The organism is Methanocalculus alkaliphilus (genome assembly GCF_024170505.1).
GTDB lineage: Archaea > Halobacteriota > Methanomicrobia > Methanomicrobiales > Methanocorpusculaceae > Methanocalculus > Methanocalculus alkaliphilus.
Map to the genome: position 1 here is coordinate 54,793 of NZ_JALJYG010000001.1, position 55,730 is coordinate 110,522.

59 protein-coding genes and 6 tRNA genes (1 of these 65 running past the window's edge) are annotated in these 55,730 nt (G+C 54.2%); 33 read left to right on the forward strand and 32 right to left on the reverse strand.

The genetic code is table 11. The features are described 5' to 3' along the window. Positions 1 to 721: the 5' end (the start) of an Ig-like domain-containing protein gene (locus J2T58_RS00340; protein ID WP_253486561.1), read on the reverse strand. It extends 2,297 nt beyond the left edge of the window; the window shows 721 of its 3,018 coding nt (coding positions 1-721); its start codon is at positions 719 to 721; the stop codon falls past the left edge of the window. A 484-nt stretch (positions 722 to 1,205) separates the two neighbouring features. Between J2T58_RS00340 and J2T58_RS00345 the strand changes: the two genes are divergently transcribed. After that, positions 1,206 to 1,277 (forward strand) — tRNA-Arg (locus J2T58_RS00345). A 2-nt stretch (positions 1,278 to 1,279) separates the two neighbouring features. On the opposite strand, the gene J2T58_RS00350 is transcribed toward J2T58_RS00345, so the two are convergent. From J2T58_RS00350 to J2T58_RS00370, 5 genes are all read right to left on the reverse strand, one after another. After that, positions 1,280 to 4,096 carry a VWA domain-containing protein gene (locus J2T58_RS00350; protein WP_253486562.1) on the reverse strand — a complete coding sequence of 939 codons (2,817 nt, stop codon included), beginning with the start codon at positions 4,094 to 4,096 and terminating at the stop codon, positions 1,280 to 1,282. 241 nt (positions 4,097 to 4,337) lie between these two features. Beyond that, complete coding sequence (locus J2T58_RS00355; protein ID WP_253486563.1) at positions 4,338 to 4,520, reverse strand: hypothetical protein; 183 nt, start codon at positions 4,518 to 4,520, stop codon at positions 4,338 to 4,340. Positions 4,521 to 4,839: 319 nt separating this feature from the next. After that, positions 4,840 to 6,231 (reverse strand): carboxypeptidase regulatory-like domain-containing protein, encoded by a 1,392-nt coding sequence (locus J2T58_RS00360; RefSeq protein ID WP_253486564.1) that lies wholly within the window; start codon positions 6,229 to 6,231, stop codon positions 4,840 to 4,842. Positions 6,232 to 6,258: 27 nt separating this feature from the next. Further along, positions 6,259 to 7,797, reverse strand: coding sequence for an AMP phosphorylase (locus J2T58_RS00365; protein WP_253486565.1), 1,539 nt, complete (start codon positions 7,795 to 7,797; stop codon positions 6,259 to 6,261). Between the two features lie 186 nt (positions 7,798 to 7,983). Beyond that, a complete protein-coding gene (locus J2T58_RS00370; protein WP_253486566.1) occupies positions 7,984 to 10,380 on the reverse strand; it encodes an MEMAR_RS02690 family S-layer glycoprotein in 2,397 nt (798 codons plus the stop codon). A gap of 566 nt (positions 10,381 to 10,946) precedes the next feature. Between J2T58_RS00370 and J2T58_RS00375 the strand changes: the two genes are divergently transcribed. Together J2T58_RS00375 and J2T58_RS00380 are read left to right on the forward strand one after the other, a co-directional pair. Continuing rightward, positions 10,947 to 11,672, forward strand: coding sequence for a thymidylate synthase (locus tag J2T58_RS00375; RefSeq protein ID WP_253486568.1), 726 nt, complete (start codon positions 10,947 to 10,949; stop codon positions 11,670 to 11,672). 231 nt (positions 11,673 to 11,903) lie between these two features. Then, positions 11,904 to 11,976, forward strand: a tRNA-Gln gene (locus J2T58_RS00380). A 224-nt stretch (positions 11,977 to 12,200) separates the two neighbouring features. On the opposite strand, the gene hepT is transcribed toward J2T58_RS00380, so the two are convergent. The 3 genes from hepT to J2T58_RS00395 all read right to left on the reverse strand — a co-directional run bounded on the left by hepT (position 12,201) and on the right by J2T58_RS00395 (position 14,100). Then, positions 12,201 to 12,614, reverse strand: a complete 414-nt coding sequence (gene hepT, locus J2T58_RS00385; protein ID WP_253486570.1) for a type VII toxin-antitoxin system HepT family RNase toxin — start codon at positions 12,612 to 12,614, stop codon at positions 12,201 to 12,203. Between the two features lie 3 nt (positions 12,615 to 12,617). After that, positions 12,618 to 12,953 (reverse strand): nucleotidyltransferase domain-containing protein, encoded by a 336-nt coding sequence (locus J2T58_RS00390; protein ID WP_253486912.1) that lies wholly within the window; start codon positions 12,951 to 12,953, stop codon positions 12,618 to 12,620. A gap of 391 nt (positions 12,954 to 13,344) precedes the next feature. Continuing rightward, positions 13,345 to 14,100 (reverse strand): DUF1614 domain-containing protein, encoded by a 756-nt coding sequence (locus tag J2T58_RS00395; RefSeq protein WP_253486573.1) that lies wholly within the window; start codon positions 14,098 to 14,100, stop codon positions 13,345 to 13,347. A gap of 38 nt (positions 14,101 to 14,138) precedes the next feature. Between J2T58_RS00395 and J2T58_RS00400 the strand changes: the two genes are divergently transcribed. Then, the gene (locus tag J2T58_RS00400) at positions 14,139 to 14,309 is read left to right on the forward strand and encodes a hypothetical protein (protein WP_253486574.1); all 171 of its coding nucleotides are present in this window, start codon (positions 14,139 to 14,141) and stop codon (positions 14,307 to 14,309) included. Between the two features lie 10 nt (positions 14,310 to 14,319). Here J2T58_RS00400 and J2T58_RS00405 read toward each other — a convergent pair whose 3' ends face one another. Both J2T58_RS00405 and J2T58_RS00410 read right to left on the reverse strand, forming a co-directional pair. Further along, positions 14,320 to 14,937: a fibrillarin-like rRNA/tRNA 2'-O-methyltransferase gene (locus J2T58_RS00405; protein WP_253486575.1), complete on the reverse strand. Its 618-nt coding sequence runs from the start codon at positions 14,935 to 14,937 to the stop codon at positions 14,320 to 14,322. After that, positions 14,934 to 15,794, reverse strand: coding sequence for an NOP5/NOP56 family protein (locus J2T58_RS00410; protein WP_253486576.1), 861 nt, complete (start codon positions 15,792 to 15,794; stop codon positions 14,934 to 14,936). Before J2T58_RS00410 ends, J2T58_RS00405 begins: the two co-directional genes overlap by 4 nt. Before the next feature lie 56 nt (positions 15,795 to 15,850). Between J2T58_RS00410 and J2T58_RS00415 the strand changes: the two genes are divergently transcribed. Continuing rightward, positions 15,851 to 16,774: a calcium/sodium antiporter gene (locus J2T58_RS00415; protein WP_253486577.1), complete on the forward strand. Its 924-nt coding sequence runs from the start codon at positions 15,851 to 15,853 to the stop codon at positions 16,772 to 16,774. Here the strand turns inward: J2T58_RS00415 and J2T58_RS00420 are convergent. Continuing rightward, entirely contained in the window at positions 16,771 to 17,988 is a 1,218-nt protein-coding gene (locus J2T58_RS00420) for a tripartite tricarboxylate transporter permease (protein ID WP_253486578.1), read from the reverse strand. The genes J2T58_RS00415 and J2T58_RS00420 overlap by 4 nt on opposite strands. A 62-nt stretch (positions 17,989 to 18,050) precedes the next feature. Between J2T58_RS00420 and J2T58_RS00425 the strand changes: the two genes are divergently transcribed. The 3 genes from J2T58_RS00425 (at position 18,051) to J2T58_RS00435 (ending at position 19,742) form a co-directional block, all read left to right on the forward strand. Beyond that, positions 18,051 to 18,737, forward strand: coding sequence for a uroporphyrinogen-III synthase (locus J2T58_RS00425; protein ID WP_253486579.1), 687 nt, complete (start codon positions 18,051 to 18,053; stop codon positions 18,735 to 18,737). Next, entirely contained in the window at positions 18,734 to 19,627 is an 894-nt protein-coding gene (locus tag J2T58_RS00430) for an RNA-guided pseudouridylation complex pseudouridine synthase subunit Cbf5 (RefSeq protein ID WP_253486581.1), read from the forward strand. Before J2T58_RS00425 ends, J2T58_RS00430 begins: the two co-directional genes overlap by 4 nt. A gap of 31 nt (positions 19,628 to 19,658) precedes the next feature. Beyond that, positions 19,659 to 19,742, forward strand: a tRNA-Ser gene (locus J2T58_RS00435). Positions 19,743 to 20,070: 328 nt separating this feature from the next. On the opposite strand, the gene J2T58_RS00440 is transcribed toward J2T58_RS00435, so the two are convergent. Together J2T58_RS00440 and J2T58_RS00445 are read right to left on the reverse strand one after the other, a co-directional pair. Further along, positions 20,071 to 20,802 (reverse strand): hypothetical protein, encoded by a 732-nt coding sequence (locus J2T58_RS00440; protein ID WP_253486582.1) that lies wholly within the window; start codon positions 20,800 to 20,802, stop codon positions 20,071 to 20,073. Between the two features lie 14 nt (positions 20,803 to 20,816). After that, positions 20,817 to 21,758: a hypothetical protein gene (locus J2T58_RS00445; RefSeq protein WP_253486583.1), complete on the reverse strand. Its 942-nt coding sequence runs from the start codon at positions 21,756 to 21,758 to the stop codon at positions 20,817 to 20,819. A 451-nt stretch (positions 21,759 to 22,209) separates the two neighbouring features. On the opposite strand from J2T58_RS00445, the gene J2T58_RS00450 reads away from it, so the two are divergent. Beyond that, a complete protein-coding gene (locus J2T58_RS00450; protein WP_253486584.1) occupies positions 22,210 to 23,922 on the forward strand; it encodes an RNA-binding domain-containing protein in 1,713 nt (570 codons plus the stop codon). Positions 23,923 to 24,107: 185 nt separating this feature from the next. On the opposite strand, the gene J2T58_RS00455 is transcribed toward J2T58_RS00450, so the two are convergent. Then, on the reverse strand, positions 24,108 to 24,518 hold the full coding sequence (locus J2T58_RS00455; protein ID WP_436262623.1) for an ArsR/SmtB family transcription factor: 411 nt from the start codon (positions 24,516 to 24,518) through the stop codon (positions 24,108 to 24,110). A gap of 160 nt (positions 24,519 to 24,678) precedes the next feature. On the opposite strand from J2T58_RS00455, the gene J2T58_RS00460 reads away from it, so the two are divergent. From J2T58_RS00460 to J2T58_RS00495, 8 genes are all read left to right on the forward strand, one after another. Continuing rightward, positions 24,679 to 25,749: a permease gene (locus J2T58_RS00460; protein WP_253486585.1), complete on the forward strand. Its 1,071-nt coding sequence runs from the start codon at positions 24,679 to 24,681 to the stop codon at positions 25,747 to 25,749. 5 nt (positions 25,750 to 25,754) lie between these two features. Beyond that, a complete protein-coding gene (locus tag J2T58_RS00465) occupies positions 25,755 to 26,015 on the forward strand; it encodes a hypothetical protein (protein ID WP_253486586.1) in 261 nt (86 codons plus the stop codon). Further along, positions 26,012 to 26,248: a thioredoxin family protein gene (locus J2T58_RS00470; RefSeq protein ID WP_253486587.1), complete on the forward strand. Its 237-nt coding sequence runs from the start codon at positions 26,012 to 26,014 to the stop codon at positions 26,246 to 26,248. Before J2T58_RS00465 ends, J2T58_RS00470 begins: the two co-directional genes overlap by 4 nt. Further along, positions 26,248 to 26,649, forward strand: coding sequence for a putative zinc-binding protein (locus tag J2T58_RS00475; protein WP_253486589.1), 402 nt, complete (start codon positions 26,248 to 26,250; stop codon positions 26,647 to 26,649). Before J2T58_RS00470 ends, J2T58_RS00475 begins: the two co-directional genes overlap by 1 nt. Before the next feature lie 54 nt (positions 26,650 to 26,703). Further along, positions 26,704 to 27,783 carry an ACR3 family arsenite efflux transporter gene (gene arsB / locus J2T58_RS00480; protein ID WP_253486591.1) on the forward strand — a complete coding sequence of 360 codons (1,080 nt, stop codon included), beginning with the start codon at positions 26,704 to 26,706 and terminating at the stop codon, positions 27,781 to 27,783. Next, on the forward strand, positions 27,780 to 28,649 hold the full coding sequence (locus J2T58_RS00485; RefSeq protein WP_253486592.1) for a universal stress protein: 870 nt from the start codon (positions 27,780 to 27,782) through the stop codon (positions 28,647 to 28,649). The genes arsB and J2T58_RS00485 overlap by 4 nt, the downstream gene beginning before the upstream one ends. A 3-nt stretch (positions 28,650 to 28,652) precedes the next feature. Further along, complete coding sequence (locus J2T58_RS00490) at positions 28,653 to 29,060, forward strand: arsenate reductase ArsC (RefSeq protein ID WP_301287423.1); 408 nt, start codon at positions 28,653 to 28,655, stop codon at positions 29,058 to 29,060. Between the two features lie 90 nt (positions 29,061 to 29,150). Continuing rightward, positions 29,151 to 29,432, forward strand: a complete 282-nt coding sequence (locus tag J2T58_RS00495) for a putative zinc-binding protein (RefSeq protein WP_253486593.1) — start codon at positions 29,151 to 29,153, stop codon at positions 29,430 to 29,432. A 42-nt stretch (positions 29,433 to 29,474) separates the two neighbouring features. Here J2T58_RS00495 and J2T58_RS00500 read toward each other — a convergent pair whose 3' ends face one another. Continuing rightward, positions 29,475 to 29,900 (reverse strand): universal stress protein, encoded by a 426-nt coding sequence (locus J2T58_RS00500; protein WP_253486594.1) that lies wholly within the window; start codon positions 29,898 to 29,900, stop codon positions 29,475 to 29,477. Between the two features lie 218 nt (positions 29,901 to 30,118). Here J2T58_RS00500 and J2T58_RS00505 point away from each other — a divergent pair, with 218 nt between their 5' ends. The 8 genes from J2T58_RS00505 (at position 30,119) to J2T58_RS00540 (ending at position 35,385) form a co-directional block, all read left to right on the forward strand. Further along, the gene (locus J2T58_RS00505) at positions 30,119 to 31,573 is read left to right on the forward strand and encodes a SulP family inorganic anion transporter (protein ID WP_366518423.1); all 1,455 of its coding nucleotides are present in this window, start codon (positions 30,119 to 30,121) and stop codon (positions 31,571 to 31,573) included. Positions 31,574 to 31,639: 66 nt separating this feature from the next. Then, positions 31,640 to 32,119, forward strand: a complete 480-nt coding sequence (locus J2T58_RS00510; protein ID WP_253486596.1) for an RDD family protein — start codon at positions 31,640 to 31,642, stop codon at positions 32,117 to 32,119. Between the two features lie 31 nt (positions 32,120 to 32,150). Further along, entirely contained in the window at positions 32,151 to 33,134 is a 984-nt protein-coding gene (cofG, locus tag J2T58_RS00515; protein ID WP_253486918.1) for a 7,8-didemethyl-8-hydroxy-5-deazariboflavin synthase CofG, read from the forward strand. Beyond that, positions 33,131 to 33,847 (forward strand): phosphoribosylaminoimidazolesuccinocarboxamide synthase, encoded by a 717-nt coding sequence (gene purC / locus J2T58_RS00520; protein WP_253486597.1) that lies wholly within the window; start codon positions 33,131 to 33,133, stop codon positions 33,845 to 33,847. Before cofG ends, purC begins: the two co-directional genes overlap by 4 nt. Further along, entirely contained in the window at positions 33,844 to 34,086 is a 243-nt protein-coding gene (purS, locus tag J2T58_RS00525; RefSeq protein ID WP_253486599.1) for a phosphoribosylformylglycinamidine synthase subunit PurS, read from the forward strand. The genes purC and purS overlap by 4 nt, the downstream gene beginning before the upstream one ends. Continuing rightward, positions 34,086 to 34,781, forward strand: coding sequence for a phosphoribosylformylglycinamidine synthase subunit PurQ (purQ, locus tag J2T58_RS00530; RefSeq protein ID WP_253486601.1), 696 nt, complete (start codon positions 34,086 to 34,088; stop codon positions 34,779 to 34,781). The genes purS and purQ overlap by 1 nt, the downstream gene beginning before the upstream one ends. Positions 34,782 to 34,792: 11 nt before the next feature. Beyond that, a complete protein-coding gene (locus J2T58_RS00535; RefSeq protein ID WP_253486602.1) occupies positions 34,793 to 35,068 on the forward strand; it encodes a ferredoxin-thioredoxin reductase catalytic domain-containing protein in 276 nt (91 codons plus the stop codon). A gap of 44 nt (positions 35,069 to 35,112) precedes the next feature. After that, positions 35,113 to 35,385 (forward strand): ferredoxin-thioredoxin reductase catalytic domain-containing protein, encoded by a 273-nt coding sequence (locus J2T58_RS00540; protein ID WP_253486603.1) that lies wholly within the window; start codon positions 35,113 to 35,115, stop codon positions 35,383 to 35,385. Between the two features lie 7 nt (positions 35,386 to 35,392). Here J2T58_RS00540 and J2T58_RS00545 read toward each other — a convergent pair whose 3' ends face one another. Genes J2T58_RS00545 through ppsA form a run of 7 tightly spaced genes read right to left on the reverse strand, consistent with a single transcriptional unit; the run spans position 35,393 to position 43,689 of the window. After that, a complete protein-coding gene (locus tag J2T58_RS00545; protein WP_253486604.1) occupies positions 35,393 to 37,078 on the reverse strand; it encodes an ABC1 kinase family protein in 1,686 nt (561 codons plus the stop codon). Positions 37,079 to 37,102: 24 nt separating this feature from the next. Next, positions 37,103 to 38,254, reverse strand: coding sequence for an MFS transporter (locus J2T58_RS00550; RefSeq protein ID WP_253486605.1), 1,152 nt, complete (start codon positions 38,252 to 38,254; stop codon positions 37,103 to 37,105). Beyond that, positions 38,255 to 38,851: an METTL5 family protein gene (locus J2T58_RS00555; protein ID WP_253486606.1), complete on the reverse strand. Its 597-nt coding sequence runs from the start codon at positions 38,849 to 38,851 to the stop codon at positions 38,255 to 38,257. After that, positions 38,848 to 39,798 (reverse strand): diphthamide biosynthesis enzyme Dph2, encoded by a 951-nt coding sequence (gene dph2 / locus J2T58_RS00560; protein ID WP_253486608.1) that lies wholly within the window; start codon positions 39,796 to 39,798, stop codon positions 38,848 to 38,850. Before dph2 ends, J2T58_RS00555 begins: the two co-directional genes overlap by 4 nt. Beyond that, positions 39,776 to 40,327 carry a hypoxanthine/guanine phosphoribosyltransferase gene (hpt, locus tag J2T58_RS00565; RefSeq protein ID WP_253486610.1) on the reverse strand — a complete coding sequence of 184 codons (552 nt, stop codon included), beginning with the start codon at positions 40,325 to 40,327 and terminating at the stop codon, positions 39,776 to 39,778. Before hpt ends, dph2 begins: the two co-directional genes overlap by 23 nt. Then, positions 40,320 to 41,417, reverse strand: a complete 1,098-nt coding sequence (gene mfnA, locus J2T58_RS00570; RefSeq protein WP_253486612.1) for a tyrosine decarboxylase MfnA — start codon at positions 41,415 to 41,417, stop codon at positions 40,320 to 40,322. The genes hpt and mfnA overlap by 8 nt, the downstream gene beginning before the upstream one ends. Next, complete coding sequence (ppsA, locus tag J2T58_RS00575) at positions 41,395 to 43,689, reverse strand: phosphoenolpyruvate synthase (RefSeq protein ID WP_253486614.1); 2,295 nt, start codon at positions 43,687 to 43,689, stop codon at positions 41,395 to 41,397. Before ppsA ends, mfnA begins: the two co-directional genes overlap by 23 nt. A gap of 107 nt (positions 43,690 to 43,796) precedes the next feature. Between ppsA and serA the strand changes: the two genes are divergently transcribed. Together serA and J2T58_RS00585 are read left to right on the forward strand one after the other, a co-directional pair. Further along, on the forward strand, positions 43,797 to 45,395 hold the full coding sequence (serA, locus tag J2T58_RS00580; protein WP_253486615.1) for a phosphoglycerate dehydrogenase: 1,599 nt from the start codon (positions 43,797 to 43,799) through the stop codon (positions 45,393 to 45,395). Between the two features lie 71 nt (positions 45,396 to 45,466). Continuing rightward, positions 45,467 to 45,540: transfer RNA gene (locus J2T58_RS00585), tRNA-Val, on the forward strand. A gap of 361 nt (positions 45,541 to 45,901) precedes the next feature. Here the strand turns inward: J2T58_RS00585 and J2T58_RS00590 are convergent. Further along, positions 45,902 to 46,600: an FkbM family methyltransferase gene (locus J2T58_RS00590; RefSeq protein WP_253486617.1), complete on the reverse strand. Its 699-nt coding sequence runs from the start codon at positions 46,598 to 46,600 to the stop codon at positions 45,902 to 45,904. A 364-nt stretch (positions 46,601 to 46,964) separates the two neighbouring features. Between J2T58_RS00590 and J2T58_RS00595 the strand changes: the two genes are divergently transcribed. The 3 genes from J2T58_RS00595 (at position 46,965) to J2T58_RS00605 (ending at position 48,757) form a co-directional block, all read left to right on the forward strand. Further along, entirely contained in the window at positions 46,965 to 47,564 is a 600-nt protein-coding gene (locus tag J2T58_RS00595) for a superoxide dismutase (protein ID WP_253486618.1), read from the forward strand. A 77-nt stretch (positions 47,565 to 47,641) separates the two neighbouring features. After that, complete coding sequence (locus J2T58_RS00600) at positions 47,642 to 48,145, forward strand: FKBP-type peptidyl-prolyl cis-trans isomerase (RefSeq protein WP_253486621.1); 504 nt, start codon at positions 47,642 to 47,644, stop codon at positions 48,143 to 48,145. A 75-nt stretch (positions 48,146 to 48,220) separates the two neighbouring features. Beyond that, positions 48,221 to 48,757, forward strand: a complete 537-nt coding sequence (locus J2T58_RS00605; RefSeq protein WP_253486623.1) for a hypothetical protein — start codon at positions 48,221 to 48,223, stop codon at positions 48,755 to 48,757. Positions 48,758 to 48,764: 7 nt separating this feature from the next. On the opposite strand, the gene J2T58_RS00610 is transcribed toward J2T58_RS00605, so the two are convergent. Further along, entirely contained in the window at positions 48,765 to 49,229 is a 465-nt protein-coding gene (locus tag J2T58_RS00610; RefSeq protein WP_253486624.1) for a hypothetical protein, read from the reverse strand. A gap of 62 nt (positions 49,230 to 49,291) precedes the next feature. Further along, positions 49,292 to 49,365: transfer RNA gene (locus tag J2T58_RS00615), tRNA-Ile, on the reverse strand. 125 nt (positions 49,366 to 49,490) lie between these two features. Here J2T58_RS00615 and iorA point away from each other — a divergent pair. Beyond that, positions 49,491 to 51,260, forward strand: a complete 1,770-nt coding sequence (gene iorA, locus J2T58_RS00620; RefSeq protein WP_253486625.1) for an indolepyruvate ferredoxin oxidoreductase subunit alpha — start codon at positions 49,491 to 49,493, stop codon at positions 51,258 to 51,260. Next, complete coding sequence (locus J2T58_RS00625; RefSeq protein WP_253486626.1) at positions 51,257 to 51,838, forward strand: indolepyruvate oxidoreductase subunit beta; 582 nt, start codon at positions 51,257 to 51,259, stop codon at positions 51,836 to 51,838. The genes iorA and J2T58_RS00625 overlap by 4 nt, the downstream gene beginning before the upstream one ends. A 31-nt stretch (positions 51,839 to 51,869) precedes the next feature. On the opposite strand, the gene J2T58_RS00630 is transcribed toward J2T58_RS00625, so the two are convergent. The 6 genes from J2T58_RS00630 to J2T58_RS00650 all read right to left on the reverse strand — a co-directional run bounded on the left by J2T58_RS00630 (position 51,870) and on the right by J2T58_RS00650 (position 54,973). Continuing rightward, complete coding sequence (locus tag J2T58_RS00630; RefSeq protein ID WP_253486627.1) at positions 51,870 to 52,574, reverse strand: metal-dependent hydrolase; 705 nt, start codon at positions 52,572 to 52,574, stop codon at positions 51,870 to 51,872. Positions 52,575 to 52,620: 46 nt separating this feature from the next. After that, positions 52,621 to 52,692, reverse strand: a tRNA-Ala gene (locus J2T58_RS00635). A gap of 8 nt (positions 52,693 to 52,700) precedes the next feature. Continuing rightward, on the reverse strand, positions 52,701 to 53,708 hold the full coding sequence (locus tag J2T58_RS00640) for a transcription initiation factor IIB (protein WP_253486628.1): 1,008 nt from the start codon (positions 53,706 to 53,708) through the stop codon (positions 52,701 to 52,703). Continuing rightward, a complete protein-coding gene (locus tag J2T58_RS11280; RefSeq protein WP_436262624.1) occupies positions 53,696 to 53,944 on the reverse strand; it encodes an H/ACA ribonucleoprotein complex subunit GAR1 in 249 nt (82 codons plus the stop codon). Before J2T58_RS11280 ends, J2T58_RS00640 begins: the two co-directional genes overlap by 13 nt. 103 nt (positions 53,945 to 54,047) lie before the next feature. Next, positions 54,048 to 54,701 (reverse strand): histidinol phosphate phosphatase domain-containing protein, encoded by a 654-nt coding sequence (locus J2T58_RS00645; protein ID WP_253486629.1) that lies wholly within the window; start codon positions 54,699 to 54,701, stop codon positions 54,048 to 54,050. Continuing rightward, the gene (locus tag J2T58_RS00650) at positions 54,698 to 54,973 is read right to left on the reverse strand and encodes a signal recognition particle subunit SRP19/SEC65 family protein (RefSeq protein WP_253486631.1); all 276 of its coding nucleotides are present in this window, start codon (positions 54,971 to 54,973) and stop codon (positions 54,698 to 54,700) included. The genes J2T58_RS00645 and J2T58_RS00650 overlap by 4 nt, the downstream gene beginning before the upstream one ends. Positions 54,974 to 55,023: 50 nt before the next feature. On the opposite strand from J2T58_RS00650, the gene hypB reads away from it, so the two are divergent. Continuing rightward, a complete protein-coding gene (gene hypB, locus J2T58_RS00655) occupies positions 55,024 to 55,671 on the forward strand; it encodes a hydrogenase nickel incorporation protein HypB (protein WP_253486633.1) in 648 nt (215 codons plus the stop codon). The last annotated feature ends 59 nt before the right edge of the window (positions 55,672 to 55,730 follow it).

A 55,730-nucleotide genomic window follows, 5' to 3' on the forward strand; every position in this document is an offset into this window, starting at 1 on the left:
TAGCGGTGCAGGCGATCACATCCGGGTACGCATGAGCCAGAGCCGTAATAGAGATCCACGTGCCGGCAATTCCCTGAGGCGAGGGATCGATGGATATGATATGTTCACCAGGATACGTGTCGAGGGTGAACTTCGTGCTGACGGATCCATCCGAGGCGACGGGGACGGTGATGGTCCGGCTCCCTGTTGCAGGAAAAGCTGATCCTCCACCCGCAGAATTTGCGGTCAGGGTGACGGATTCATGGAGATCATTGACAGGGTTGCCGTATTGATCGTTGAGTGTGAGCGATATCATAACAGTTGAGCCAACCATTGCCTCATGGGGATATCTGAGATTCGTGATGGTCTTTGGAACGCCGTGATCAATATTCTGAATGAACACCTCTTCCATGGGATCAGATCCGGCAGAGACCCTGATCCTGGCACCACCACTGCGTGTTGAAGGGGTGAACCGTACAGTTGCTTTCCCCTGGTCATTCGTCGATATAGAGGCGGCACTGAGCGTTCCCATTGCGGGATCATCAAGGGAGAAGGTGACTGGAATGTTCGGGAGGGGCGAGGACCCGGTGCTGACGGTTGCTGTGAGGGTTGCATACGCTGTCGACCCTGCAATGAGCCACTCTGTATCTGATTGAATGAGGACGGTATCCGGAGTGACCGATGCCAGAGCAGGTGCTGCTATGATAAGCAGGAGGATGAGCACAATGAGGCGTATACCCATACAATAGACTACTCGCTTCCATTATTTATTCATTGTGTTTTATAAATAAAATTAATAAATAAGTCAGATTATAATATTAACACCTATAAACCATTCTTTCGTCAATCTGAGGATTTAATTCTCGATCTGACCGTATCCTTTTTGACAGTGATTCCCACGGGCGAGGACGACGAAGACGATGAGTGATCCACCCACTATGAGAAGAGGAAGGGTGACCGGGTCAGTGGGAGTACGAACCAACGATTGTTATCGTCGCTTCAGTCACGTCGTACATGCCCTTTGCCACGTTCAGAAGGTACACGTTCCCCATTATGAGGGAAGAAATACACGAGCAATCTGTATCGGCCATTTCACCCATTGCCACCATTGACGGCGATACTGTATCACAGGCTTTCGATACATCAGAAGGGAGGAGGTTTGAAATCCCGGATGATCCAGGATCAGCATCTAAATAGTTTCATAGCATATGGTATAATCGCATTCTGGATCCATGGGGTAGAGGATATCCTCTTGGGCTTCGAACCCAAGGACCCGGGTTCGATTCCCGGTGGGTCCGTTTCACTCGATTTTAATATAGTCCTGCCAGGAGGCAGCGCCGATCGGGACGGCGATCTCAGCTCTGTCATTCGGCGATCCGGGCGCGGATGCATCAATCCTGATGAGACAGATGCCATTTAGCCCCGCAACAAACAAAAAGTTTTTTCGATCAGATCCATCGAGTTCCTTTTCTGGCTGCCACCGATCTTCGGGTATCGTGAAGCCACGGGTGAAGGCATCGTACATCATCGGATCGACGACGGCATATCTGATCTTCTGTGTGACCTCCTCTGATCCCTCATATTCAAGATCCCATGCAACCTCGAGTTTGTCGCTGATATGACCTACAGTCTCGGACCTGAGGTTATCAATAGTGATAAGATAGTCCTTCAGCTGAATCTCTCCGATACTGGGAAGTGCGTTGATATACGTTGTCTGGAGCAGCTGACCATCCTCGGGGGCATCTTCAAAGGTGACCACCGAGCTGGGATCGAAGATGTCGATTGTCCCCTCTTCCAGGACACGGAGCTGGTAGCGCGCCTCCCATGTCTGGCCAAGATGAATGGTGCCGATATCAAAGAAGAGGTTCTGTGCAGGAGATGGCACCCCGTTCCAGTCATTGGTCTGATCGATCTCGGTCATTGTAACGGTTCCGTTATGATACCGGTTTGTAATCACCGTTTTAGGGATATATTCGAAGACATCGCCGCCAGGGTGTTCGGCCTGGTTGACTTTGACATTCTCATGGGAGAGGTGCATGGTGGTATTGACCCCTGCTTCATGGGAGAGTTCTTCTGCAATCTGTAGATAGGCTTCCATCAGATCCTGATAATTCCGGGCATTAAACGCTCTGCCACCTGTTGCTTCGGAGAAGTCGGCGGATGCCTGGTATGTATTGGATGTCTCCTGTGCAGCCAGCATGACCGTATAGATCCGGACATCCTGCTCAAGTGCATAGGTGAGGAGATTGTCAAACTTATATTCATCTCCAAGATGGTTGCCTGTGGGGTTCCAGCTGTTCATATCCCCAAGAAGGATGACGGCCTTTACCACACCCGGCCTGCTGTTATACTCAAGGTGCTGGATCGCCTGGTAACAGCCTGCCCGCATCAGCCTTCCGCTTCCTCCTGAAGAAACACCGTCAATTGCCTGATGTATCAGGAATGTATCCGAAGTAAGCGCCTCTTCGAGGGTGATGGTGTTGGCGGATGAAAAGATCCCCAGACGATTTCCGGCAATACCAAGGATCAGATCAGTGAACTCTTTTGTGACCGACTGTGCCGCGCTGATTCGATCGGGCTCTATATCACCCGCACTCATACTGCCGGAGGTATCTATCACCTGGATGACATCCACCCTGCTCCCTGACTGGAGGAACCATCCATCCCCGGAGATCTGTATTGTAACATTGATGGTCTCATTCACCCTGACCGTCTCTGGTTCAATCAATGTGCTGATGCTCAGGAAGGGGTAGTTCTTCCAGGTGATGGTGATCTCCTCTTCCTGATCCTTCCATTGTGCATGGATAGTCGCAGTCCCTATTGCCCTGTGGTTGAAGGATTCATCAGTCCAGTCCTGCGTAAAGTCACCAGGATAGAGATGAGCGATGGCAAATCCATATTCATTGGTCACCGCATTGATGATCGAGAGTTCCGGATCCTGGCTGAACCCTTCTGTCGCACCAGGAAGGATTGTAAAGGTAACCTCTTCACCTGCAACAGGATGTCCACGTTTGTCGATGACTTTTACCCGGATATCAGCCCGGGAATCGGGGTTCGCATCACGGCTTGCAATCATCTGGGGGTTTGCGGTCAGAAGCATCTCAACCGGCTCACTGTTATGAAAGGCCAGAGTGATGGTATTATTAAACGATGGGTTTTCCACAGGAGAGCAGGTGATCTCAAATGTGCCTATCGTCGAGAGGGGGCCATAGGTCAGAAGAATCTCGCCAAGCGAACTTGTGGTTTTGGATGGCTCTTCCAATACCCCTGTCGGGCCGGTCACATGGAAGTTGATCTTCTGCGCACCAGCAGGGTTGCCATATTGATCAGAGAAATAGTACCGGATGGTAAATGTTGTCTCTCCATCTGCAGGTGCTGTCCCGGTGACCGGAGAGACGATATAACTCACATCATGCGGTATTCCATTCGTGATGGCAAATATGCTGAAAATTTTGTTCTCGCTGATTCCGGGAGTATCGATAGATATGATATGTTCACCCGGGTACGTATCGAGAGATAATTCTGTACTGACGGATCCTTCCGGGCCGACGGGGAGGGTAATGGTTCTGTTCCCTGTTGCAGGAAATGCCGAGCCCTCTCCCGCAGAGCTTGTCGTCAGGGTGACAAATTCACTGGTGCGGCGATCATCAACAGGGTTGCCATATTCATCGCGGAGGGTGAGGGAGAGCAGAACAGTTGATCCTACCGTCGCTTTACTGGGATAGGTGAGATTGGCGATGGCCTTGGGAGCACCATGATCAATCTTCTGAATGAAGACCTCTTCTACGGGATCATACCCGGCAGAGATCCGGATGACTGCATCGCCGCTGATAGTTGCCGGGGTGAACCGGACGGTTGCCTTCCCCTCACCATTGGTCGAGGTTGAGGCGGCACTGAGTGTTCCCATAGCGGGATCATCAAGGGAGAAGGTGACCGGGATGGCAGGAAGGGGTGCTGAGTTATTGCTGACGGTTGCAGTGATGGTTGCATACGCTGTCGACCCTGCAATGAGCCACTCTGTATCTGATTGAACCGTGACGGCATCCGGGGTGGCCGACGCCAGAGCAGGCGCTGCTATGATCAGCAATAGAGTGAGCACAACGAGGCGTATACCCATACGATATACTACATACTTAAAGTATTTATAATTTACGTTTTCAGTATAAGGAATTTAAAGACTTAGATTGGCTTTTAAATCTCAATTTTTTTATTTTTACCGGTAAAGCCCAATAAATTCTCGATTTGACATCTTCTACTTTATAAGGATCACCCTGGCAAATAAGGCGATCACGATGAGTACTGTAAAAATACTGAGATAGGGAAGATTGAGATCTGCCTGAATAGTCGGGGTGACCAGGTCAGTCAGAGAGCGAACGTAGGATGGCGACAGGTGCTTTGGTCATCCCCCGTTCATCACCATTGGCAGCGATTACTGCACCACTCATGATGGCAAAAAAATCCAACATAAATGGGACCAGTTTCAGAGTCTGCATGAGATCAATGATGAAGGGATTAAAGCCAAAAAAGACGTTTTCATTCATTTTTAGCCCATATACTCCTTTCCAATTTTAAGGAGGTCAGTACGAACAGCGGGATGGTTCAAGGATGCCCAGCCTTATTCGTCAGCAACCCTGATGAGATGTCCATCAAATTAACCAACCCCGCAATAAATTACTCCGGACCTGATTGAAGGAGAGCGGCAGTCAGGGGTAGTCGGTGCAGGAATAGATGCTGCTCTGATCAGAAGGATGGTGAGCATAATGAGGAACATCCTCACACAGCATACCAATCACCAACAATATATAGTAGTTCTTTTTTTTAAAAAGAGATTTATTAATTCTGATTATCTTTTCAATAGCGCTACCATCCACCCTTCCGCCGACCTGTGGCTTTTCCTCTCGATCTGGCGTTCCGCTTTCTCACAAGGATCACCCCGGCAAGGACGACGACCAGGATGAGTGCTCCACCCCCGATGAGAAGAGGGAGGTTGAGAGCGGGTTCGAGGGTGATGGTGACCGGGTCAGCCGGGGTTCCGACCGGGACGGTAATTCTTGTCTCAGTCTCGTGGTATCCTTCTTTTGTCGCTGTGAGGTTGTACTCCCTCCCGGGGTTCAGGGAGAGGGTCAGCGATCCATCTGCACCTGTCATGCCACCCCTGCCACCATCAACAGCGATCACCGCGTCGCTGATGACGGTGTTTGCGGGGTCCTGAACCATCAGGCGGACCTGCACCGGGGCATGGCTGAGGGTGATGACAAAATCGATGGACTCTTCTGCGACGGTGATCTCCTCGCTGTAATCTGAAAACCCGCTCTTTCGGATCTCAAGAAGATACGTACCCGACGGGAGACGGTTTAATGATGCCCGGCCGTAGATGTCGGTCTTCCTGATGAGGACGCCATCAAGGAATATATCCGCACCCTCGACTGCCCGGCGATCCGGATCGAAGATCGATACAAACGGTGTGTGATAGGCAGGCTGTAAAGGTATCGTAAGGACCTGCTGGCCACCGGAGATATACTGGCGTGTCGTGTAGGTCTGGTAGTCGGGCTTCCTCACGGCTATGTCGTACTGGTTACCCTGCCTGAGGTAATAGAGAAATGTACCATCAGGGTTTGTCACGCCGCGAGGGATGGTGTCGACGCTGATCTCCGCACCCCCAATCGGCTGGCCGGTCTCTGCATCGGTAATCCGAAAGGCGAACTGATCGGATCGGACCATCATCTCCGCAATCGGTTCGGTCTGTTCTGTGAACTGAACGCTTCTCTGGACATCCCGATAGTTCAGGGCAGTGATATACACCTGGTAGGTCTCACCGGGATGGAGAGTAAAGATGACCCGCCCGTCCGATCTGGTCTCACCGGTCTTCTCCTGTCCGGGCCCGACGACCCGGACGATTGCGTTTTGGAGCGGGGCGACGTTTTCATCATAGACGTCGATGGTGAGGGTCGCAGTTGAACGCGCCAGAGGGACCGTTACTGTCGTCTGCGATGCGGAAACGGTGACGGTCCTCGTCTCATACCCGCTCTTACTCACCCGGAGGTTGAAACCCGAGGATGAAGAATGGGTATATGCAAAGGTGCCTGCCGAACCGGTTGTTCCGATATACGATCCCCCGGCATAGAGATCCGCACCGGAGAGCCTGCTCCCCTGTGTATCTTCAACGGTGATCTGCAGGGTGACAACACCCTGTGCCGTCGCTGCCATTGCCATAAGCAGGAGGAGAGCCAGGATGACCCGAAGAGAACTCATATACAGGTAATGAACCATTCAATGCTATTAGTGCATCGGTGTCCGCCAGTGGTTGCCCGGCACCCGGTCGATAAGCATTCCTTCCACCACAACCGGCATGAGCCGCCTGCCTTCCTCAAGCGCCTTCTGGAGGCGCCAGCCCCGATCTGCATGAATGGTGAAGATGGGATCACCCTTCTTCACATGCTGGCCCTGTTTTTTATGAAGCCGGATACCTGCCCCATGATCATGGGGGGCGCCGGCTGCTCTGGCGATGGTGATCAGCGCGCGATTGTTCATCTCGATGACATATCCGGTCTCCGGGGCGTTGACGGTGAATGCGTGATCTCCGGGCGGGAGATCCTCTGCGGTGACGGCGGGGTCGCCCCCCTGCACCTCGATGATCTTCTGCATCATGGCATCGGCTTTCCCGGATGTGAGGAGATCGAGTGCGGAGGCGGTCCCTTCACCGGCCTGGACCTTGCCGGCCATCTCAAGGGCGATACCGGCGATGACGGCACTCTTCTGGACGAGAGAGTCCGGCCCTTCTTCTCCTTTGAGGATCCGGAGGGCCTCTGCCACCTCAAGGTTCACCCCGATGGACCGGCCTATCGGGGCTTCGCCATAGGTGAGGGCACACTCCACCCGCATCCCCAGCCGGTCCCCAAGCTCCATAAAGTCGCGGGCGAGCCTGCGCCCCTCCTCGACGGTTGTCACCTTGGCATGGCGGCCGACCGGGATGTCAATGACGACGAGATCAGCACCCACCGCGAACTTCTTCGCCATCACCGAGGCGAGCATCTGGCCATGCGGGTCGATCTTGAGGGGGTATTCGTAGAGGATGATCTTGTCGTCCGCAGGTGCGATGTTGGTTGCACCCCCCCAGACGATGGCGCCGCCGACCTTCTCGGTCATCGACTGGAGCTCGTCTGCCGAGAAGGCGACCGGGGCGATGGCCTCCATCAGGTCAGCAGTCCCGCCCGCCCCGGTGATCGCCCGGGAGCTGGTCTTTGGACATTTCAATCCGGCGGCGACGATGATCGGGACGACGAGGAGGGTGATCTTGTTGCCGGGGACACCGCCTATCGAATGTTTGTCAACGATGGGGTGTGAGGCAAAGGAGAGCTTCTCGCCGGTGGCGACCGTTGAGCGTGTGAGATACTCGATCTCGTCCATGTCAAGGCCGTTGATGTAGGTCCCGACGATATAGGCACTGATCTCCCCCGGCGAGAGGGTATCATCGACGATCTCCCGGACGATCGCCTGCGTCTCCTCCATCGTGAGCTTTCCCTTGTCCATCTTCTTCTTGATGAAGTCGATGGATGCCGGCCGGCCGACCGCACGGACCTCAAGCGATTCGCCCTCCTCCAGTTGCAGCCGCCGGTTCGTCACCAGGTACACGCCGGCGGTACCCTGCTGGAGGATGGTTGCGGTCGTCGTTACAAATGCCTGTGCAACCGTCTTCTTCTCTTCATTGATTAGCTCGACGCGATCCCCGTCGAGGACCCCGATGGTGCGGGCGTCGTCCCGGTTGAGGAGGACACCCCGGTATTCGATATCAAGTACTTTGCCAGCAAGACGAACCATGCATACTACCCCCGGTTATTCCGGAATTGTACAGGATCTCGTCCTTTGCAGAGATAATGGTTGCCGGGTTTGGTTGGGACAAGGAGGTCGATCTGGATCAGACAGGTGCACCCTGTCTCATGAGCTAAATAAACGATTCCACTCTGGAAACGTCCACAAAAGAAAAGAAAAAGTTAGTTAGTGGGTTTAGTTCCTGCGAAGAACGAGGAACGCTACCGCACCAAGACCTGCAATTGCAATCAGTGCACCAAATCCTGGAGTCTCTGGGGGCTCAGGTGGTGGGGTGACCGGTGGGGTCGTCACTGGTGGCGTGGTTACAGGTGGGGTTGTGACCGGTGGGGTCGTAACCGGGGCACCCTCAAGGACGTTGAAGGTGGTGGTTGCGGTTATGTCAGCATCGATCGATTCAGCCCTGACGATATATTCATCAGGCAGGAACGCTCGTGCATCGACTTCGAATGACCAGGTGTTGTAGCCTGCGTCACCTTCAACAACCCTTACAGTGCCTGAATCACCGGAGAATTCACCGGCTGCGGTCTTGTCGGTTGGCCTGAATGCGGATGAGAGTACCTCAATCATAAGCTCGTTGCCAACACCGAGGTTGGTTGTACCGGTGACGGTAAAGGTTGTTCCGACATATTTGTCGCTGACGGTGTCAATCCTGATCCATGGCTCTTCAACAAGGAAGGTCAGCCTGTTGTAGGTGTCATCGATGTTCTGGTTGTTCAGAAGATCAATGAGTGCCTGTGCGGCGTCGGATCCCTGAAGACGGTTTGGTCCTGTGAAGAAGAAACCATTTGTACCCTCTCCGCTGGTACCTGCGATACCAACACGGTTATCTGCAACAATTGGAACGTCTCCAGCACGGCCAACACCAAAGTCTCCATCACCCATTGGGTGCTGGACAATTACAAAGTACTGACCGGAAGCGAGATCCTCATCACCAACTTTGAGTTCATACTCGAATGATGAGTCATCTTCTACAGTCTCAAGGAATCGGTTGAAATAGTTCCTACCAATCACCCAGATAGCAACATTGTCAGGGTTACCCTGAGCATTCCCTCTTACAAACAGAGAGTCACCTTTTGCAACTGTTGCCGAGGAGACACTGGATGATACGAAGCCTTTCCGAAGGACGATAGAGGTCGTAGCATATGTTGCACCAGAAAGCTGATCCCGGTTAGATTCAGTGGTAACAGCATAGATGGTGTAGGTGCCAGCATCTACATTCATTTCTGTCTGCGTATCAACTTTCAGTTCCCACGTATCATCAGCTTCTACATCAACCTCAACAAAGGTACCAGCTGTGACAACATTCTCAAAGTCTGTGAAGTTGACACCATTTCTCGGAAGGTTTGGGCCTGTCATGAAGAGGAAAACTTTCTGAGAATCAGTATTAACACCCGAAAAGGTAATCTCCTCACCAATATAGTAGGTGCGGTCACCTGATGCGGTTATCGAGACTGTACCCTTCTCAATCTTCACTCTTACAGTGTCATAGGTGCTTGTTATCGCATTTGGATCTACAACACGGAAGGTATAGGTCTTATCTTCGGTTGTCTCGTTGGTTGCAAACTCGACATTTCGGGTACCAGCGGCATTTGTTCGGACTGTCGCAAATGTACCGTTAATTACGGAAGCTTGTGTAAACCCTGTTGCACCATCAAGATCAATGAAAGCCTGATTGGCATCAATGGTCACACCTGGCTGACCTGGACGAATCCATGGCACTTTTCCGTCCTGTGTTGCACTCTGAACATAGAGATAATAATCTGTCGTTGATTCACCAGTAACAGTTAACAAGAAGTTATTATTTCTCACGATGGTGTCAACATTTGCCCCAAGAGTAAGAGCCTTGGTTGTAATGGTGAATGTGACTGTGTTCGTGTTGGCGAAATCATCAATCTGGGGCTCGAGTGGTTTTGCAATTGCTGTGTATGTTCCGGCAGGTAAGCCTGCAAGGTCGATATACGAATCCTGGTGTGCACGGGATTTGTTAATGATAACATCCGTATTTACACCATTAATCTCTCTTATGGTACCACCAGCGGGCGTTGTAACTTCAACCTTGTAACTTAGATTATGGTCATAAAGATTTCCAAGGTTATTCGTTACTCTGAAGTAGAGATTATCAGTGTTACGGGAAATACTCCTGCCATCGATAGAATCTCCGGCATTAACATCGCCAATCCTGACATCGAGGACAGCGCTTGGAGCCCTGATCATCACATACTGATCCACATTAGCGATTTGTACCCTACCAGATGCATTGTGCAGAAAATACTGACCCTCTTCACCTGCAACCTGTCCAGGCAGGAGATCAAAGCTACCAGGGGTAGTAATATCAATTGTGTTAACAAGGGTGGTCCCATCGTACTTACCTAAGAAGGTAAAGTCACCGGGAAGTGCGTCCCACGGAGGATAAGCGGTAAAATTGAGCCCCTTTTCTCCGACATAAATGGTGTCACCTTGTGTCACATTCAATGGACTGCCAACACCACGTGCCGCTGCCGGAGCAACGAGCAGTGCGGAGACAACAAAGAGTGCGATGGCGACAACCATCAACTTAGTCATTCCTTTCATGTGTAATTACACCTCAATACTTTCCTTAATCAACATGCGTTTCAGAGGATTCGACATGTGCCGAATTCCCGTTCTGCAAGGATCATACTCCGATCAACGGAATATGCTTCCATATTAGTGGAGGACTTAATATATCCTTTGTGGTTGAGGGAGTGTGCAGTCCGAGGCAGGATATGCCAGAGGGCTGACAAGAGGTGAAATTGTGATTATGGATCGGCAAAGAGGAGGGTGGGAACAAGAACCCCGAAACCTGATACAAAAAATACGACGGTGCCAATGGAGTCTGAAAAGGCGCCATCAAAGCGTAGAAACAGCATTCTCCATCACACTGACCCGGCACAGCCTGTCTACCACAGCCCCGTCACAAAATCCCCGGTCGTTGTCCAAGCGCAGTGCAGCGCAGTGCAGCGCAGTATCGATGAGAATCAGAAGGTATTTCGACCTTGGAAAAGGAGGCAGACGCCCTCGCCACATCGTGCCCCCTGTCATACATCTATAACCCAATATGGGACTTCTCACCTTTATTTCCTAACGACTATTATCCATCATCAGCCATTACTATAATCATGAAGATCATCCGTGCCGCTACACTCGCCCGAGGCCATGAGCTCGTCGTCGCCCACATCCTTGAGAAGGGGCGGGGGCGGCAGACCGAGAACGGGGAGGAGACGCTTGAGACTGATGAGGTCACGATCAGGGTCGAGGATCCGCTCGCACAACCGATGGCGAGTGCCGCGTCCCGGTTCCGGCAGGCGTTCCTCGACTGCTATGCAGAGGATCTCATCTCCGGATCCGATGCTGTCTTTGAGTACGATTACCACTCTCGGCTCTTCGACTGGGGGCAGGGAAACGTCTTTGAAGGGGTGGCGGTGCATGCCGATCAGATCGCCTATATCGTCCGAAAGCTGACCGAGGAGCCGGCCACCCGCCGGGCAGTCGCCGTCACCTGGAACCCGCCGGTCGATGAGCAACTTGACGACTGCCCCTGCCTCCAGCTGATCCAGTGTGTCCAGCGGGACGGGGTGCTGGATATGAAGGTCGTCTTCCGGTCAAATGATATGCTCTCTGCGGCAGGGGCGAATATGTATGCACTCGCCCGCCTCCAGGAGCATATCGCAGGGAGGGCGGGCCTCCCGGTCGGTGCCTATACCCACATCTCGCTTGTGCCGCACATCTATTACCGCCGCGACATCGCAGACATTCCCCCCTTCTGCGGGGAGGGGAAGCTGATCCGCCCGCAGGCGGAGGTGTGCCGGGCATGCCAGGGATGCGACCGGGCCGGGCAGGTGTAGCAGGCCGGGTTTACCGGGGGAGTACAGATAGTGGAGAGATGGAACGGCGGTGGAAGGCTTGCCGGTGTTCATCAATCAGAGGGATCAAGAATAGAAGGATCACGTGAGGGGGCTGCCGGGCATCGGCGGGATCAAAGGGGAACCCCCCTTTGGTGGCCGGTGATACAGGGGTTTGCCGGCGATAATCCGTCAGGTTCATAAAGCATCAGGAATAACATAGTATGGCACAATAGTCCGGTAGTGTAGGGGTCAATCATGGGGGATTCTGGTTCCCCCGACAGCAGTTCGAATCTGCTCCGGACTACTCTCTCTTTTGGTACTTCTCTTCTGTGAAGGGCAGAGTATCGGTTTTTCCATTGTTTCTGGGCAGGGTCACCCATCGTGGATCCCGTTTTGGATACTCCAATAAACTGTATATAGGTTTATGCAAAGGAGATACGTGAGATACGAGACAGGTGCCATACCACTGAGAAGACAGGATTGGGCCGGAGAGAAGAGAAGTACGAGGATCGGACAGGATGAGGGGGGCTATTTCTTCTTTTGAAGATACGTCCGGATAGCAACGAAGTATGCTTTAAGCACAACCAAATCCTCTTGAAGAATCATATACACCTGCTCAATATCAAGATCCCCATATCTATGGACGAGGATGTTTCGGAATCCCGCCAGATCTGCAAGACCCTGAACCATTTCTTCTGTGATAATCCCGTTAGTCCCGAGAATCTCAAATGCCTCACGATAACTACCCGGTTTCTCCAGTTTTTCATCGGCGATTATATCAGATGCAATATCGATTGAAGATTGAATTGATATCATCATTGCATGGAAAACCATATTTCTTATATCCCTGTCCGAAAAAAGACGACCCTCAGATATCGATTGATAGCGCTCCCAGTCGGCTAAAGCATTCTCAAACTCCTGAATATGGCGGTACAACCTCATTCTTCACCGTGCAATAAGAGCTTGATCCATCATCTCAAACATTGGAAGTAAATCAAGATAGGTTGTCAGAACATCCGCCTCAAATGCAATACGCTCCTTCTCATCACGTGCATAAACGATCCTTCCCGTACGTATCACATCATAGAGGAACCGGATCGGAGCGCCATTCAGAATACGGAGATCAACCTCACATCGGGGTTGAAAAGACTGTTCTACACGCGAAGCAATGAGCATACTATATTTGAAGAGATCATACGGTTTCCTCTCCCCTGATACAAGTATCCCGATATCAATATCATTAAAGCGATCGGTTGTGAGAAAAGACCCGTATACATACACCAAAATGACATCAGCCGTCAAATCTGATTTCTGAACGAAAAAGCGACCAATATCACAAATAATTCGTTCCCTCACCTGATCATCCATATCATCCCGGAACGGAAAAATCTGTGAAGAGATTGATGTCATATTCACCACCTGATGATTAACTATAGAGAGAAGGTACTAATTAATATAAGCCATAGAATAGCCCATTCAACATATCTGCAATAGCAAGTACCGGGGGTACGATCACCCCACCCCCTTTATTTCGCAACATTATCCCTCCGATCACTCACGAAACTCTTCCCCCCAATCAGTTTCAATTGTTCTGTGAAGATTCCGGCCATTCGGAGGCACCATGCCTCGCATCCTCTGCATCTAGCCAGTACCAGCATACCCCTCACGATCCTCACGCCAGGAACGCCGCGATGATCCCTGCGAGGAAGATCCCGTCAAACGTCCCCGCACCACCGATTGAGACGACCGGGACACCGAGCCCCCCCATCTTGTTCAGGTTGAGGAGATCGGCGCCGATGAGGGTCCCGAGGGTCCCGCTCACATACGCTATCACCACCGACCCCATCCCGCTGCCGCCAAGCAGAATTCCGCAGACGAGGGCGGCAATCGGGGGGATGAAGAAGGGGGTGCTGATCCCGACCCCCGGTATAGGGCGGGCAACCCGGTTCGTCAGGATAGCGACCGCGAGGACCCCCACCCCGGCGAGGGCGAGACGGAGGAGATCGCCCTCAACCGCCACGGTATGGTAGAGGAGATAGAGAGATATCAGGACCGGGATGACCGCACCCCCGACATTCACCGCAATCCGTGTCACCTTCGCCGGCGGCTGAACCCGGTACATCCCCTCATAGAGCGAAGGGGCGAACTGGCCCCTCGGCGGTTGCGGGGGTGCGGGTGCCTCCTCCCGGAGGGTCGTCACCGGGATATTCACCAGGCTCCCGGCGAGAATCAGGATGATCAGGGCGATCGCCTGGAGCCAGGTGAACCCGAGGTTCGTGAGGGCACCCCCGATCAGCCCGAGGAAGAGGAGGGGCAGGAGGATGATCACCGCAACGATGAGGATGATCACCATCAGGATTGAGAACGGGTTGAAGATGTATCGCTGCATTGAGAGACGATCCTGTATCGTATTACCATCATCTTGCATCAGCTGTATTATTAGGGTATCGATACATCTGATCCAAAATGGAACCCCTCATCGAAGTACACAGGGAAGGAAAATACTACATCGCTATTGATCTTCTTACGCATGTTGCTGATCAGGGCCTGACCGGGGAGGAGGCAGTACGCAACCTGAAAAAAGGGCTTACTGAGCATCATCAGCTCAAAAGAGCCCTCCATAGCCGAAAAGAATAGATACGGCGACCTACGATATCCCCGTCGGATCAACAACGCAGATAATCGCCGCATGATCATGATGATACGGCTCAAGCCAGCAGCTCTTCACCACCCGTAATCCCGAGTCAGTGAGCCGTTCGATCGTCTCTGCAAAGACCTCGTCCGGCGTCTGCCTGATATCAACCGACCGCGTCTTCAGCATCAGGATCGCAGTACCCCCGGCCTTCAGAAACGGTATATGCTTCATGAGAATCCCGGCCTGGTCGGGCTGTGCCACATCCTGGTACAGGAGATCCACCATCTCAACAAAGGGTGCATACCGGTCAGGCCGGGTCGCATCCCCTGCAATCGGGACAATATTCTTCCGCTTCTCCGCAACCGCCAGCAGATCCCGGAGCGGACGGGGTGCAAACTCGATGGCATACACGCACTCCACATAATCGGCCACATGTGACACCGTCGTCCCGTTTGCCGCCCCGAGATAGAGGACCCGCATATCGGCGGTGAGATCGATCTCCGGATCGAGCATGCAGAGTGCAGAGAGTTTCGAACGATAGGGATCCCAGACCCGGTACCCCTGCGCCATCCGCTCATTATAGACCCCGCCCGGCCCGGGGGAGACGAGGTTGCCATCGATCCGGATCATTGGACACCCCCGGCAACGGCATCGATCCGTGCCTGGGCATCAGCTACGAAGTCGGGATCGAGCGATCCGCGATAGAAGTCGATCCGGGCCGCAATCGCCAGCTTTCCGGCAAGAATCCGGGCAACCTGCCCCCGGACCTCACGGGGGGCATTATGCACCCGCCGGTGCTGGAAGATGAGGCCATGCTTGGGCGATGGCGACCCCTGCCGGATATGCGAGAAGAGGGCGGCCTCGGCACCGAGGACCTGGACAGAACTGCCGGGCATCCGGGCAAGGGAGGTCAGCCCTCCGGCACGGGCCATGATCCGTGCCGCAACAAGGCCGCCGACAAGCTCGCTCATATTCGGGATCACACCTCCGGCACGCCGTGAAACCTCGGTGGCGAGCCGTTTGCGTGCCTCCCCAAGCTCCTCGATCTCACGGGCAACACCACGGAGGGGGGGCGATCTGCTCTTTGTGATCCTCGGAAGGATACGCCGGCCCGCCCCCTTCCTGCTCTTCGATGAGAAGGATGGATCGGTCACCTGGTACCATTCGACGAGCCGTTCGGTGAGGAGGTTGATCACCTCATCCATCTGATCGAGCATCCGGACCATCTGGAGAAGTTCGGCATCCTTCTCCTGGGCAGCATCTGCGATCACCTCGCGGGAATGGAGGATCGTCACTTCACGGAGCCGTCTGATATACTCCCGTCTGTCAGAGAAGATGCCACAGCCTTCAATCACCTCTTCTGTCAGAGGGTGAAATTCCCGCATATCTGTGGCGAGTGATCGCACCCTCGCCAGCAGCTCCGGCGCCCCGCCGTCCGCAGGCCGGCAGACCCCCGACCCATCGATGCTTCCAAACCAGTACTCCATCGTAGATGAGGGTACCACCTCAGAACCTATATATCCGGCGACCAGATCATCCTGTGATGTTTATCGAAGCGGCCCTCTTCATCATCGGCATGATCCTCCTCATCAAGGGTGCGGATCTCTTCGTCGGCGGAGGGAGAGGGCTTGCCTCCCGTTTTTCCATATCACCCGCACTCATCGGGTTTACTGTCGTTGCATTCGGAACATCGCTCCCGGAATTTGTCGTCAGCGCAAATGCCGCGCTCACCGGAAGCCCCGGCATTGCAACAGGCAATATCATCGGGAGCAATATCGCAAATATCGCCCTCGTCCTCGCAATCTGCGGCATTCTCAACCCGGCGATCCTTAACCCCCGTGATCCCAAAAACAGCGGGATCGGGAAGCAGACCGGCCTGATGCTTGGCGGCACCGCCCTCTTCTGCATCCTCGCATGGACAGGAACCCTCTCAATCGGATCAGGAATCATCCTCCTCATCGGGTTTACTCTCATCCTCCGATCACTCTGGAGTGAGCGGGAGAGCGAAGAGGAGATCCAAACCAGGCGCGGATACCTCGACTATATCCTGACAGCAGGCGGTATCGCCGCCGTCATCATCGGGGCCCATCTCGTCGTCACAGCAGCCGTCGGGATTGCGATAGCTCTTCAGATACCCGCCTTCATCATCGGGATGACGATCGTTGCCGTCGGGACGTCGCTCCCCGAGCTTGCCACCTCGATCGTCGCCATCACGAAAGGGCAGAGCGGAATATCTGTCGGGAACCTCCTCGGGAGCAACATCTTCAACCTCCTCTTTGTGATGGGGATCATCGCGATCATCACCCCCATCCCTCTTGATGAGAGGGGCGATCTCCTCATCATGGCACTCTTCTCCCTTGCGGCAGTTCCGATCACCATGGCGGGAGAGAAGCTGACCCGCCTCATCTCCGTGGCCGTTCTCATCGGATATGTCGTCTATATCAGCCATCTCACCGGTCTTTTTTAGAAGAGGGGCATCCCGAGGATCGACCAGATCATGATCGGAACCATGATCGCCCCCATGCAGAAGACCCGCTGCACCGAGACGAGGGGCGGGACCGAGCCGATGGCTGTTGCAAGGAGGAGAACGAGGAGGCCAAACGGCCCGGTGACAACTGCTGTCAGGAGGACGAGGAAGATGATGACCGAGAGGTTCAGCCGCCTGACATTGACCCTGACAAGATACCGGGAACCTTTTGATGCAAGGATCGTCAGCGGATAGGCGATGACTGCAGCGATAGCTCCCGCAGAGACGAGGGTGAGCACCGGGGGGAGCGCCTCCGTCGCCACCGCCGCCATCGCCCCGTTCCTGGCACGCGAGAGGGCAAAGAGTGCTGCGATTCCAAGGAAGGCGTTGGCGGTATTCGCCGCGGAGGTCGCAAGGATATACCCCCGCCCCTGCCGCGTGTAAGAGATGAAGGATGCAAGGACGGCGTTGGCGGTTGCATTCGAGAAGCCCGGCATCCACCCGACGATGGCACCGGCAATCGTTCCGGCACAGGCAGATCCGGCAATCTCCCGGCGGTTCATCCTGATCTCTGTGAATCGTTGCTCAGGGATTGTCCCTTCGGCACCTTTCAGCAGGATCGGCAGGCCGAAGAGGCCGGTGAGGAGGGGGAGGAGAAGCGGGCTCCCACCAGGGAGGACCTGCCAGGAGAGGTGTGAGTACGCCATCGTGAAGGATCCAAGTACCCCGGAGACGGCAAGGATGGCCGCCGCCCATTCAGGAGCTTCAGACCGGATCACAAGCAGTCCGGCGACGGCGAGGAGGAGGATGCCGATCCACCAGTCGAGATACGGCTGAAACGGGGGGAGGAGGAAGAAAAATAGCGGAAACAGGACGAGACCGAACGCCGCCCCGGCGGCAGATCCGAGGGCTGCAATTCTGACCGCTTCCTCACCGAGCCCTTTCAGGCAGAGGTCATGGGCAGGGAGGACCGCGATGGCGGTATCGGGATCCGGGACCCCGAGGAAGGTGGACGGGACGGCGTCAAGAAATGTGTGTGTCACAAGTGTCGCCGTCACCGCCGCGGCAAAGACGGACGGGCCAAAAAGGATCAGGAGAGCCGGGTGGACGCCAAGGAGGATACCTGCCATGGTATTTGCATGAATACCAGGGGTACAACCGCTGATCGTTCCAAGCAGCACCCCGATGCATGCCCCGATGAGGATACCCTCCATATACCAGAGAGATTAACCCGGAGAGGACAAGAATATCATCCATCCGCTCCTACAGATAGATAATGATCATCGCGGTGACACGGCTTCCGGAGAAGGCGGGCAGAGACGAGGCAACCTGTGAAGAATACGGCCACAGCTGCCGTATCGTCTCTCCCCTCCGTTCAGATGTCTATGATACCCAGGTACAGGCCTTTGTACTCGAGGCGAACCGTGGCGCCTTCGACTGTATCTTCTTTACAAGCGCGCTTCCGGCAGAGCTGATTGCGCCTCTCCTCAGGACCGGGGCACGGGTTGTTGCCATCGGCCCCCAGACGGCACGGGTTCTGGCAGAAGCAGGTATCGCCGCCGAGACACTCCCCACCTTCTACTCACGTGACTTTGTCCCGTATCTCGGCGACTGGATTGATGGAAAGGCGATCGGCATCCCGCGTGCGGACGTCCCCAATCCCGGGCTGATCCGGGCGATAGAGGAGGCGGGGGGTATCGCCTATGAGTACCGGTGTTATGGGCTGATCCAGACAAACACCCCGCTCGACCTCGAAGGGGCGGACGCGATCCTCTTCACCAGTGCCAACTCCTTCATCATGGCGAACTGGGAACGGAGAGAGGATATCCTGCCGATAGCCATCGGCGATATCACGGCTGAAGCAATGCGGAAGGGAGGGGTGGAACCGGCCGTCACCGGGGATGGATCGATGACCGGCACCCTTGGAGCCCTGAACACCTACCTCAGTGAGAGGCGGCAATGACCACGGAACTCTCCGGTATCGTCGTCATCGACAAGCCACCTGGCCCGACGAGCCATGAGGTGGCCGCCTGGGTCCGGGATATCCTCGGTGTCCGGACGGGGCAGGGCGGAACACTCGACCCGATGGTCTCCGGCGTCCTGATCGTGATGCTCGGCAGGGGCGTGAAGATCGCAGAACACCTCCTTGCCCATGAGAAGGAGTATATCTGTGTCCTCAAGCTCCACGGAGATGTGCCACGGGAGAAGATCGAGGAGACGGTCGCAGAGTTCCAGGGGAGGATCTACCAGCGGCCCCCGCGGCGGAGTGCGGTGAAGCGGGCGCTCCGTATCCGGACGATCTATGCAATCGAGGTCCTCGATGTCGAGGAGAGGCTCGTCCTTCTCAGGGTACGGTGTGAGGCTGGTACCTATATCAGGAGCCTCTGTATCCATATCGGTCTTGCACTCGGGGTCAGGGGGCAGATGGTAGAGCTGCGGCGGACATCATCCGGCGGGTTCACCGAAGCGGACGCCCATACCCTTCACGAACTTGCCGATGCAAAAGTCCGTGCAGATGAGGGCGACCCCGAACCACTCCGGAAGATGATCCTCCCGCTGGAACGGGCAGTCGGCGACATCCCGAGGATCGTCCTGCGCGATACCGCCGTTGATGCAGTCTGCAGGGGGGCACAGCTCGCCGGTGTCGGCGTCCTCTCCTGCGGCACATTTGCCAAAGGCGGGACGGTCGCTTTCATGACAGAAGCAGGGGAGTTCGTCGGCCTTGGAACCGCACGTATCGGATCAGATCGGTGCAAACCCGGAAAACATGGCATCGTTGCACGCCCGAAATCGAACCTGATGGATCCCGGCAGGTACCCCCGTGGCTGGACGAAGAAGAGCAGAGTTAAGTAATACCCCGGACAATTAGTATACTGCATCTTGTGCTGAGGTAGTCTAGCGGGAAGGCGCGAGGCTGGAAACCTCGTGAGGCATTTGTCTCTCGGGAGTTCAAATCTCCCCCTCAGCGTTTTGAAGACCAGTTCTACTCTTCTACCGAATCGTTAAAACTACCTTTCTGACCTCTCTTCACAACGACTGCAGCACCCTGGGAAGACCATCTGAGGCGCACATCACCGAACAGCGAGCCTTCTAAGGGTTTACCAGCGTCCAAGGTCAACAAGCTTTTCTACCTCTTTGACAACTGGCGGCGCGATGATAGTCTGATGTACAACTGCGCATCTACGCCTGAAGTCTGCCTTATCCGGCATTCGTTACGACTGTGATGGAAGTAAGTGGTGATCTGGGATCACTATCAGGCAGGGAAGGATAACATCCTGCGGGCGTTGGAGGCGTGATCACCCCGCCTTCCCGATGAGAAATGATTCCGGCTCTCTAATGGTGATGCCGGGGAGTGTCTCTTCGATTATCCTGCGCTTGTTCAGGATATGAGTCTTGTCGGAGGTGACGAGACTGACCTCCTCCCCTATCCGATTGATCTGTATGAAATATGCGTCCAGTATCACAAGGATATCTGGTTCATAGCCGATGAAGGGGATTAAGGCACTTTTTTGATCCGGGAGATGTACGTCATAATTATCGGGGCAGCAGGTATAACAGGTGACCGGGGCTGAAGAGTCATCGGGACGGCAATCCCTGTCCAGCGAGTCCAGCGCCCCCTTGATAGCGTCGATGAACGCCTGCCTGATGGTTTCCCGATCCTTCTCTGTCCCCAAGACACAGGTGCGGAGATCGTCCATGTTGCGATGCACAAAAGAGGTGAGGACATTCTTCTCCTTCTCGTTTTGAATTGAGAGGGTATACCGCCTGGTGAGTCCCTTGATAGTCATATCGAGGGTGAAGGGGTTAGGAGAGGCAGGGAGGGATTTTATAAGATAGTTCAGGTATTTTGTTATCGTTCTCCTGAAGAGACCAAATACCCCGGTGCATTCCTTATACACCCGCTCGCTCGTATGTCGGAGGAAGCCATCCTGCTGCAGATATCGGTGGGTGTGGTGGTGCTGCCCATCCCACTCGATCCGGGATCCCACAAGGATGTTTGTATCGAGAAAATGATGAAGTGAGGCCATCGTGATTACTCACTTCAGGAGAGGTACCCCTCGATCAAGGAGGAGAGGATCCTCTTTGAGCGGTCAGTGACATGCCGGTTGCTGGTGAGGCAGACCGATTCCCGAATGGTTCGGTTAAATCTGTGTACTCCGGGGATCATCGTCGAGAGGGCTGACCAATATTCCCGTTTCCATTGATCGATTTTATTATCGTAGTACTCGTCATGACCTTTTTCCAGAATGCGTACCCCTTTGGCAAAGGTGTACCAGATCTCAACGGCGGTCTTACAGGTCACCGCGGCAACCAGGTGCGCGTTATCCTCATCTTTTCTGATGATGTCAAAGGCCTTTCCGGCTCCTGAGACATAGGAAGTGAACCCGTCGTTGAACTCGTCGAAGAGCGGTTCCTCAATAAGTTCGGCCTCGCAGTCATAGATGATCTTTTCCAAGTGGTCGATCTCAGGGATTGTTACGTCCTCAATGTAGCGGTTGAGGGTGATTTGGCCGGCAGGGCGGGAAACGATATATTCCTCCAGGAGAGTCAGATAATCCACTTTATAGAGGGGCATGAACTCGTACGGTGCATCATCCCGGTAAATCTTGTTGACAAAGGGTTCGATGTGATAAGGATCAAACTCTCTGACAATGCCTTCAACGATAGCAGAAGCCCTTTCAAGCACATTGAGGGGGTCGCTGAGAGTATTGTTGAGCATAAGAAGGGATTTTCCTCTGTGCGTCTCTTCCTCTCGAAGGATGCCATTTGCTTTCAGGGTATCGATGGATACCTCAACGACCTCTGAAAACGGGCCGTAGTTGTACCAGTAAAACGGAATATTCTTTCTGACCGGGTCATCGTCGGGAAGGGTCGCCCTCACCTTGAAGAGGATTTTATGTACTGCTCTTTTGGATAATTTGAAATTGGGGCGAGAATGATAGATCTGCTGGATCAGGTGAGAGACGACTTCGGACTGAAGCATCGTATCATACTATACATGAAACAAATATAAAGGGGTTTCTTATGCGGGGTGAAAGTAAGAACCCTGCCCCACGTCAACGTATGATACCTTAGGAAAGGAGGATCTGGGCTACGTAAAGGTAGATTGACATACGTGTCTTTATGGAATGTATGTCATGCCTGGTTGCTTTAGAGAACCCGATCATCATTTACGTCAACATAAGTTGACGTACATTACTCCATCCAATAGACACACATCCCCTGCCGCCAGATGATTTCACCAGAGACCGGACAAAACACCTGGGGATTCACAATATCCGGAATGGCACAACCCCTCAGAGCCACCATCACTCCTTCTTCCCTGCCAACAGCCCCCTGACCCGCTCCCCATCCTCTGTGAGCCGGTAGATGATCCAGTTCCCGCTCTGTTCACCAGCGATCAACCCTATATGCCCCCGAAGCACATTCCCTTTATGCGCACAGCAGACGAGGTTCTTCTCCTCCTCGATGAACTCGACACCCTTCCAGCTGATGATCTTGAAGATCAGGACCTCGACTTCAAGGAATGGAACAATCGCAGCCGGAACGATGCCATCGATCAGATCATAGAATACGCCATCTGCATGGCCAATGGCGGCGGTGGCACCATAGTATTCGGCATCAGCGACAAGGTCGTTGGCAGAAACCAGGCCATCTTTGGAGTTCCACCTGAAATAGACACAAACCTCCTGAGAAAAGCTATCTACGATTCAACCGATCCGAAAATAACACCTGTTTTCGAAGAGATCAGGGTACCCGAAGGAACTGGTCGTCTGATCCTGATGCAGATACACCCAGGCTTTCCCCCCTACACTGACACCAGCGGACGGGGAAAGATTCGAATTGGAAAAGACTGTCAACCCCTGACCGGTACTATGCGACGGAGGATCGGTGTGGAGACCGGCGAGACCGACTTTTCCGCCGGTACCATCCCAGGTAATCCGGAATCCCATATATCCCCAGCAGCAATGGAGGTTCTCAGGGTCACATCTCAAAAAGAACACGCCCCGGACGAACTCCTAGCCCTCTCTGACGTTGACCTCCTCACTTCCCTTGGTCTAATCCATTCCGGGCGAATCACCAGGGCCGGACTCATCCTCGCCGGAAGAGAAAACTCGATAGCCGCCCACCTGCCAGGTTACGCCTGGACACATGTACAAATGAGCAACGACACCGACTATTCCAACCGTATAGATGGTCGTGATGCACTGATGATCTCCATCAGCCGCATACTCGACCGTATCATGGCCGATAACCCCATCACAACCCTGAAACATGGTATGTTCCACTTCGAGTTCCGACGGTACCCCGAGATCGTTCTTCGGGAGGCGATAATGAACGCCTTCTGCCATGCCGACTACAGGATTGGTGGCCTTGTCATCGTGCGGCAGTATCCCGACCACATGGAAATTGGAAACCCAGGAGGGTTCATCGGTGGAGTCTCACCAACTAACATTCTCCACCATCCCCCGATAGCCCGAAATCCCCTCCTTGTCGGGGCACTTACCAAGCTTCGGTTGGTGAACAGGCTCAATCTTGGCGTACAGCGGATGTACCGTTACATGCTGATCGAGGGAAAAGAGCCACCGATCATCAGTGAGCAGGGGGATGCCGTAACGGTCGTGCTGAAAGGAGGGGATTATTCCCTTCCAATTCGGTTTTTTGTCGAGGAAGAGAGCCAGAGGGGAGAGGGACTTACGGTCGATCATCTGTTAATGCTTACCTATCTGATCCGCAATACTGAAATTGATACACATACAGCCGCTGCGCTGATCCAGCGAACCGAAAGGGAGGCGCGAAACACCTTGCAGGAGATGGAAACCACCCGTGGTTATCTGGAAAGGGGTGGGACAGGAAGGAGTACCTACTGGACTCTCCGTCCTGACCTTCACCTACGTTTGATGGCGCCGGGACACCCTGAACGCAACCGGCGGATTGATTGGGAAGCGGCTAAGACACGAATACTGAGTGTGCTGCGGCAGCGATCGATGCGCGGGGAGGGAGGAATATCAAATAGAGAAATTCGGCAAATCACCCACCTTGATCGATACCAAGTGGTGCGGTTAATGCAGCAGCTCCAAGAGGAGGAGACACACATCGATCTTGAGGGAAAAGGTCGGGGAAGCAGGTATGTCTATCGTGGCTGAATAGAGCCTTAGCTATTCATGATAAGAGCCGTGAGCCTATTCAGATCGTGATCAGAAATGTGATCATCACATTCCTGTCACAATTTCCAAGAGAAATGTGGAGAAATGTGAAACCATCATTTTGGGATCTCATTTCGATTCTATCGTATCCTTCCCCTCGCACCCTCTATCCAACAGTTCCACCATCACTCCTTCTCCCCTGCCAACAGCCCCCTGACCCGCTCCCCATCCTCTGTGAGCCGGTAGATGATCCAGTTCCCGCTCTGTTCACCGGCGATCAGCCCCGCATTCTTGAGGATCGAGAGATGGTATGAGAGGCGGGAATCTGCGACCCCAAGAACAGCCCGGATGACACAGACACAGAGGGGCTGGACCGCAAGGAGAATGAGGATCTTCAGGCGGAGGGGATCGGCAAGCCCCCGGAAGATTGAGACGGTCCCTTCCACCACCTCTTCCGGAGGAAGGCGGCCGATCAGCCCGGCTATCCCCCCGCATTCGCAGAGTGAGGATTCGATCTCTGCCGGCAGCTCCATCCGGCCATCTTCATCTGCCCTGTCAGGTGCCTGCCCCACTCTCCTCCCGCCTTTTCGTATCATACAGGATTACCAGAATAGAATCGGCCCGCGGCAAGAAAAAACTATTTCAAAATATTCCGTAATAGATAAGTATATACCCATCAGCCACAGACAGTATTTCAACAAAATTTGAAATCAGGAGCGTGGATATGGACACCAGTGCAGAGAAAAGGAGGAGAAAGTGACAGACCCCCTCACCGGATCCCTCATCCTGGGATGGACGACGCTTGCAGAATACCTCGCCGAGCATGTCCTCACCTGCCTCATCCCGGCGTTCTTCATCGCCGGAGGTATCGCCGCCTTCATCAAAAAAGAGGCGATCATGAGGTACTTCAGCCCTTATGCAAAGAAACCGGTCGCGTACGGAATCGCGTCCGTCTCAGGCACCGTCCTTGCCGTCTGCTCCTGTACTATCCTCCCGATCTTTGCAGGCCTCTTCAAGCGGGGGAGCGGGATTGGGCCTGCCATCACCTTCGTCTATGCAGGCCCGGCGATCAACATCCTGGCGGTCGTCTATACCGCCAAGGTACTCGGCTTTGATATTGGCCTTGCACGTGCTGTCTTTGCCATCATCCTGGCAATCGCAATCGGGCTGATCATGGCAGTACTCTTCCGATCAGATGATGAGGCGACGAAGAGGAAGATGGCAGCGATGCCACCAGCCCCTGCGAGCGATGATGAACGGCCCCGCTGGATCGTCCCGCTCTTCTTCATCCTTCTCATCGGCATCCTGATCGTCGGAACTGCGGCAATCGACTGGATGATCAAGTTTCCGATCCTCTATGCCCTCACCCTCGGGGTGGCATATCTCCTGATCTACCACTTCGAACGGGACGAGGTGACCGAGTGGGGATGGGAGACCTGGGATCTTACAAAGAAGATCGTTCCGATACTTCTCATTGGAACATTCGCCCTCGGGATGCTCGCCTTCTTCCTCCCACCGGAGACTTTTGCCCCGTACTTCGGAGAGAGCACCCTCCAGGCAAACCTCCTCGCCTCATTCGTCGGTACCATCCTGTATATGCCGACGCTCCTTGAGGTCCCGGTGATCGGAACGACATTCGGCTACACATCAGGGATGATGGCACAAGGGCCGGCACTGGCTCTCCTCCTCTCCGGACCGACCGTGAGTCTCCCGTCGCTCCTCGTCATCTCACGGATTATGGGGATGAAGAAGACCGTCGTCTATGCGGGTATCGTGATCATCTTCTCTGCCCTCGCCGGATTTGGCTACGGGCTGCTGGTGGGGTGAAGCAGATGGTAAAAATGAAAAAACCCTGCTCTCCCGCCGATGCACTCCGTCGGATCAGGCAGATTGATATCGGGGGTATCGGTGTCGGCCTTGTCCTGCTCGACGAGATCATCAACAAAGTCCTGATGATGAACCTCAAATCAGATGACCGAATCGCTGAAGAACTCATGAAACAGACAAAAATCTTTAACTACATTCCCCCATCAGCGGAGGAGGAGTACCGAACTGCCCTGATGAGAGAGTACAGACATAAGGTGAGACCATGAAGATAGAAGTCCTTGGAACCGGATGCATGAAATGCAGACGCCTTGCAAAGAATGTTGAAAAAGCCGTTGCCGAACTCGGGATCTCAGCCGATATCGTAAAAGTGGAGGAGATCACCGCCATCATGGAGCGGGATGTGATGCTGACACCCGCGTTAATCGTTGATGGGGAGCTGAAGATCTCGGGCAGGGTTGCGGATGTTGCCGAACTGAAGAAGATCCTTGGAGGTGCCTGATGACAGACCAGCCGGCCTGCAGATGCGGATGCACCGATGACCTCGCGATCAAACGAATCATCATCCCCTGCGCCGGGGTTGCCAATGTCGGTCAGATCACAAACAAGGCCGCAATTCAGCTGGTTGAAGAGGGATACGGCGGGGCCGCCTGTGTCGCCCTCCTTGCCACCGGATCTGAGGGGCTGAAGGCGAACCTTGCCACAACAGATGAGATCATCATCCTGGACGGATGCCCGGTCCGGTGTGCTCGTACAATCGCAGACAGACAGGGGATTGCCTGTCATCAGCATATCATCGTCACCGAATGCGGCATCCCGAAGGGAGGATCAAAGGAGTATACCGACGATGACGTGGAGACGATCGCCTCGGCAGCCTGGGAAGGCGCAGGGCGGAAAGCATGAGATCTCCATGAGGACGGAGGCTCTGGCTGCGGATACCTGAAACTGGAGGAGAGTATGGAGACCAGACAACTGAGCACCTTTGAAAAATACCTCACCCTCTGGGTGGGACTCTGTATCATCGGGGGGATTGCCCTTGGGAGGGTGGCACCCGGGATTGCCGTCACCCTTGATTCATTTTCTGTATACCAGATCTCGATCCCGATCGCCATCGCCCTCTTCTTCATGATGTACCCGATCATGGTTAAGATCGACTTTGGGGAGGTAATGAAGGCTGCAAAAACCCCAAAACCGGTTGCACTGACACTCTTTGTCAACTGGGCGATCAAGCCATTCACGATGTTTGTGATCGCCACCTTCTTCCTCGGGTATCTCTTTGTTGACTTCCTGCCGGGAACAGAGATCCTCCTGGATGGGAGTGAAGTCTATCTCTATCAGAGCTACATCGCCGGGTGTATCCTCCTTGGCATCGCCCCCTGTACCGCGATGGTATTGATGTGGGGATATCTTGCACGCGGAAATCAGGGCCTCACCCTTGTGATGGTGGCAATCAATTCGCTTCTGATGCTCTTCCTCTATGCTCCGCTCGGGGGTTTCCTCCTCGGGGTTGCCGCGATGCCGATTCCCTGGGAGACGATCCTCCTCTCGGTTGCCGTCTATGTCGCCCTCCCCCTTGCCGCCGGATACCTGACACGCCGGTGGATCCTGCAGGTGAAAGGAAAGGCATGGTTTGAGACGAAATTCCTCCATTATTTAACACCGGTTTCGATCATCGCCCTCCTCGGGACGCTCGTCCTTCTCTTCAGTTTCAAAGGGGATGTTATTGTCGAGAATCCTCTGACGATCCTCTGGATCGCAATCCCGCTGACGATACAGACAATCCTGATCTTTGTCATCACGTACTTCCTCCTCGCCCGGTATCTGAAACTCCCGTACGAAGATGCAGCACCTGCCGGGCTGATAGGGGCATCAAATCACTTTGAAGTGGCGATCGCAACCGCCGTCATCCTCTTTGGCCTCTCTTCAGGTGCGGCACTCGCAACCGTCGTCGGAGTGCTGATCGAGGTGCCGCTGATGCTGATGCTGGTGAAGATATGCTTACGAACACAGGGACTATTTGGGGGTGAACCCGTATGAAATTGGAAAAAATCCTTGTCCCGATTGAGATCCACGGTTCAGCAAAAGCAATGCTTCCGGCTGTGGAGGAGATTGCCAGAACAGGAGTGGACGATATCACCCTTCTGTACGTGATGAATATCAGGGATACCGGGGGCGATCCCGGCCTCCTTGAATATGATAAAGAGGTGATGAACACCTGGAAAGGACGGCTTTTTGCCTGTGGTATCCAGGATATAAAAACCGATGTGAAGAGCGGCATCCCCGGGATTGAGATCCTCGAGGTGGCAGAAGATGAAAACCCATCCCTCATTGTGATGGGATCACATGGCCGCAGCCTCATCCCGAGGATGCTCCTTGGCAGCCAGACCGATTATGTTCTCAGCCAGGCAACCCACCCGCTTCTCATTCTCCGGCTCTCTATCCTGAAGGAGGGGGATCCCACTGCCTGTACCCTCAGCACAAAGACGGTCTTTCAGAAGATCCTGTTTCTGACAGACTTCTCTGAAGACGCAGAGAAGTGTATCCCTTTTATCGAATGGATGAGTGCAGCAAAGCCGGAGTTCCTGATCATCATGCATGTGCAGGATACACGCCGCATCTGGTCAGCGACGAAGGAGGAGATCATCGCCTTCAATGAGAAGGATGCGGTACGGCTGGCAGAACTGAAGGAGCATTTCAGGAATCTCGCAATCACGCAGACCATCACCGAGATGGTGACCGGAAACGCCATTGACGAGATTTTCAGCGTCGCGGAATCATTCCGGCCAACTCTGATTGTGATGAGTGCAACCACCGGCCGGACAGAAACCAGAAAAACAAACCTTGGAGGGGTGGCAGAGGCAGTGGCCCATCATGCCGGATGCCACGCCCTCATCGTGAGGTGAATTATGAAGAAGATACTCTTTGTCTGTACACATAATGCCGGGCGATCCCAAATCGCCGAGGGATACATGAATGCCCACTATGGTGACCGCTATCAGGCCTTCTCTGCAGGGAGCGATCCAGCAGCGAGTATAAACCCATATGCAGTTTATACCATGGCTGAGATAGGGATCGATATCACCGCCCATCGCCCGAAACTGATTGACGACTTCGATGGCATCGAAATGGATCTCCTTGTCACCCTCTGTGACTCAGGTACCTGCCCGCTCTTCCCGTGGGCGAAGGAGACGATTCACCAGACCTTCGCGGACCCGGCACGGATAGACGGTACCGAGGAGGAGATCAGGGCAGGCATCAGGGAGATACGGGACGCCATCACAACCTGGATCGATGAGAGCTTCGGGAAATCATGAGCTATACCATCATCACCTGCTCAGGCATCTCACGTACCAGCAAACTCACGATCTAACTGGCAGGAAGCCCACGACTTCAGTCGTGGGTAGTTGACCACCCGCACAGCAGCTGTTCTCCTACAGAGATATGCAGGCGAAATCGACTGCTGCATCCCCGCAACACGGGAAGGCGAAGCAATCGATGAGGTACTCCGGCATACAGAAGAGCCCCTCATCCTTGACGGGTGCAGTGACTGCTGTGCACTGAAGAAGATTCACCATCTTCAGAGAAGGCCGGAACATCACATCATCGCCACAGAATGTGGAATTACAAAAAATGGGATGGAGAAACCGACATTTTCGGAAATAGAAGAACTTACTGCGATCATCTAAAAAAGAATCAAAAAAGGATGACCCCATCTATTGAAGATCTATCTACTTCACGATCATCACAGGGCAGGAGGCATGCTGTGCCACCTTCTGGCTGACACTTCCAAGCACCGCCCCTTTCAGAGAACCAAGCCCACGGCTCCCGATGACGATCAGATCAGCCCCAACCTTCTCAGCGGTTTTGATGATCTCAATAGCCGGGCCACCCATCCCGACCTCAAGTGTATAGGACACCCCTGCCTTTTCGATGAAATCAAGGATCATCCCTGCCATCGCACGTGCATCCTCTTCAAGCACAGCATGGACATCATAATTCGCCTTCACAATCCGTGACTGGTTCGGCGGTTCGGGGGCGATGCAGACAACGACAAGCGACGCCCCGTCAAGTGCAAGGACGAGATCAGAAGCTTGTGCTGCTGCACGCTTTGCATTCTCTGAACCGTCAATAGCAAGAAGTATCATCTGAATCATAGGGGCCCCCATCCGGTATCAGTGAACCGAAGAAAATTCACCGGCACATCTGTTTCAAAGAGAGCAACCCCTCACCATAAAAGAGTGTCGGAGCACCTTACGCACAAAGCAGACAGTACTTTATCGTATATCAATGGCGATATTTACTGCATCTGTAGCATAGCCTTATCCACTGGAAAAGACGGGTCATCATACCATACAAATAAAGAGGGCATACCGTGATTTTTAATATAAAAACAGATTTGAACGCGCTTAAAAAGGCGTGGTTCTCCAATATAAAGGGAGATACTCTCGCCGGCATGACGGTTGCCCTTGCTCTCATCCCTGAAGCGATTGCATTCTCCATCATCGCCGGGGTCGATCCTATGGTCGGTCTCTACGCCTCTTTCTGTATCGCCATCATCATTGCATTTGCCGGTGGAAGGCCGGGAATGATATCCGGTGCAACCGGTGCGATGGCTCTGGTGATGGTCGTACTCGTCCGTGATCACGGGCTCGAATATCTCCTTGCAGCGACCATCCTGGCAGGCACCCTGCAGCTTCTCCTCGGCTTCTTCAATATCGGACGATACATCAGGTTCATTCCGTACTCAGTCGTCCTTGGGTTCATCAACGCCCTCGCGATCCTGATCTTCATGGCGCAGCTCCCGTTCCTTGTCGGAGTCTCCCTCACAGTCTACATCCTCGTCGGAGTAACGATGGCCATTATCCTGCTCCTTCCCCGCCTGACGCGGGCAGTCCCACCTGCACTCGTTGCAATTGTTGTCGTGACTGCCGCCGCCATCGCATTGAAACTCGATCTTCTTACCGTCGGCGGAATGGGCGAGATCACCCGGGCACTCCCCATCTTCCATATCCCGGAGATCCCGCTCACACTGGAAACCCTGCTAATCATCCTCCCCTACTCAGTAACCCTCGTCATCGTCGGTCTCCTCGAGTCACTCCTCACCGCCTCGATCGTCGATGAGATGACCGATACCGAGAGCGACAAGGATCGTGAGATCAAGGGGCAGGGGCTTGCCAACACCATCACTGGTTTCTTCGGAGGGATGGCAGGATGTGCGATGATCGGCCAGTCCGTCATCAACGTCAAATCCGGAGGAACAGGGAGGCTCTCATCCCTCGTTGCAGGCCTTGTTTTGATCACCCTCATCATCGTCTTTGGAGATATCGTCTCACAGATACCGATGGCAGCTCTCGTCGGAGTCATGATCATCGTCGCTGCCAGTACCTTTGAATGGGACTCGATCAAAACCCTCCACAAGATTCCACGGGGGGATGCCGCAGTGATGCTCGTCACCGTGGCGATCGTCGTCTATACACATGATCTTGCAAAAGGAGTCATCGCCGGTATCCTCCTTGCAATCCTCATCTTTGCATGGAAGAGCTCGATCATCCATGCAACCTCCACCATCAGGAGCGATGGAGTGAAGATCTATACCATGAAAGGGCCGCTCTTCTTTGGAACGACACCAACATTCATGGACTTCTTCGACTACACAGGAGACCCTGAAAAGGTGGAGATCGACTTCCGGCAGTCCCATATATGGGATCAGTCCGGAGTTGAGGCGATCACAAAGGTGATCCACCGGTACCAGCAGCAGGGGAAGTCTGTCTATGTAACAGGACTCAACTCGGAGAGCCAGGAGACCCTGGACCGGAGCTACTCCTGAGTACCACCATACCCCAAACAACCATATCACTTGATGATGCAGAAGAACAAAAATCAGTGAACATCTATGGACGAAATTCATATCGCCGGATGGGAGACCAGATTCTGGGCATGGCTCATTGACATCATCCTTATCTCCGTGAGCATGGGCCTGATCGATCAACTCATCTCTTCCATCACGGGATGGAGCCCGGTCACAGGACTCTCATTCTCCGGAGGTTCGTTCTGGTTCATCACATCATTCTGGTCAAGTAGCGTCCTGCTCTTCTTCTACTGGACCATTCTGGAAGGAACAGGCGGCCAGTCCGTCGGGAAGATGGTGATGAACCTTAAGATGACAGGGAGAAGAGGGGAGTCCCCGGGCATCCCCAGAGCCGCAGTCTCAGCATTCGGCAAGGCATTCATCCTCCCCCTCGACTGCCTCATCGGATGGTTTGGGATGCCGGGGACCGGCCTCCGCCTCACAAACAGGATCTCAGAGACGATTGTGATCCGATCTGATTATCCGGAGCCGGAAGGTGTGACGTACATCCGGAAGGACGACTGATTGATGAGGATGGATGACGAACCCGATCATCATGCAGGTGCGCACCATCACCTACTCACGGAACGTCTTCCTCCCGTTAACGACGGTCTGCCATAATATCTGCGGATACTGCTCATACCGGACACCTGTGCGGGAAGGATGCATTATGGAGCCGGATGCGGTCCGCGAGAGCCTCCGGATCGGCGCCACGGCGGGCTGCACCGAGGCACTCTTCACCTTCGGGGAGCGGCCCGGAGAGGTGGAGGGATTCACCCCCCTCCTCCGGCGGTTCGGCTATGACGACATCCTCGACTACTGTTATGATCTCTCAAAGGAGGCCATCGAAGCTGGCCTTCTTCCCCACACAAATGCAGGAATCCTGACCTCCGAAGAACTTGAGCGGTTCAGGACCGTCAATGCAAGCATGGGCCTGATGCTTGAGACGACCGCACGGATCCCCGCGCACAGAGAGTCGCCAGGAAAAGATCCCGACGTCAGAATTGCGATGATCGAGGATGCCGGGCGGCTGAAGATACCCTTTACAACCGGGCTCCTCATCGGGATCGGCGAGACAGAGGAGGACAGGATTGAATCACTCGAAACAATTGCCGGGATTCACCGGAGATACCACCATATCCAGGAGGTGATCATCCAGAACTTCTGCCCAAAGCCGGAGACCCCGATGGGGAAGGACGGCACCGTCGGCAGAGAGGAGTTTGGAGAGACGATCAGGCTGGCACGCGCGATCCTCCCTGAGGATGTCGCGGTACAGATCCCACCAAACCTCGCTGATGCAGAGGAGTTCATCGGATACGGTGTCAATGACCTCGGCGGTGTCTCCCCGGTGACCGTCGATTACATCAATCCTGAGCATCCATGGCCGGAACTTGAGCGGCTGCGCGAGATCACACAAGGATACAGGCTTGTGGAGCGGCTCTGCATCTATCCGCAGTACATCCGGAAGGGGTGGTTTGATCCCGCACTCACACCACTTATCATGGATCTCGACAAACAGATACAGGAGCGAAATCCATGACGCAGGGTGAACTTCTCTATAGTGGTAAAGCCAAGACCATCTACCTCTCAGACAAGCCAGATGAACTCATCGTCTCCTTCCGTGATGATATTACGGCATTTGACGGAGGAAAGAAGGATCAGCTTGAGGGGAAAGGCGCCTCAAATGCTGATGTATCAGCGTTTCTCTTCCAGCTCCTTGAGAAGGGCGGTGTGCCAACCCACTTTATCAGGATGGAAGATCCGATCACGATGCGGGTAAAACGGCTCTCGATGATCCCCCTTGAGGTGATCGTCAGGAACCGTGCCGCAGGATCGATCGTTCGGCGATACCCCTTCATTGAAGGGCATATCTTTGAGAAACCCATCATTGCCATCGATTATAAAGACGATTCACGGAATGATCCGATGGTCAATGACGATATCATCATCGCCCTTGGTCTGATGACCCAGGAGGAGATCCAGACGGTGAGGGCAGAGGCACTCCGGATCAACGAGGTTCTCAAAAATTTCTTTGACAGTATCGGTATCGACCTCGTCGACTTCAAGGTCGAGTTTGGCAGATATAATGACCAGATTCTGCTCGGAGACGAGATCAGCATGGACTCGATGCGGCTCTGGGAGAAGGGGACGCAGACATCCCTTGACAAGGATGTCTACCGGTTCGGGAAAGGAGATGTCATGGAAGCCTATCGGGCAGTCACCGGAAGGATCACCGGGAGCGGAAAACTATGAAGGTTGATCTCATCATCACCATCAGCTTAAAAGAAGGGATGCTCAATCCCGAGGCAGGAGCGATCCAGCGTGCAATTGCACACCTTGGGTATGCAACAGACCAGGTGAAGACTTCCGACCAGTTCAGAATCACCCTCGATGCGGAGGATAAGGAGAAGGCAGAGGGTATCGCGCGGGATATCTGTGACCGGCTCCTTGCAAATCCGGTGATTCACCGCTACGATATCGAGGTCCTCTGATGCGGGCAGCGGTTATTCAGTTCGGGGGGAGTAACTGCGACCGGGATGTTGCGTACGTCATCACTGATGTCTGCGGTGCCGACTGCGATCTCATCTGGTACAAAGACGGGATCAACAGGGAGTATGATGCGATCATCCTTCCCGGCGGCTTCAGCTATGGTGACTATCTCAGGGCAGGAGCGATCGCCGCCCGGACCCCCATTATGGCAGATGTCATCAGGGCAGCAGAAAAAGGAACGCTTGTTCTTGGAATCTGTAATGGTGCGCAGATAGCAGCAGAGAGCAGACTGGTACCCGGTGTCTTCACCATCAATGCCTACCCGAAGTTCATCTGCGAGCCCGCATATCTGAGGGTGGAAAACATCACCTCCCCGTTCACCAGGCTCTACAAGGAAGGAGAGGTCATCAGCATCCCAATCGCGCATAAGGAAGGGCGCTATATCATCCCGGTTGCAGATCTCCAGCGCCTTGAGGCAGAGAAGAGGGTGGCCTTCCGGTTCTGTGACCAGAACGGAGTTGTCAATGATGCCGCCAATCCAAACGGATCAACCGGAAATATCACGGGCCTCCTCTCAGAAAAGGAGAACGTCCTTGTGATGATGCCCCATCCCGAACGGGCATCTGAGGAGATACTCGGATCGACTGACGGGAAGAAGATCTTCGATTCGATGATCGCATATACCGAAGAGTCATAAGGAGGCGCGCTATGGATGAACTTGAGGCGGCACGGCTGATCAGGGACTGGGCGAAGCGGTACGCCGAAAAGAACGGATGGAGGCTTAATCCGGACGCAAAGCAGCTCGATGCCGTCATCCGCGGCCTTGCCAGAAAGATGGTCCAGCATGGTGAGCGGTACTGCCCGTGCCGGATTATGACCCGGGATCCTGACGTTGATGCAAAGATCATCTGCCCCTGCATCTACCATACGGATGAGATCAGGGACGATGGCCACTGCCACTGCAACCTCTTCTTCAGGGAGTAGCCGGGAACCAAATTTTTTTATTCAAGAAGCGATCATCATCCCCTATGCAGAAGAAGCGTGCCGAGATCCTCTCCTGGGCACAACAATATGCCGAAGAGAACGGATGGGTCCTCAATCCGGATACGGTCCAGCTCGATGCGGTGATACGGGGTCTCGTCCGGAACCAGATGAGGAAGGGCGAGCGGTACTGCCCATGCCGGATAATGACCGGTGAGCCGGAGGCAGACACAGCCATCATCTGCCCATGCAGGTATCACACCGATGAGATCGCCTCAGACGGACACTGCCACTGTAATCTCTTCTTCAATGAGAGCTGAGAGCACGTCAGCGCCGCCGGTGAAGTGAGGTCCGTGCCATCCGTATCACACGGAAGAGGATATAGATCCCGACGATCACAGCAATAGCATACCCGGTAAAGGCGATATAGCCGCAATACTGGATCGTCGTTCCGGAGGCGATAATAAGAAGGGATGAACCGATAACGACCGATGATATCAGGAGGGTGATCATCATCCGGTCGGTTGATCGATCGATCGTCTCCTGAAGCCTCCTGATATCATCGGCGACGATATCAACACGGATCTTCCCTTCACCAACCCGTCTTAATGCAAGATTCACCTGATCAGGAATCCTCAGGAGTGCCTGTAACGAGGTTATCCCTGTTCTGAACTCTTTCTTTATCGCCTCCGAAGAGAAGTACTGCTCATGCATCATATCTTCGAGATATGGCCGCACTCTCCGGTTGAATACAAAAGAGGGATCAAGCAGGAGTGCGATCTCCGTGACCATCCCAAGTACCTTCATCAGTCGCATAAATTCCCCGGGAACCCGGACCTGGTACTTTCTCAGCATCTCTGAGAGCTCAATGATCACCTTTGAGAAGTCATACTGGCCCACTTCATAATCCGAATAATCCATCAGGAGGAGATAGAGATCATCACGGAAGAGCTCCTTTTCTTCATCAGGGATGGAGAATCCGAGATCAGAGAACGCCGCAAGAGCGATATCAACATCAGCGGTAACCAGGCCATGGACGAGCCGGATAAATACCTCCCGTCGATCCGGACGGAGCAGCATACAGATACCAAAGTCGAGGAATGCCATATCCCCGTTCTCCATGACAAGGAGGTTGCCGGGATGCGGATCGCCATGGAAGAAACCATCCACCATGATCTGTTTGAGATAGGCCGCAAACCCCTTCTCGGAGATATCCTTTGGATCAAGCCCCATACGCCTGATCGACTCGGCATCATCGATCCGGACGCCCTCGATGTACTCCATCGTCAGAACCCGCCGGGAGCTCACCTCCCAGAAGATCTTCGGGACCCGGATGCCTTTGATCGGGGACATATTATTCCTGATCCTCTCGGCATTCTTTCCGTCACGGGTAAAATCAAGCTCTTTTCTGATCTGAACCGAAAAATCACGGACAATACCGGTCGGGTTGAAGACCCGGAGATCCGGGAAGACGCGCTCAATCCGCTCTGCAAGTGATGTGAGGATGAGAAGATCGGTCTCGATCACCTCTCCGATATCCGGACGCTGAATCTTGACAGCAACAACCGTGCCATCATGAAGGAGCCCGCGATGCACCTGGGAGAGGGAGGCAGCGGCGACAGGAAGGGGATCGATATACTCAAACCTTTCTTCCCATCCGGGGAGGCTCTCGTCAAGGACCTCCCGGATCTCAGAGAAGAGGAGCGGCGGGACCTGATCCTGGAGCCGGAGGAGTTCGGTGATCATCTCCGGCGGGAAGAGTTCCCGCCGGGTACTCATGATCTGGCCAAACTTGATATAGGTCGGTCCGAGATCTTCAATCGCCCGCCGGATCCGTTCATAGACGGAGTACCCTTCCTCTCTCCCATCAGCTCCCCTGGAGAGGAGACGATGGGGAAGGCCGGGGAAGAGCTCGCCGACAGCGATCCCAAAACCATGCTTCACAAGGATATCAGCAATCTGGCCGTACCGTCTCATTCCTGTAAACATCGGATCAATGACGAATGATCCCATGAGGTAAAAGAGGTTGTGGAGGGATCATACCGCCCGGACTCCCCCCTTCGGAATCGCAAGGGAGAGGAGGGCCGCGATGATGAGGGGGATCGTCAGGGCGACAAGGGCGGTGGAGAGTGTCAGGTAATCAGCGATGATGCCAACGACAGAGACACCAAGGCCGCCTGCTCCGATGGAGAAGCCGATGAGGAGGCCGGATGCCAGCCCGACGCGGCCGGGGAGGTACTCCTGCGCCATCGTCACCGTCACCGAGAAGGTTGACCAGGTGAGGTAGCCGACTGCCACCATCAGGAGCAGGGCCACCCACCCGCTCGTCATGAAGAAAAGGACGTACGGAATTATGCAGGCGAAGAGACCGATGATCGTCACCTCACGCCGTCCGTACCGGTCCGAGAGAATGCCGCCTGATATCTGCCCCACCACCCCGGCAAGGAGCATCAGGGTGAGCATCAGGTTTCCAAAGACGAGCGAGTAGCCTTCTGTTGCGATAAGGTATGCCGGGAAGAAGGCAACCGACGCCATGATGACCCATGACCGGAGTGCCGCGATGGTGACGATCAGGCTGACCGGACGGTACGCTATCGGAACAGCCTCCATCTTCTCCGGCACCTTCGCATCCGGGGGATCCTCCCGCCTCGTCATCATAAAGAGGTACCCCGCCATCAGGATGCCGGGGATAGCCATCAGGGTAAGCGCGGGCAGACCGCCAAAAGCGATCAGGATACCAACGATCACCGGACCTATCGCAAAGCCGAGGTTTCCTCCGGTCACAAAGAATGAGGTGAGAGCGCCCCGGTTATGATCTGAGGTATGTCCATGCACCTGAAGGAGGGCGGACGGGTGGAAGAGGGCGTGAGCTATCCCTCCACCGGCTGCAAAGAGGAGGAGGAGATAGTAGTTCTGGACAATACCATAGAGGCTGATACAGATGCTGCTCGTCAGGATACAGAGCCAGATCGGAGCTGACCAGCCGGAGCGATCCGAGAGCCAGCCGACAAACGGCTGGAAGAGCGAGGAGGTGATCTGAAAGACGCTCACCAGGAGGCCCGCAAGGAAGTACCCGATCCCCGGATACAGAACGAGCAGGGGGATGAGCGCCGGGATCACCGGGCTGTAGAGATCGATGACGATATGCCCTGCTGTATAGCCTGTGATCGGCTTTGGAATTTTGAACATTCAGATACGCCTCATACACACTATCTCGACAGGTATCTCAAGGATGTCGCGTCGATGGAATGAAAACGTGCGCGGTATCGGAAATGCAGCGGAGACGACTCCGGAGATCTCAGCCCGCCCCTCGATATACGGAGCGAGGAAACGGAGTGTCCCTGCATTGAAGATCCCATAGACGACAGGGGCGATACGTAATGCCGTATCGATGAACGGCCGGTCGGCATGGGCTTTCTGAGCCCCGAACGGGGGGTTCATCACGACCGTATCAAACGATCCCGTCACCTCTGTTATGTCTGCTTCAATGAAGGTGCAATCGACGGAGAGGGAGGCGGCATTCTCCTCTGCAACCTCGAGAAGTCTTCTTTCCTTCTCATATCCGGTAACATGGTCAGCACCAAGGAGGGCCGCACCAATTGCAAGAATACCTGTTCCCGATCCGAGATCACAGACCGATGCACCGTCAATATCCCCGGCAAGATAGGCATCAAAGAGGAGTCGGGCAGCGACCGTCGCCGGCGTCTGGTACTGCTCCTTCCCCGGATCGGGATCCGGGATAGCAGCAACCTGCTGCAGTTTCATCTCAAGTGTCCGGAGCTTCATGCAATTATCTCATCTATCATGTAGTCATCCCACTCACGTCTGCCGCAGAGGATCTCAAACTCAGGCGGGGAGAGGACCGGAACCGAAAACCGGATCTGGTCATCCAGTGCGAGACGTGGGCAAGCAGTATTCACATAACAGGGGAACCCGAGATTGATCAGCTGATCCCCGGTCACTTCACGGAGAAGAACGATCTCGGCCCGGGGATGGAGGCTGGCAAGTGCTTCTGCCAGGCGCATCCTCTCCTGGCCGGACTTCTGCGAGACGATGATCCCAAACCGATCTGCTGATCGTGCCTTCTCGATGACGGCGAACCGCCGTCGGAGGAGCCGTTCGGTCACGACAGCACTGGCATCACCGGTGAAGGGATCCAGCACAATCACCCGTCTGCCGGTCGCTATTGCTGATCCTATCGGGTGAAAGACGCCGGTCCCGAAGTAGACGAGTTCCTCAGCTCCTGTTTCCCGTGCCGCAGCATAGGTGCAGCCGAGTACCTGGCCGGGGAGGGGAGTCCGTGGTGACGGGGCGGCGATGACAGGGTGGAACCCATGCCTCCGAAGCTCGTCTGCGAGACGGGGGAGGGATGGCGCATGTTGCACCGTCGATATGAGACCGACAGCAGGCCCTTTCAGGAGCGGGATGAGGCGGTCGAGCGGGGGGATCTCCGTCTCCATGCAGACGGGCTCAAAGAGGATACGGGGATCATCCCCAAGAGGGGTGTGACCAAGATGGATGAGGAGATCTGCCCATTCCAGTGCATCGACCGCTGTGTCACAGGCTCCGTAACAGGGATCGCCAGAGATGACGACCGAGAAGCCCTCCCTCCTGAGTTCTTCAGCAAGGTCCGGGAGGCGTCTTTTCAGCCCCTCCGGTGCCTGGAGGGCGAGACGCTGCGCCCCTCGCATCTTCGCCTTCCTGATGATCTCAGAAGTAGGAATCAAGGACATGAACGCCTTCTGAATCGACATCGATGGTGACAAGGGATTTATACGGCCTTCCAATATCCGGGCTGCCCCGGTTGATGACAAAACAGAGATCAGCGATCTCCGCACCGGTCGATTCTATAGCAGGGAGGAGGGCGCGGATCGTCCCCCCGGTACTGATGACATCATCGATGAAGGCAATCCGGTCACCATCAAAGACACTGTTGAGATAGAGTGTTCCTTTTGAGTACCCGGTCGTCTGGCCGATGATCACCTCGCCGGGGAGTTTGTACTCCCGCTTCCTGACGATGGTATAGGGAATATCGGTCATCAGCGAGAGGACGGTGCCGATATGGATCCCCATCGCCTCGGTGACGACGATCTTATTGACATCCTTCAGATCGAGCGCCTTGAAGAGCGAGCAGGCGACATCCCTCAGGAGCGCAGGCTCAACCAATGGAACGCCATCGGTGATCGGGTGGATAAAGTAGTTATATTCCCCCCGTTGCACAATCGGGCAGGACTGAAACGATCTTCTGAGTTCTTCAAGCATGTATTTCACCGATTGTAGAAAGGAATGATTCAACGACATCGCAAGTGACATGCGGCATCAGGACGATCCGCATATGCCCCTGCCGTGTCCGTGAAATCCGCCATCCCTCAGGCGTGAGGGGGCAGTCGAAGGTGGCGACATTCACATCCGGGGTGACGATACGGGGGTAGCCAAATGCCTCCATGCCCGCAATGAGGCGGCGTGTATTCTCCATGCAGCCGGAGACGATGGCAGAGAGGCCCTCCCGGCCGAGGTACTGCAGGACCGCATAGGCACCGGCGACCGGTGCGCCGGGACGGGTTCCCGCAAGCGTGCACTCCTTCTTCACAGAGAGATAGGGTGTATCGACGTTGAGACAGCCAAACGCACCGGGGTCGCGAAGGAGCAGGGCACCGCAGGGGATGGTGCTCATCCCCATCTTATGGGGATCGACAGAGATGCCCGATACCCCCGGGATGGTGAAATCCCAGGGAGGAATACCCTCAAGAAACGGGGCGACAAGACCCCCGAAGGCGGCATCGACATGGAAGAAGATTTCGTTCTCCCCGGCAACAGCCGCGATCTCCCTGATGGGATCGATCATCCCGTACTCGGTCGTCCCGACGATCCCGACTATGGCAACCGTATTCGTATCAACAGCTTCTGCGACGGTATCGGGATCCATCCGGTAGGTTGCATCAAGAGGGACCGACCGCATCTCAAGTCCGAGCATGTCACATGCCTTATCAAAGGAGAAGTGGGCCGATGCCGGAATGATGACATTTGGCCGGGCAACAGGCTTCTGCTTCTTGGCGATCCTGAGCGCCTGGATGTTTGATTCCGTTCCACCCGATGTTGCATATCCTCCGGCATCCGGGTGGTGGAGGAGAGAGCCAAGCATCCGGATCAGCTCATCCTCAAGCCCCATCGTTCCGGGGAAGAGCCCGGGATCACCAAGATTCGTCTCGATAAAGAGCATATGCGCCCGAACCGCCACCGGATGCGGCGGGGTGCACATGGATGAGAGGATCCGATCGTACGACAGGTCATTACTCCTGACAGACGAAAGAAATGAGAAGAGTTCCTTCTCAGAAGAGCCGTTCTCCTTCATTGGAACCTTTTGAATATGCCATGTTCAGGATCATCCTCTGTTCGGTCCTGGCGGCAGCCTCGCGGATCTTGGCAATTGCATCGATATTTGCCGATACGCTGAGGATGCCATGCTCAACAAGCCAGGAGACCATCTTCGGATCGGATCCCGCCTGGCCGCAGATCGAGCATTCGACACCAGCCGCCCGGCATCTGCCGATAGCATAGTCGATAAGTTTCAGGACTGCCGGATGGGTCGGCTCATACATTGAGGCGACATGCTCGTTGTTCCTGTCAACGGCGAGGGTATACTGGATGAGATCATTCGTCCCGAATGAGGCGAATTTGATCCCGGCTTTGATGAAGTCATCGATCATGATGGCTGAAGAGGGGACCTCAACCATGATACCGAGGGTGACAACATCCACATCGACGCCCCAGTCCCGAAGGAGGGCTTTTGCCTGGATGAACTCGCGTGGGTGGCTGACGAGCGGGAACATCAGGCCCAGGTTCTCATAGCCTTCCTTCCAGAGGCGTTTAAATGCCTCAATCTGGAGGCGGAACTGCTCCGGTGTCGATAAATCACGCCGAATGCCACGCCATCCGAGCATCGGGTTGTGTTCGACAGGCTCATCCTCGCCACCCTCCATATTCCGGAACTCATCTGTCGGGGCATCAAGTGTCCTCACCCAGACAGGTTTTCCCGGGAAGGCATCGAGGATGATCTTAATACCATCATAGAGCTCGCTGATGAACTCGTCTTCCTTCTGATGTGTGATGAACCATTGCGGGGTCTTGTTCATCCCGAGGATCAGGTGTTCGATCCTGAGGAGGCCGACGCCATCTGCTCCGGTTGCCGCAGCACGCTGTGCTGCTTCAGGGAGGGAGACGTTCACCTTGATGAGGGTCGAGGTGATGAGGGGCGCAGCAGCAGTCTGTGCGCTGGCGGCTGGGGTCTCTTCTGCAGCCTTCACCTCACCTTCATAGATGATGCCCCGATCCCCGTCGATGGTGACGATCTGGCCATCTTTCAGGAGCGATGTCGCCTTCTTCGTCCCGACGACCGCGGGAGTGCCAAGCTCTCTTGAGACAATGGCGGCATGGCAGGTCATACCACCCTCATCGGTGATGATCCCGCTGACCCTGCGCATCGCAGGGACCATGTCGGGATTGGTCATCTTCGCAACGAGGATATCGCCTTCCTTCACCGACCCCTGATCCTTGATATGTTTAATGATCGCAACACGCCCGGTCGCAATACCGGGTGAGGCGCCCTGACCTTCGAGGATGATGGAACCGGATCCCGTAAAAGACTCTTTCGGCTTTCCTCCGGTCTGCGCTTTGATCGTTGTGACCGGACGGGACTGAAGAATATAGAGATCATCGCCGACGATCCCCCACTCGATATCCTGGGGTGTGTCATAGTGATCCTCAGAGAGTTTTCCAAGAGCAGCAAGCCGTCCGATCTCAGCTTCCGAGAGGACGACCGCGTTCTTTCTCTCATCAGGAACGGCAACCTCTATCGTTCCTTTTCTGCCATCCGGAATGATCTCGGTCTCCTTGCTGGCAATGATACGATCGACGACCCGCTGTTTCCTCTGATCAAAGACGTAGTTGTCAGGGGAGACCGAGCCGGAGACGACCGCCTCTCCAAGACCCCAGGACCCCTCGATGATCGTCAGCGGTTCACCCGTTACCGGGTGGGAGGTGAAGAGGACACCGGCCTTCTCAGAGAAGATGAGCTCCTGGACGACGACGGCGATATTGACGCTCCTGTCATCGAATCCCTGTTTTGAGCGGTAATAGACTGCACGCGCACCATAGAGCGATGCCCAGCACATCTGCACTGCCTCGATGACATCGTCGCCTCCCTGGATGTTGAGGAAGGTCTCCTGCTGTCCTGCAAAGCTTGCATCAGGCAGATCCTCGGCAGTTGCACTCGATCTGACTGCAACAACGGTATCTTTGCCGATACGATCATAGGCAGACCGTATCTCGGCGGCCATGCCATCAGGAATCGGAACGGACATGATGAGGTCCTTTGCTTTACTGGCAGCGGCCTCAAGTGCGGTGTTGTCATCGACATCCAGCCCTTCAAGGATCGAGTAGAGGGAATCCTCCAGTCCGGTATCTACAAGAAAACGGCGGAAAGCCTGTGCTGTCACGACATATGCCTGTGGTACAGGAAGGCCAATCGATGCCATCTCACCAAGGGAGGCACCCTTTCCTCCCACTGAGGGCAGATCGCCCTTCCTTATCTCCTCAAGCCAGAGAATGTTCGGCGCATCCTTCATATCAATCTCAGGTATGAATCAACCCGAGGATACATAAAACAGGGTGAAGAAATCCCGTCACCAGAAGCCGAAGAAAAACCATGATTACCTGCTATGATTATATACGTATGGGGTTTTTCGTGAACTATAACGTACTTGTCAGCGATCCGCTGGCTGAAGAAGGCATTGAGATATTACGACAGTTCTGCACTGTTGATGTAAAGGTTGGACTCTCAGAGGATGAGCTTGTCGCAATCATCGGAGAGTATGACGCACTCATCGTCAGATCCGGGACGGAGGTGACTGCACGGGTGATCGAGGCCGCCGAGAAGATGAAATATATCGGCCGGGCGGGTGCAGGTGTCGACAATATCGATACCGACGCTGCAACCCGTAAGGGAATCATCGTCGCAAACGCACCTGAGGGGAATACCCTTGCCGCAACCGAGCATACGATGGCGATGATGCTCGCCCTTGCACGGAGGATTCCTCCTGCCAATATCTCGCTGAAGAAGGGCGAATGGAAGCGATCAAAGTTCATCGGCGTCGAGATGAATGAGAAGATACTCGGTGTCGTCGGGTTTGGCCGTATCGGCAGGGAGGTTGCCAAGCGCGCCCAGTCATTCAACATGCGTGTCGTCGCCTACGATCCCTTCATCACTCCGGAGCGGGGGGCGCAGTTCGGTGTCGAGATGATGAGTGTGGCGGATCTCTTCAAGGTTGCCGATGTCATCACCGTCCATACGCCACTCATCAAGGAGACGATGCACCTGATCAACGCAGAGTCGATTGCGACGATGAAAGACGGGGTGCGGATCATCAACTGCGCACGAGGCGGCATCATTGATGAGAATGCCCTCGCCGCTGCTGTTGCCAGCGGAAAGGTTGCAGGTGCGGCGATTGATGTCTTTGAGGAGGAACCTCCTGCCGATTCACCGCTCTTTACCCTTGACAATGTCATCGTCACCCCGCACCTGGGTGCAAGTACTGTTGAGGCACAGAAGAACGTGGCAGAGTCCATCGCCCATCAGTGCATCGATGTCCTCAAGGGCGGTGCGGCTAAGTATGTCGTTAATGCACCGATGATCCCGCCTGAACTCCAGGATACGATCGAGCCGTATGCCCGCCTCGCAGAGAAGATGGGCCGCCTCGCCTCCCAGGTGGTTGATGGGGCGATCACGAAGGTGGAAGTTACCTATGCAGGCGATCTCATCGAGATGCGCCAGAATCTTAAGATGGTGACCCGGATGGCGATCAAAGGGATCCTTGATCCGATCCTCCAGATGCCGATCAACATCGTCAATGCCGAGTTCGTCGCCCGCGAGCGCGGTATCGCAGTGGCAGAGACGACGACCGAGGAGTCGCATGGATTTAAGAACCTCATCAGCCTCACCATCAGGACAGCAAAGGGCGAAGAGACGATCAGCGGCTCGGTCTTTGGAAAGAGCCGTGTTCGGATCGTCGCTATCGGTGAGTTTACGATGGATCTCATCCCTGCAGGATCAATCGTCATCTCCCGCCATATCGATAAGCCGGGGGTCATCGGGCCGACAGCGACAGTCCTTGGGAGACACAATATCAATATTGGCGGAATGCAGGTCGGCCGTGTGAAGGCTGGCGAAGAGGCGCTCATGGTCTTAAATGTCGACTCGGAAGTCCCTGATGCCGTGATGGAGGAGATGCGGGGCGTCCCCGGTATCATTTCGGCAACATTTGCAACCCTCTGAACTGATGCCCGAAAGGGCAAAAAACAATCCTTTTATACTGCCAATGCCTACATTGTAAGGCAGAAGGCACGGGGCTCGTGGTCTAGCTGGTTATGACGTCGCCTTGACATGGCGGAGGTCCTGAGTTCGAATCTCAGCGGGCCCATCTTGTTTTCAGATAATAGTTCTCATTAACGCCTTTTCATCCTCAGTAGCGATCTCATCAATCGATCTGAAACCCGCCATCTCTCAGAGGGAGCTGAGACCCATATTTGACGATAACAATCGAAGATACGGGGGGGCGCCAAATAGACGGGAGGAACGGAAAGCTACCCATCTCCTATTTGGATCTACATGGTGTAATAAAAATTTGGCATAGTAGGATCTCAATGACTCTGTCGTTGTGATGAGTACCAGAGTCCGAAAAAAATAGCTGTATCTATAGCTCTGAGGTTCAACAGAGCGAATACAGGAGTGGGGAGACATGCGGGAGCCTTCCCTGCTCCTCCATCGTTTTGATACCCGATCTACTCGTCCCGTACAGCCGCAACAACTGCGGGTGATCGCGCCCCATTCTTCAGATAAATTACCCCGCAGTCCCGTGATCGGGTGAGGAGTTTCCGGAGATCCGGATCATCAAGCCGGATACCATCATGGCCGCTCCGATATACAGTCCGATAGCCAAGAGCGGCAAGCCGATCCAGCACCCAGCATGGATCATCAGGGAAGAGGAACGGATGGATCTCCACGATGATGACCCGTGGACGGATCCGGAGCGAGCGCAGGATATCTATCTCAGAGCCTTCACAATCGAGTTCAAGGATATCGCAGTCAGGAAGATCCTCCGGGTCAACGACGAGTGCATCAGAAGCATCCCCCCCATAGACATCGATCTCAGGCCCGACGATGGCATGATGGACACAGCAGATGGCGGCAACCCCCTCCATTTTCAGCCGCTCTCCCATCTGGCGGGCAGCCCGGTCACCACCCTCATAGATCGTCACCGAGCCGGTCCTGCCGACCTTCTTCGCGGCGGTCAGGGCAGTTGCACCATCACCCCCACCGACGATCACAACACGATCACCGGGTTGTGTCAACAGGCTATGTGCAGAGGCAATACCCATCTCCGATTGGCCGGTCCGTGAGACGTACCGGCAGGCGCCAAGGAAGAGATCGACAAAGTTGTTATATTTATAAATCGTATGCGCATCCCGTATCAGACTCATATCAGATCTCCTGCAAGCCAGGGTACAGCCACGTTCATCCCCGGGAGCAGTCCTGCATGTCCAGAGGAGGGGGCCTCCAGGAATCCGGGGCGTTGTGGTACAGTCCGGTATGCTGGTTAGATCTCAAAATGTATCATTATTGTCATCGATAACAGTGAAAGCAATAATAATCCATAGATAGAATTTTATATAATTAAATTATTATTCAAACATCGTCACCCACCAGCGAGCCCGTTGCCAGTAGCCGATCATCATCCCGATCTGATACATTTATGAACCATGAAGAGGGAGAAGGGATCATCGGAGCAGGTGAGACCTGCTCCCAGACATTCACACCGCGGTGTGATCAGAGGAGTGATAGAGAATGGAAGAGAAAAGCTACACACTTCCCCCACTACCCTATGGGGCCGGAGCACTTGCACCCTATATCTCAGAGGAACAGCTCACCATACACCATGACAAGCACCACATGGCCTATGTAAATGGCGCAAATGCCAACCTGACCGCACTCGAGGATGCCCGGAAACAAGGGGCTGATCCCAATATGAAGGCCATCCTCAAGGATCTCTCATGGAACTTCGGTGGACATTATCTCCACTCGCTCTTCTGGACCAGTCTTGCACCTGCCGGTTCCGGAGGTGGTGGAGAGCCGACCGGTGCGATTGGAGAGCGGATACAGGCTGATTTCGGCAGTTTTGAAAGGTTTAAGAAAGAATTTACCATCGCTGCTGCGAGCGTTGAGGGATCAGGATGGGCAGCCCTGACAGAGTGCCCACTGACAAAAAAGCTGCAGATCATGCAAATCGAGAAGCATAACACGAATGTCTTCCCATCCTGCCCGATACTCCTTGTCCTCGATCTCTTTGAGCATGCATACTATATCGACTACAAAAACGACCGGGCCGCATTCATCCAGGCATTCTGGAATATCGTCAACTGGGATGAGGTCAATAAGAGGCTCTGACCACCCCTTCTTTTCACCAGAAGAACCCTCATTTTTTCTTTGGGAAACACTTTAACCACCCGACACAACAATCTTTCATGAATAATTCGGTAAAGGGAGCCGGAGGCATCCTTATCCTCCTTGCCGCATTCCTGACCATCGCAGGATGTGTCGGAGGATCGGTTGCAGAAGAGGGCGATACGGTCAGAGTCCATTATACAGGCACCCTCTCTGATGGCTCCACATTTGACAGTTCGGTTGGCAGGGAGCCGCTTGAGTTTACCATCGGGGCAGGAGAGGTCATCCCCGGATTTGACAGCGCAGTAATCGGGATGACGGTCGATGAGACGAAGACGGTCACGATCCCTGCCGATGAGGCGTACGGCCAGCACCGTGATGACCTCCTCTTCACCATCGAACATGAATTATTCCCTGGTGAGATTCCTGAGATTGGAGCACAGGTTCCGGTCTCGATGGACAACGGCATGATTGCCCAGAGTATCGTAACATCAGTTAATGAGACCGCAGTGATTCTCGATCTGAATCACCCCCTTGCAGGGGAGGATCTGACATTTGAGATAACCCTCGTTCAGATCCTCTGAACACCCTTTTTTCCGCAGAACGAATGATAAGAGCCATCAGCTTCTGAAGTCATGGTAGTACCTGGAGATATGAAAATGGATCAGATAATAGAAGATGGATTTCTTCGTCTCACTGAGACGATTGAAGAATACAATGGAAGAATAGACGGACTTGAGGAGACGATCCGATCAGACCTTGCCGGCCTGCTGTCACGGATGGTCACCCTCACCACCCCCCTCATCGGATCGCTGGGACAGCAGTTCCTTCATAAGACCAAGAAGGATGGGAAGGGAGAACTCTATGACACCATCCATTATGATGAGAAGATGATCATCATCGGCCGTGCTGAGGAGCCGGTGGCAATCAGGCCCGACGATATGACCCGGAAGGTTGACAAGCAGTTCTGCGTCCTCACAGAGAAGGGAACAATTGCCGAGTTGATGTTCTCAGATGACGGGTTTATCATCGACAGTTATCTCAACCCTCTGACCGCAGAAGAGGCGATCGAATTCTATGGTCCGGGTGTCATCTATATGCTCTACCGCGCGCTCCATGACTATGCGAACCTTGAGGAAGAGCTGATACGCTCACTCGAGATGACTATCGCTTTTATTCTGGGTGAAAAAAAGTAATCCCCCTTTATTTCTTCCAGCTGAAGAGGGGGAACGTCGGCTTCAGCGGATCATAGACCCCGCCGCTCAGGCTTGAGAGGGGGTAGGACTGTTCAACAACATTCTCGCTATCTGCTGAGGAGAAGCGAATAACAGCTTTTGCCTCACGTATCATCTTGTCGAGGGTGAAGGTCTCCTCCTCCTCAGGCTGGAGCTCTTTTATATCAAACTCGATATCAAGCGGAACCAGTGAGATGTGAATCCGCCGTGCAGGTGCAGTCCCGGTATTTTTTACAATGATCGACTTTGCATCCTCAGAGAGTGAGCAGGAGACCTGGGGGAGATATGCAGCATCCTGCATAATCCAGAGTGTCATATACAATGCCAAAACGATGACCAGACCGATGAGAGCATAGTAGATATCGATGAATAATGCAGCTCCGATGCAGGCAATCGCCCCGACAACAATCAATATGCTCTGCCGAGAGTCCATACTGATACTTTATGGTCAGAGGATATAAGCAATATGAATCTTATCTGAAAGAAAAAGGAGAGTGGGCCCGATGCGATTCGAACGCATGACCTCTCGGTTATCAGCCGAGCGCACCACCGGGCTATGCTACGGGCCCTGATGTTACCTAAATAGATAGGCACTCGCTACATTTATAGATTGTGAATTGGCAATCCATTCTGTTGCATCCGTTATTTATGATCAGAAGACGAGAAATGATGAACAGAAATGTCGGAGTGAGCCATGGAAAAGAGATATCTCCTTGGAAATGTTGCAATCGCACACGCATGCAGGGAAGCGGGCGTCGATTTCATCAGCGGATATCCGGGAACGCCATCCTCTGAAGTGATCGACACACTCAGGACAGCCCCGGAGCCTGGATGCCACCTTGAATGGTCGGTCAATGAGAAGGTTGCATATGAAAACGCGCTTGCAGCCGCCTGGTGCGGATGCCGCGCTCTTGTAACGATGAAACATGTTGGCGTGAATGTTGCGGCAGATCCACTAATGACGAGCAGTTATACCGGCGTCACCGGTGGAATGGTGCTCCTTGCTGCCGACGATCCATATGCCCACAGTTCCCAGAACGAACAGGACTCGCGGATGTATGCAGCATTTGCGAAGATCCCATGCATCGATCCGGCGAGCATTCAGGATGCGCATGATGGTATCATCAAAGCTTTTGAGCTCTCCGAGGAGTTCGGGCTTCCTGTAATGCTCAGGCCGACGACCCGCATCTGCCATAGCAAAGGAGACATTGAACTTGGAGAGGTGACGACTGAACACCGGAAAGGAACCTTTGAGCGCAATCCAAAGCAGTATGTCGTCATCCCCGCCCACACCCGGATCCTTCATAAAGAGCTGAACCAGAAGCAGCCGGGTATCAGGAAGAGACTCATCGAGTGCGGCTTCAACACCGCGATCGTCAGGGGAGAAAAAGCGGTCATTGCAGGCGGGATCAGCGCAGAATATATCCGTGAGATCCTCCCGGATGGCGTCTCCCTTGCAACGATCGGGGCATACCCGATTGATGAGGAGTGGCTCGCAGATTTCGTCTCCCGGCACCGGGAGATACTGGTTATCGAAGAGATGATGCCGATAATCGAAGGCGCTGTCAGAGAGGTCGCCTGTGATCAGGTTATCTATGGGAAGAAGAACGGGTACCTCCCCCATGAGGGCGAGTTCTCACAACCCGTCATCGCTGAAGCGCTCGCTGCAGCCGGGTTCATACCGGCCAATCCGTTTCCGGCTGTCGTCCCGGTCGGGAACCTTCCGGTTCGTCCGCCCATCCTCTGCGCCGGCTGTATGCACCGATCCACCTTCTATTCAATGAAGAAGGTCTTTAAGGACGGTATCTTCCCAAGCGATATCGGGTGCTACACCCTCGGCCTCCAGCTCGGAGCGGTCGACACCACCATCTGCATGGGAGCAGCCATCACCGTTGCAAGCGGTATCAACAGAAGCGGTGAGGAGCGGGATGTCGTCTGTACAATCGGGGACTCAACCTTCCTCCACACCGGAATAAACGGCCTCATTAATGCGGTGTACAATGGGGCCGATATCGTCGTCGTCATCCTCGACAACAGGATCACAGCGATGACCGGCCACCAGCCCAACCCGAACACCTGCCAGACAGCCTCCGGAACGGAGAGCCCGGCAGTCTCCCTTGAGGCGCTCTGCCGCTCCTGTGGCGTGACGTTCGTCGAGACGGTGGACCCGTACGATCTCTCCCTCCTCCTCGACACCATGAAGAGGGCAAAAGAGGAGAAGGGCGTCCGGGTGATCATCGCCCGTCAGCCCTGTGTCATCGTCACCAGGCGTGCGGGATGGAAGCGGCACAAGTACATGGTCGAGGCAGAGACCTGCACAAGCTGCAGGCTCTGTATCAAGTACGGATGCCCGGCCATCGAGTACCATGATGAAGTGGCCTGGATTAACGATCTCTGTACAGGCTGTGCGGTCTGCGCCGATATCTGTCCTGCCGGGGCCATCAGGCGGGAGGTGAAGCGATGAAGAAGAGTTATGACATTATGATCGTCGGAATCGGCGGCCAGGGGACGATCCTTGCTTCAAATGTCCTTGGAGAGGCATGCCTCATCGAAGGGCGGAGTGTGAAAGGTGCCGAGACCCACGGAATGGCACAGCGGGGAGGATCCGTTGAGAGCCAGATACGCATCGACGGAGAGTTTGGCCCCCTCATCATACCGGGCACAGCAGACCTTCTCATCGCCTTTGACCTCCTCGAGGCAGTCAGGTATCGTCACTACCTGAAGGAAGGGGGAATGATGATCGTCAACAATCAGATGGTCCTCCCGACATCCGCCTTCACCTCAGGCCAGCCGGTTCCGACCATCGATGATATCGCGGCCATGCTCGATGGCCACAATACCGCCATCATTGATGCAACAGGGATCGCAACCGCCGCAGGGAGCCCCCTTGCTGCAAACATTGCACTGCTTGGTGCCGCATCCCACACCATACCCCTCAGTGTCGATTCCCTCATTGAAGGGGTACGGCGATGTGTGCCGCAGAAGACCATCCCAATCAATGAGCGTGCCTTCCTCGAGGGGAGAGAGGCCGCCAACCAGTAAATCACCTTTTTTCAGGCATTCCAAAGAGAATCTAAGGAGTGTATCTCTTCCAGCCGATATACAGAAAGACCAGGCCGCACCAGATGAGCGCACCGGTACCGATCAGTGGATCTCCTCCCCTGACAAGCGGGTAGAGAATATTTGATGAAATATCCCTGATATAGAGGAGAAGGAAGATACCAAAGCCAAGAGTAATCACACCCGCACCAGTCAGGAAGAAGTATCGGAGATCAGGAGGGTGTATATCCCAGCCGAAGCGTTCAGATAGGGGCTTTGCATAGAAGATAAGTGTAAAGAGAACCAGAAAAGAGATTGAGAGCCACTCCTGGGGAGCGGTCAGTTCCCGCCAGAAAGAGGTGACAAAGTAGTTGGTATACTGCCCCTGTGGAAACGGACCATAGAGGGGATAGAACCAGACCTCGCGGCTCTCCCACATTGAGTCAAGAATCTGATGAGCGAACATTCCGGCCGCAATGCCATACCCCGCTATCAAGCCCCAATAACGATAGATGAGGGAGCCCACGACCAGTGCAATCCAGATCCCCAGGAGTGAATGGCCGATCAACCTGCCATATCCGAGCGATTCTGCGAGGATGATATGCCCAAGCGGCTTGTCGATGAGATCCGGGAGAATAGATCCGAAGGCAACGGGAAAGAACCATCGCTTTGAACGGAAGCACTCGCAAATGAAGAGGGCTGTTGCAACACCCACAAGGAGATGGAAGAAAAAGTACATCAGACACCTTGAAGAAATATTTAATTTAAAATATATATTATTGTAATGGACCCGGCGGGATTTGAACCCGCGGCCTCAACGTTGCGAACGTTGCGATCTCCCCCTGATCTACGAGCCCGAAAAAAATTAGAGAATGATCTCAATATCCAGTTTCTCTGCCAGTTCCTTATACCTGTTCCGGATGGTGACCTCGGTGACACCGGCAACCTCGGCAACCTCACGCTGGGTCCTCCGTTCGCCTGAGAGGATCGAGCTGATATAGATAGCGGCTGCCGCAACACCGGTCGGTCCACGACCGCTTGTAAGCTCCCGCTCACCAGCCTGCCGGAGGATCTCAACCGCCCGGCTCTGCACCTCGCCTTTCAGGGTCAGTCCCGAGCAGAAGCGGGGAACATAGTCGATTGGTGAGGTTGGAAGGAGCTTCAGTCCGAGCTCCCGGGAGATGAAACGGTAGGTCCTTCCGATCTCCTTGCGTGAGACACGGGATACCTCGGCAATCTCATCCAGGGTTCGCGGTACACTGCACTGGCGACAGGCCGCATAGAGTGCGGCGGCGGCAACCCCTTCGATGGATCGTCCACGAATGAGGTTCTTATCAACGGCATCACGGTAGACGACAGCAGCGGTCTCACGGACGTTCCTTGGAAGACCAAGTGCCGAAGCCATCCTGTCAAGTTCGGAGAGGGCAAAGGCAAGATTTCTCTCGGTCGCATTCGAGACACGGATACGCCGCTGCCACTTCCGGAGACGGTACAGCTGGGCACGGTTCTTCGAGGAGATGGCACGGCCATAGCTGTCACGGTTTCTCCAGTCGATCATCGTCGAGAGACCTTTGTCATGAATGGTGAAGGTCATCGGTGCACCGACACGCGATCGCTTCATCCTCTGATCATGGTCGAATGCACGCCATTCAGGACCACGGTCGATGAAGTCGTCATCAAGCACCAGTCCACAGCTCTGGCAGACGAGTTCGGCTCTCTCATAGTCATGGATAAGCTGTCTGCTGCTGCATTCCGGGCAGACAGTCTGGATATGCTCCTCCTGCTTCTGCTTCTCCTTGACCACCGCCTTCTGGCGGAGTTTCATCGCTTCACGTTCTGATTTAAGCTGTTTTAACTTCTCTATCTCCTGCATGTCTTCACCTTCTCCCGCACATATAGCTTCTCGCCTTCCTGAAGACGGCAATCGTTTTTGCAGACGATTGTTGCATATGGGGAGGCAATATTTCCGAATAGGTCAACAATCTTCCCGACCGGCTTCATACGGCTGTCCACAAGATCACAGTAGAGCGGTGGCAGTTGGCCTGCATCACAGCGGACAACTGCCAGACGGCGACCGCAAATACTAAGTATTCGACCAGCAAACTTCAAAACAAACCCTCAGTCAAAGAATTCTAGAACCATTTCGGAAACTTTATATAATTATATATGAGTCGCTTCCAGTATTTAAAAGTTGTGAAAAAGTATAAAAGGACTAGAACCTTTTGATAGATTCAATTTTATATCCCATCGCTTTTTCGACCTCCCCATCAGTCATCCCGGCACCCCGGCCAACGAGCCATTTTGCCTCATGATCCAGGAGATCACGCGGATCATGTGCATCAGACTGTATAACAAGGCCACACCCTGCATCCCGTGCCATCCGGAGAACATGCCCATTCATCCGATTATGGCCATTTCTCGAGGTTATCTCAAGGAATACCCCATTATCTGCTGCAACTGCCGCATCAGCATCTGAAATAAAACCGGGATGGGCAAGGATGTCGACATCAGGGGAAGAGACGGCAGCGGCATTTGTTCCTTTGGCAACCGGCTCAACGACCGTCTCACCATGAACCAGAACAACATCTGCTCCGAGTTCTTTCGCCTCTCTGGCTATACCATGGATCTCTTCGGGAGGGACATGGGTGATCTCCACCCCGCAGAGGAGATCGACACCAAAGAGAGCGGCAGAGCGCCGGAGCCGGGAGACAGCCCCGATCACCTCCAAAAGATTCGTCGCATCGACATGATCAGAGATGGCAACGGAACTATAGCCCAGAACGGACATCCGCCTGATCAGTTCAATCGGGAGCATACTCCCATCTGAGAGGGTTGTATGACAGTGATAATCGTACATGCCGGTCATTGCTTCTCGGGAATGTTCTTTGCAATCTTTCTGATGAGCGACTCCTTGCTTCCCTCCCAGGAGAGCCGAAGCCGGCCTTCACGGTGAAGCCAGTGCGCAGGATGGGAGTTAGGCTCAATGACAGCACCTGAGATCCCGATCTTGCGTGCAGCCCGTTCAATATCCTGGATTTTTGGAGATTTCAGGGCAAGTGCCTTTGGAATACGCCTCCCTTCGGCACGGGTAAGTGTACTATTAAAGTAGCAGGGGTACAGGATCCGCTCAGTTCCCATACCTACTACATTCGCGATGAACCTATAAACAGATCCCGCCAATTACGTATATGCATCAGATCGACGTCCATATGGAGAAGGATATCTTTGAGGGGAATACCCGTCTTGCTGAAGCAAATGCCCGCCATCTCAGGGAGCATGGCGTACGGGCGTTTGATCTGCTCGGGGCAATTGGATCAGGCAAGACCGCGCTGATCGAGAAGCTGATTCCGATCCTCGCCGCGCGTGGGATCCGGGGAGGTGCCATCGCCGGGGATGTTTATGGTGATGACGATTTCCAGCGGATCGTCAGAACAGGAGCGCCGGCCTACAATGCAAATACCGGAAAGGAATGCCACCTGGATGCCCATCTCGTTGAACATGGGCTGCATCACCTCCCACTTGATGAGATAGATATTCTCTTTATCGAAAATGTCGGCAATATGGTATGCCCAACCGATTTTCAGCTCGGTGCAGAGAAGAGAATCATTGTCATCAGCTCGACCGAAGGGGATGATGTTGTCAACAAGCACCCGATGATGTTTCGGAGTGGTGACATCGCCGTCATCAATAAAGTCGATCTCGCCCCCCTTATCGGATCCGATCTCGACAGAATGGAGGCGGATATCAAGAGATATAATCCGAAAATGCCGGTATTCCGGACGAACCTGAAGACTGGAGAGGGGGCTTTGGAGCTGCTGGATGCGATCCTTGCATGATGGCAGATCCGGATATGAGACCCAACCTTAAATACATCTCAGAGTGAAATATAGAGAAC

Bases quoted from the DNA above. Each gene is read 5' to 3' on its own strand.
- J2T58_RS00420 (WP_253486578.1), bottom strand. From the start codon at position 17,988: ATGGAGGGTATCCTCATCGGGGCATGCATCGGGGTGCTGCTTGGAACG.
- purQ (WP_253486601.1), top strand. From the start codon at position 34,086: ATGCGGGCAGCGGTTATTCAGTTCGGGGGGAGTAACTGCGACCGGGAT.
- J2T58_RS00535 (WP_253486602.1), top strand. From the start codon at position 34,793: ATGGATGAACTTGAGGCGGCACGGCTGATCAGGGACTGGGCGAAGCGG.
- J2T58_RS00510 (WP_253486596.1), top strand. From the start codon at position 31,640: ATGGACGAAATTCATATCGCCGGATGGGAGACCAGATTCTGGGCATGG.
- J2T58_RS00490 (WP_301287423.1), top strand. From the start codon at position 28,653: ATGAAGAAGATACTCTTTGTCTGTACACATAATGCCGGGCGATCCCAA.
- J2T58_RS00470 (WP_253486587.1), top strand. From the start codon at position 26,012: ATGAAGATAGAAGTCCTTGGAACCGGATGCATGAAATGCAGACGCCTT.
- J2T58_RS00555 (WP_253486606.1), bottom strand. From the start codon at position 38,851: ATGAAGCTCCGGACACTTGAGATGAAACTGCAGCAGGTTGCTGCTATC.
- hepT (WP_253486570.1), bottom strand. From the start codon at position 12,614: ATGAGGTTGTACCGCCATATTCAGGAGTTTGAGAATGCTTTAGCCGAC.
- J2T58_RS00410 (WP_253486576.1), bottom strand. From the start codon at position 15,794: ATGGAGTACTGGTTTGGAAGCATCGATGGGTCGGGGGTCTGCCGGCCT.
- J2T58_RS00405 (WP_253486575.1), bottom strand. From the start codon at position 14,937: ATGATCCGGATCGATGGCAACCTCGTCTCCCCCGGGCCGGGCGGGGTC.
- J2T58_RS00545 (WP_253486604.1), bottom strand. From the start codon at position 37,078: ATGGGATCATTCGTCATTGATCCGATGTTTACAGGAATGAGACGGTAC.
- J2T58_RS00350 (WP_253486562.1), bottom strand. From the start codon at position 4,096: ATGGGTATACGCCTCGTTGTGCTCACTCTATTGCTGATCATAGCAGCG.
- cofG (WP_253486918.1), top strand. From the start codon at position 32,151: ATGCAGGTGCGCACCATCACCTACTCACGGAACGTCTTCCTCCCGTTA.
- J2T58_RS00365 (WP_253486565.1), bottom strand. From the start codon at position 7,797: ATGGTTCGTCTTGCTGGCAAAGTACTTGATATCGAATACCGGGGTGTC.
- J2T58_RS00425 (WP_253486579.1), top strand. From the start codon at position 18,051: ATGATCATCGCGGTGACACGGCTTCCGGAGAAGGCGGGCAGAGACGAG.
- J2T58_RS00445 (WP_253486583.1), bottom strand. From the start codon at position 21,758: ATGCTTCAGTCCGAAGTCGTCTCTCACCTGATCCAGCAGATCTATCAT.
- J2T58_RS00550 (WP_253486605.1), bottom strand. From the start codon at position 38,254: ATGTTCAAAATTCCAAAGCCGATCACAGGCTATACAGCAGGGCATATC.
- J2T58_RS00415 (WP_253486577.1), top strand. From the start codon at position 15,851: ATGTTTATCGAAGCGGCCCTCTTCATCATCGGCATGATCCTCCTCATC.
- ppsA (WP_253486614.1), bottom strand. From the start codon at position 43,689: ATGAAGGATGCGCCGAACATTCTCTGGCTTGAGGAGATAAGGAAGGGC.
- J2T58_RS00600 (WP_253486621.1), top strand. From the start codon at position 47,642: ATGAATAATTCGGTAAAGGGAGCCGGAGGCATCCTTATCCTCCTTGCC.
- serA (WP_253486615.1), top strand. From the start codon at position 43,797: ATGGGGTTTTTCGTGAACTATAACGTACTTGTCAGCGATCCGCTGGCT.
- hypB (WP_253486633.1), top strand. From the start codon at position 55,024: ATGCATCAGATCGACGTCCATATGGAGAAGGATATCTTTGAGGGGAAT.
- iorA (WP_253486625.1), top strand. From the start codon at position 49,491: ATGGAAAAGAGATATCTCCTTGGAAATGTTGCAATCGCACACGCATGC.
- J2T58_RS00590 (WP_253486617.1), bottom strand. From the start codon at position 46,600: ATGAGTCTGATACGGGATGCGCATACGATTTATAAATATAACAACTTT.
- J2T58_RS00370 (WP_253486566.1), bottom strand. From the start codon at position 10,380: ATGAAAGGAATGACTAAGTTGATGGTTGTCGCCATCGCACTCTTTGTT.
- purS (WP_253486599.1), top strand. From the start codon at position 33,844: ATGAAGGTTGATCTCATCATCACCATCAGCTTAAAAGAAGGGATGCTC.
- J2T58_RS00640 (WP_253486628.1), bottom strand. From the start codon at position 53,708: ATGCAGGAGATAGAGAAGTTAAAACAGCTTAAATCAGAACGTGAAGCG.
- mfnA (WP_253486612.1), bottom strand. From the start codon at position 41,417: ATGAAGGAGAACGGCTCTTCTGAGAAGGAACTCTTCTCATTTCTTTCG.
- J2T58_RS00475 (WP_253486589.1), top strand. From the start codon at position 26,248: ATGACAGACCAGCCGGCCTGCAGATGCGGATGCACCGATGACCTCGCG.
- arsB (WP_253486591.1), top strand. From the start codon at position 26,704: ATGGAGACCAGACAACTGAGCACCTTTGAAAAATACCTCACCCTCTGG.
- J2T58_RS00450 (WP_253486584.1), top strand. From the start codon at position 22,210: ATGCGCACAGCAGACGAGGTTCTTCTCCTCCTCGATGAACTCGACACC.
- J2T58_RS00400 (WP_253486574.1), top strand. From the start codon at position 14,139: ATGGAACCCCTCATCGAAGTACACAGGGAAGGAAAATACTACATCGCT.
- J2T58_RS00465 (WP_253486586.1), top strand. From the start codon at position 25,755: ATGGTAAAAATGAAAAAACCCTGCTCTCCCGCCGATGCACTCCGTCGG.
- J2T58_RS00360 (WP_253486564.1), bottom strand. From the start codon at position 6,231: ATGAGTTCTCTTCGGGTCATCCTGGCTCTCCTCCTGCTTATGGCAATG.
- J2T58_RS00500 (WP_253486594.1), bottom strand. From the start codon at position 29,900: ATGATTCAGATGATACTTCTTGCTATTGACGGTTCAGAGAATGCAAAG.
- J2T58_RS00630 (WP_253486627.1), bottom strand. From the start codon at position 52,574: ATGTACTTTTTCTTCCATCTCCTTGTGGGTGTTGCAACAGCCCTCTTC.
- J2T58_RS00430 (WP_253486581.1), top strand. From the start codon at position 18,734: ATGACCACGGAACTCTCCGGTATCGTCGTCATCGACAAGCCACCTGGC.
- hpt (WP_253486610.1), bottom strand. From the start codon at position 40,327: ATGCTTGAAGAACTCAGAAGATCGTTTCAGTCCTGCCCGATTGTGCAA.
- purC (WP_253486597.1), top strand. From the start codon at position 33,131: ATGACGCAGGGTGAACTTCTCTATAGTGGTAAAGCCAAGACCATCTAC.
- dph2 (WP_253486608.1), bottom strand. From the start codon at position 39,798: ATGTCCTTGATTCCTACTTCTGAGATCATCAGGAAGGCGAAGATGCGA.
- J2T58_RS00540 (WP_253486603.1), top strand. From the start codon at position 35,113: ATGCAGAAGAAGCGTGCCGAGATCCTCTCCTGGGCACAACAATATGCC.
- J2T58_RS00440 (WP_253486582.1), bottom strand. From the start codon at position 20,802: ATGGCCTCACTTCATCATTTTCTCGATACAAACATCCTTGTGGGATCC.
- J2T58_RS00605 (WP_253486623.1), top strand. From the start codon at position 48,221: ATGGATCAGATAATAGAAGATGGATTTCTTCGTCTCACTGAGACGATT.
- J2T58_RS00355 (WP_253486563.1), bottom strand. From the start codon at position 4,520: ATGAATGAAAACGTCTTTTTTGGCTTTAATCCCTTCATCATTGATCTC.
- J2T58_RS00455 (WP_436262623.1), bottom strand. From the start codon at position 24,518: ATGATACGAAAAGGCGGGAGGAGAGTGGGGCAGGCACCTGACAGGGCA.
- J2T58_RS00645 (WP_253486629.1), bottom strand. From the start codon at position 54,701: ATGACCGGCATGTACGATTATCACTGTCATACAACCCTCTCAGATGGG.
- J2T58_RS00395 (WP_253486573.1), bottom strand. From the start codon at position 14,100: ATGCAAGATGATGGTAATACGATACAGGATCGTCTCTCAATGCAGCGA.
- J2T58_RS00610 (WP_253486624.1), bottom strand. From the start codon at position 49,229: ATGGACTCTCGGCAGAGCATATTGATTGTTGTCGGGGCGATTGCCTGC.
- J2T58_RS00625 (WP_253486626.1), top strand. From the start codon at position 51,257: ATGAAGAAGAGTTATGACATTATGATCGTCGGAATCGGCGGCCAGGGG.
- J2T58_RS00485 (WP_253486592.1), top strand. From the start codon at position 27,780: ATGAAATTGGAAAAAATCCTTGTCCCGATTGAGATCCACGGTTCAGCA.
- J2T58_RS00595 (WP_253486618.1), top strand. From the start codon at position 46,965: ATGGAAGAGAAAAGCTACACACTTCCCCCACTACCCTATGGGGCCGGA.
- J2T58_RS00650 (WP_253486631.1), bottom strand. From the start codon at position 54,973: ATGGGAACTGAGCGGATCCTGTACCCCTGCTACTTTAATAGTACACTT.
- J2T58_RS00375 (WP_253486568.1), top strand. From the start codon at position 10,947: ATGAAGATCATCCGTGCCGCTACACTCGCCCGAGGCCATGAGCTCGTC.